Origin of the sequence: Sphingobium sp. WTD-1 (assembly GCF_030128825.1) — a bacterium.
In the GTDB taxonomy this organism is placed as follows: domain Bacteria; phylum Pseudomonadota; class Alphaproteobacteria; order Sphingomonadales; family Sphingomonadaceae; genus Sphingobium.
In genome coordinates, this window is sequence record NZ_CP119127.1 from 168,122 (window position 1) to 224,415 (window position 56,294).

General features: G+C 65.2%; 52 protein-coding genes, 2 tRNA genes and 2 rRNA genes (2 of these 56 running past the window's edge). 31 read left to right on the forward strand and 25 right to left on the reverse strand.

All coding sequences use genetic code 11. The features are described from left to right. The 4 genes in view from N6H05_RS00840 to N6H05_RS00855 are tightly spaced (at most 50 nt apart) and all read left to right on the forward strand, a layout consistent with a single transcriptional unit that may run on beyond the window. Positions 1-325 carry the final stretch of a LysM peptidoglycan-binding domain-containing protein gene (locus N6H05_RS00840; protein ID WP_284112328.1) on the forward strand. The gene continues 758 nt to the left of window position 1, outside the view, so the window shows 325 of its 1,083 coding nt (coding positions 759-1,083); its start codon lies off the left edge, out of view; it ends in the stop codon at positions 323-325. Beyond that, the gene (locus N6H05_RS00845; RefSeq protein ID WP_284112329.1) at positions 315-740 is read left to right on the forward strand and encodes a hypothetical protein; all 426 of its coding nucleotides are present in this window, start codon (positions 315-317) and stop codon (positions 738-740) included. The genes N6H05_RS00840 and N6H05_RS00845 overlap by 11 nt, the downstream gene beginning before the upstream one ends. A 50-nt stretch (positions 741-790) precedes the next feature. Further along, entirely contained in the window at positions 791-2,974 is a 2,184-nt protein-coding gene (uvrB, locus tag N6H05_RS00850; RefSeq protein WP_284112330.1) for an excinuclease ABC subunit UvrB, read from the forward strand. After that, entirely contained in the window at positions 2,971-3,405 is a 435-nt protein-coding gene (locus N6H05_RS00855) for a hypothetical protein (protein ID WP_284112331.1), read from the forward strand. The genes uvrB and N6H05_RS00855 overlap by 4 nt, the downstream gene beginning before the upstream one ends. Before the next feature lie 110 nt (positions 3,406-3,515). Here the strand turns inward: N6H05_RS00855 and N6H05_RS00860 are convergent, their stop codons facing one another. Then, a complete protein-coding gene (locus tag N6H05_RS00860) occupies positions 3,516-3,830 on the reverse strand; it encodes a hypothetical protein (protein WP_284114319.1) in 315 nt (104 codons plus the stop codon). A gap of 23 nt (positions 3,831-3,853) precedes the next feature. Beyond that, on the reverse strand, positions 3,854-4,795 hold the full coding sequence (gene pip / locus N6H05_RS00865; protein ID WP_284112332.1) for a prolyl aminopeptidase: 942 nt from the start codon (positions 4,793-4,795) through the stop codon (positions 3,854-3,856). A gap of 50 nt (positions 4,796-4,845) precedes the next feature. Between pip and N6H05_RS00870 the strand changes: the two genes are divergently transcribed. Continuing rightward, the gene (locus N6H05_RS00870; RefSeq protein ID WP_284112333.1) at positions 4,846-5,982 is read left to right on the forward strand and encodes a nucleoside hydrolase; all 1,137 of its coding nucleotides are present in this window, start codon (positions 4,846-4,848) and stop codon (positions 5,980-5,982) included. Positions 5,983-5,985: 3 nt separating this feature from the next. Here the strand turns inward: N6H05_RS00870 and N6H05_RS00875 are convergent, their stop codons facing one another. The 3 genes from N6H05_RS00875 to N6H05_RS00885 all read right to left on the reverse strand — a co-directional run bounded on the left by N6H05_RS00875 (position 5,986) and on the right by N6H05_RS00885 (position 7,503). Further along, positions 5,986-6,396, reverse strand: a complete 411-nt coding sequence (locus tag N6H05_RS00875) for a Rap1a/Tai family immunity protein (protein WP_284112334.1) — start codon at positions 6,394-6,396, stop codon at positions 5,986-5,988. Between the two features lie 16 nt (positions 6,397-6,412). Beyond that, a complete protein-coding gene (locus N6H05_RS00880) occupies positions 6,413-7,087 on the reverse strand; it encodes a hypothetical protein (protein ID WP_284112335.1) in 675 nt (224 codons plus the stop codon). 116 nt (positions 7,088-7,203) lie between these two features. Further along, positions 7,204-7,503: a hypothetical protein gene (locus N6H05_RS00885; protein WP_004209889.1), complete on the reverse strand. Its 300-nt coding sequence runs from the start codon at positions 7,501-7,503 to the stop codon at positions 7,204-7,206. A gap of 221 nt (positions 7,504-7,724) precedes the next feature. Between N6H05_RS00885 and N6H05_RS00890 the strand changes: the two genes are divergently transcribed. After that, on the forward strand, positions 7,725-8,480 hold the full coding sequence (locus N6H05_RS00890; RefSeq protein WP_284112336.1) for a class I SAM-dependent methyltransferase: 756 nt from the start codon (positions 7,725-7,727) through the stop codon (positions 8,478-8,480). 28 nt (positions 8,481-8,508) lie between these two features. Continuing rightward, on the forward strand, positions 8,509-9,216 hold the full coding sequence (locus N6H05_RS00895; RefSeq protein ID WP_284114320.1) for a 2OG-Fe(II) oxygenase: 708 nt from the start codon (positions 8,509-8,511) through the stop codon (positions 9,214-9,216). Between the two features lie 35 nt (positions 9,217-9,251). Here the strand turns inward: N6H05_RS00895 and N6H05_RS00900 are convergent, their stop codons facing one another. After that, on the reverse strand, positions 9,252-10,856 hold the full coding sequence (locus N6H05_RS00900) for a M20/M25/M40 family metallo-hydrolase (protein ID WP_284112337.1): 1,605 nt from the start codon (positions 10,854-10,856) through the stop codon (positions 9,252-9,254). Positions 10,857-11,080: 224 nt separating this feature from the next. Here N6H05_RS00900 and N6H05_RS00905 point away from each other — a divergent pair, with 224 nt between their 5' ends. Next, positions 11,081-13,957 carry a TonB-dependent receptor gene (locus N6H05_RS00905; protein ID WP_284112338.1) on the forward strand — a complete coding sequence of 959 codons (2,877 nt, stop codon included), beginning with the start codon at positions 11,081-11,083 and terminating at the stop codon, positions 13,955-13,957. 43 nt (positions 13,958-14,000) lie between these two features. Here N6H05_RS00905 and N6H05_RS00910 read toward each other — a convergent pair whose 3' ends face one another. Further along, positions 14,001-16,598: an EAL domain-containing protein gene (locus N6H05_RS00910; protein WP_284112339.1), complete on the reverse strand. Its 2,598-nt coding sequence runs from the start codon at positions 16,596-16,598 to the stop codon at positions 14,001-14,003. A gap of 90 nt (positions 16,599-16,688) precedes the next feature. Beyond that, positions 16,689-17,801: a DNA polymerase III subunit beta gene (gene dnaN, locus N6H05_RS00915; protein ID WP_004209883.1), complete on the reverse strand. Its 1,113-nt coding sequence runs from the start codon at positions 17,799-17,801 to the stop codon at positions 16,689-16,691. 171 nt (positions 17,802-17,972) lie between these two features. Here dnaN and N6H05_RS00920 point away from each other — a divergent pair, with 171 nt between their 5' ends. The 3 genes from N6H05_RS00920 to N6H05_RS00930 all read left to right on the forward strand — a co-directional run bounded on the left by N6H05_RS00920 (position 17,973) and on the right by N6H05_RS00930 (position 20,290). After that, positions 17,973-18,476, forward strand: coding sequence for a hypothetical protein (locus N6H05_RS00920; RefSeq protein ID WP_284114321.1), 504 nt, complete (start codon positions 17,973-17,975; stop codon positions 18,474-18,476). Between the two features lie 48 nt (positions 18,477-18,524). Then, positions 18,525-19,784, forward strand: coding sequence for a dual-specificity RNA methyltransferase RlmN (rlmN, locus tag N6H05_RS00925; protein WP_004209881.1), 1,260 nt, complete (start codon positions 18,525-18,527; stop codon positions 19,782-19,784). Between the two features lie 83 nt (positions 19,785-19,867). Beyond that, positions 19,868-20,290: a hypothetical protein gene (locus N6H05_RS00930; RefSeq protein WP_284112340.1), complete on the forward strand. Its 423-nt coding sequence runs from the start codon at positions 19,868-19,870 to the stop codon at positions 20,288-20,290. A gap of 52 nt (positions 20,291-20,342) precedes the next feature. Here the strand turns inward: N6H05_RS00930 and N6H05_RS00935 are convergent, their stop codons facing one another. The 3 genes from N6H05_RS00935 to N6H05_RS00945 form a co-directional block, all read right to left on the reverse strand. Continuing rightward, entirely contained in the window at positions 20,343-20,867 is a 525-nt protein-coding gene (locus N6H05_RS00935; protein ID WP_284112341.1) for an outer membrane protein, read from the reverse strand. 301 nt (positions 20,868-21,168) lie between these two features. Continuing rightward, positions 21,169-21,678 carry an outer membrane protein gene (locus N6H05_RS00940; protein WP_004209879.1) on the reverse strand — a complete coding sequence of 170 codons (510 nt, stop codon included), beginning with the start codon at positions 21,676-21,678 and terminating at the stop codon, positions 21,169-21,171. A gap of 326 nt (positions 21,679-22,004) precedes the next feature. Beyond that, positions 22,005-22,565, reverse strand: coding sequence for an outer membrane protein (locus N6H05_RS00945; RefSeq protein ID WP_284112342.1), 561 nt, complete (start codon positions 22,563-22,565; stop codon positions 22,005-22,007). Positions 22,566-22,828: 263 nt separating this feature from the next. On the opposite strand from N6H05_RS00945, the gene N6H05_RS00950 reads away from it, so the two are divergent. The 7 genes from N6H05_RS00950 (at position 22,829) to N6H05_RS00980 (ending at position 27,700) form a co-directional block, all read left to right on the forward strand. After that, on the forward strand, positions 22,829-23,545 hold the full coding sequence (locus tag N6H05_RS00950) for a cytochrome b/b6 domain-containing protein (RefSeq protein WP_284112343.1): 717 nt from the start codon (positions 22,829-22,831) through the stop codon (positions 23,543-23,545). Next, complete coding sequence (locus N6H05_RS00955; RefSeq protein ID WP_284112344.1) at positions 23,542-24,288, forward strand: molybdopterin-binding protein; 747 nt, start codon at positions 23,542-23,544, stop codon at positions 24,286-24,288. Before N6H05_RS00950 ends, N6H05_RS00955 begins: the two co-directional genes overlap by 4 nt. 32 nt (positions 24,289-24,320) lie before the next feature. Continuing rightward, positions 24,321-25,562, forward strand: a complete 1,242-nt coding sequence (locus tag N6H05_RS00960) for an SAM-dependent methyltransferase (protein WP_004209872.1) — start codon at positions 24,321-24,323, stop codon at positions 25,560-25,562. Positions 25,563-25,725: 163 nt separating this feature from the next. Further along, the gene (locus N6H05_RS00965; protein WP_284112345.1) at positions 25,726-26,034 is read left to right on the forward strand and encodes a hypothetical protein; all 309 of its coding nucleotides are present in this window, start codon (positions 25,726-25,728) and stop codon (positions 26,032-26,034) included. Between the two features lie 73 nt (positions 26,035-26,107). Then, positions 26,108-26,530: a DUF350 domain-containing protein gene (locus tag N6H05_RS00970; protein ID WP_004209870.1), complete on the forward strand. Its 423-nt coding sequence runs from the start codon at positions 26,108-26,110 to the stop codon at positions 26,528-26,530. A 4-nt stretch (positions 26,531-26,534) separates the two neighbouring features. Further along, on the forward strand, positions 26,535-27,365 hold the full coding sequence (locus N6H05_RS00975; RefSeq protein ID WP_004209868.1) for a S1 family peptidase: 831 nt from the start codon (positions 26,535-26,537) through the stop codon (positions 27,363-27,365). Between the two features lie 56 nt (positions 27,366-27,421). Then, positions 27,422-27,700 (forward strand): DUF3297 family protein, encoded by a 279-nt coding sequence (locus N6H05_RS00980; RefSeq protein ID WP_284112346.1) that lies wholly within the window; start codon positions 27,422-27,424, stop codon positions 27,698-27,700. Positions 27,701-27,738: 38 nt separating this feature from the next. Here the strand turns inward: N6H05_RS00980 and N6H05_RS00985 are convergent, their stop codons facing one another. The 4 genes from N6H05_RS00985 to N6H05_RS01000 form a co-directional block, all read right to left on the reverse strand. Then, the gene (locus tag N6H05_RS00985; protein ID WP_284112347.1) at positions 27,739-28,506 is read right to left on the reverse strand and encodes a CHAP domain-containing protein; all 768 of its coding nucleotides are present in this window, start codon (positions 28,504-28,506) and stop codon (positions 27,739-27,741) included. A gap of 80 nt (positions 28,507-28,586) precedes the next feature. Continuing rightward, on the reverse strand, positions 28,587-29,120 hold the full coding sequence (locus N6H05_RS00990; protein WP_284112348.1) for a CHAP domain-containing protein: 534 nt from the start codon (positions 29,118-29,120) through the stop codon (positions 28,587-28,589). Between the two features lie 107 nt (positions 29,121-29,227). Next, positions 29,228-30,301 (reverse strand): DNA replication/repair protein RecF, encoded by a 1,074-nt coding sequence (recF, locus tag N6H05_RS00995; protein ID WP_284112349.1) that lies wholly within the window; start codon positions 30,299-30,301, stop codon positions 29,228-29,230. A 40-nt stretch (positions 30,302-30,341) separates the two neighbouring features. Beyond that, positions 30,342-30,848: a hypothetical protein gene (locus N6H05_RS01000; RefSeq protein ID WP_284112350.1), complete on the reverse strand. Its 507-nt coding sequence runs from the start codon at positions 30,846-30,848 to the stop codon at positions 30,342-30,344. Between the two features lie 101 nt (positions 30,849-30,949). On the opposite strand from N6H05_RS01000, the gene N6H05_RS01005 reads away from it, so the two are divergent. Together N6H05_RS01005 and N6H05_RS01010 are read left to right on the forward strand one after the other, a co-directional pair. Further along, positions 30,950-31,342, forward strand: a complete 393-nt coding sequence (locus N6H05_RS01005; RefSeq protein ID WP_284112351.1) for a VOC family protein — start codon at positions 30,950-30,952, stop codon at positions 31,340-31,342. 21 nt (positions 31,343-31,363) lie between these two features. Continuing rightward, on the forward strand, positions 31,364-31,897 hold the full coding sequence (locus N6H05_RS01010) for a peroxiredoxin (RefSeq protein WP_004209859.1): 534 nt from the start codon (positions 31,364-31,366) through the stop codon (positions 31,895-31,897). Positions 31,898-31,921: 24 nt separating this feature from the next. Here N6H05_RS01010 and N6H05_RS01015 read toward each other — a convergent pair whose 3' ends face one another. After that, positions 31,922-32,833: a dienelactone hydrolase family protein gene (locus tag N6H05_RS01015; RefSeq protein ID WP_284112352.1), complete on the reverse strand. Its 912-nt coding sequence runs from the start codon at positions 32,831-32,833 to the stop codon at positions 31,922-31,924. 183 nt (positions 32,834-33,016) lie between these two features. On the opposite strand from N6H05_RS01015, the gene N6H05_RS01020 reads away from it, so the two are divergent. Continuing rightward, positions 33,017-33,307 carry a hypothetical protein gene (locus tag N6H05_RS01020; protein WP_284112353.1) on the forward strand — a complete coding sequence of 97 codons (291 nt, stop codon included), beginning with the start codon at positions 33,017-33,019 and terminating at the stop codon, positions 33,305-33,307. An 8-nt stretch (positions 33,308-33,315) separates the two neighbouring features. Here N6H05_RS01020 and N6H05_RS01025 read toward each other — a convergent pair whose 3' ends face one another. Beyond that, positions 33,316-33,717, reverse strand: a complete 402-nt coding sequence (locus N6H05_RS01025) for a gamma-glutamylcyclotransferase family protein (RefSeq protein ID WP_284114322.1) — start codon at positions 33,715-33,717, stop codon at positions 33,316-33,318. Between the two features lie 345 nt (positions 33,718-34,062). Here N6H05_RS01025 and N6H05_RS01030 point away from each other — a divergent pair, with 345 nt between their 5' ends. Continuing rightward, a complete protein-coding gene (locus N6H05_RS01030; protein ID WP_004208760.1) occupies positions 34,063-34,248 on the forward strand; it encodes a PspC domain-containing protein in 186 nt (61 codons plus the stop codon). Positions 34,249-34,565: 317 nt separating this feature from the next. On the opposite strand, the gene N6H05_RS01035 is transcribed toward N6H05_RS01030, so the two are convergent. After that, positions 34,566-35,315 (reverse strand): DUF72 domain-containing protein, encoded by a 750-nt coding sequence (locus tag N6H05_RS01035; protein ID WP_284112354.1) that lies wholly within the window; start codon positions 35,313-35,315, stop codon positions 34,566-34,568. Between the two features lie 120 nt (positions 35,316-35,435). Here N6H05_RS01035 and N6H05_RS01040 point away from each other — a divergent pair, with 120 nt between their 5' ends. Next, complete coding sequence (locus tag N6H05_RS01040) at positions 35,436-35,672, forward strand: DUF2061 domain-containing protein (RefSeq protein WP_284112356.1); 237 nt, start codon at positions 35,436-35,438, stop codon at positions 35,670-35,672. A gap of 4 nt (positions 35,673-35,676) precedes the next feature. On the opposite strand, the gene N6H05_RS01045 is transcribed toward N6H05_RS01040, so the two are convergent. The 3 genes from N6H05_RS01045 to recJ form a co-directional block, all read right to left on the reverse strand. After that, a complete protein-coding gene (locus N6H05_RS01045) occupies positions 35,677-36,351 on the reverse strand; it encodes a peptidylprolyl isomerase (protein ID WP_284112357.1) in 675 nt (224 codons plus the stop codon). Between the two features lie 136 nt (positions 36,352-36,487). After that, a tRNA-Glu gene (locus N6H05_RS01050) sits at positions 36,488-36,562 on the reverse strand. 101 nt (positions 36,563-36,663) lie between these two features. Then, positions 36,664-38,430: a single-stranded-DNA-specific exonuclease RecJ gene (recJ, locus tag N6H05_RS01055; protein WP_037518280.1), complete on the reverse strand. Its 1,767-nt coding sequence runs from the start codon at positions 38,428-38,430 to the stop codon at positions 36,664-36,666. 150 nt (positions 38,431-38,580) lie between these two features. Between recJ and N6H05_RS01060 the strand changes: the two genes are divergently transcribed. The 5 genes from N6H05_RS01060 to N6H05_RS01080 all read left to right on the forward strand — a co-directional run bounded on the left by N6H05_RS01060 (position 38,581) and on the right by N6H05_RS01080 (position 48,255). Continuing rightward, positions 38,581-40,737, forward strand: a complete 2,157-nt coding sequence (locus N6H05_RS01060; RefSeq protein WP_284112358.1) for a BamA/TamA family outer membrane protein — start codon at positions 38,581-38,583, stop codon at positions 40,735-40,737. Beyond that, entirely contained in the window at positions 40,737-44,957 is a 4,221-nt protein-coding gene (locus tag N6H05_RS01065) for a translocation/assembly module TamB domain-containing protein (RefSeq protein WP_284112359.1), read from the forward strand. The genes N6H05_RS01060 and N6H05_RS01065 overlap by 1 nt, the downstream gene beginning before the upstream one ends. 38 nt (positions 44,958-44,995) lie before the next feature. Then, positions 44,996-45,691 (forward strand): hypothetical protein, encoded by a 696-nt coding sequence (locus N6H05_RS01070; protein ID WP_284112360.1) that lies wholly within the window; start codon positions 44,996-44,998, stop codon positions 45,689-45,691. A gap of 63 nt (positions 45,692-45,754) precedes the next feature. Next, positions 45,755-46,561 (forward strand): transglutaminase-like domain-containing protein, encoded by an 807-nt coding sequence (locus N6H05_RS01075; protein ID WP_284112361.1) that lies wholly within the window; start codon positions 45,755-45,757, stop codon positions 46,559-46,561. 56 nt (positions 46,562-46,617) lie between these two features. Next, a complete protein-coding gene (locus N6H05_RS01080) occupies positions 46,618-48,255 on the forward strand; it encodes an alpha-N-arabinofuranosidase (RefSeq protein ID WP_284112362.1) in 1,638 nt (545 codons plus the stop codon). A 90-nt stretch (positions 48,256-48,345) separates the two neighbouring features. Here the strand turns inward: N6H05_RS01080 and N6H05_RS01085 are convergent, their stop codons facing one another. Further along, a complete protein-coding gene (locus N6H05_RS01085) occupies positions 48,346-49,098 on the reverse strand; it encodes an isocitrate lyase/PEP mutase family protein (protein WP_284112363.1) in 753 nt (250 codons plus the stop codon). Between the two features lie 90 nt (positions 49,099-49,188). Between N6H05_RS01085 and N6H05_RS01090 the strand changes: the two genes are divergently transcribed. From N6H05_RS01090 to N6H05_RS01100, 3 genes are read left to right on the forward strand one after another with little or no spacing between them, the layout of a single operon-like run. Beyond that, positions 49,189-50,007: an ImuA family protein gene (locus N6H05_RS01090; RefSeq protein ID WP_284112364.1), complete on the forward strand. Its 819-nt coding sequence runs from the start codon at positions 49,189-49,191 to the stop codon at positions 50,005-50,007. Next, positions 49,901-51,496 (forward strand): Y-family DNA polymerase, encoded by a 1,596-nt coding sequence (locus N6H05_RS01095; RefSeq protein WP_284112365.1) that lies wholly within the window; start codon positions 49,901-49,903, stop codon positions 51,494-51,496. The genes N6H05_RS01090 and N6H05_RS01095 overlap by 107 nt, the downstream gene beginning before the upstream one ends. After that, a complete protein-coding gene (locus tag N6H05_RS01100; RefSeq protein ID WP_284112366.1) occupies positions 51,493-55,065 on the forward strand; it encodes an error-prone DNA polymerase in 3,573 nt (1,190 codons plus the stop codon). The genes N6H05_RS01095 and N6H05_RS01100 overlap by 4 nt, the downstream gene beginning before the upstream one ends. Before the next feature lie 84 nt (positions 55,066-55,149). Here N6H05_RS01100 and N6H05_RS01105 read toward each other — a convergent pair. The 3 genes from N6H05_RS01105 to N6H05_RS01115 form a co-directional block, all read right to left on the reverse strand. Beyond that, positions 55,150-55,226 (reverse strand) — tRNA-Met (locus tag N6H05_RS01105). A gap of 107 nt (positions 55,227-55,333) precedes the next feature. Beyond that, a 5S ribosomal RNA gene (gene rrf, locus N6H05_RS01110) occupies positions 55,334-55,448 on the reverse strand. A gap of 143 nt (positions 55,449-55,591) precedes the next feature. Continuing rightward, positions 55,592-56,294: ribosomal RNA gene (locus N6H05_RS01115) — 23S ribosomal RNA — on the reverse strand; it runs 2,089 nt beyond the window's last position.

The window sequence follows — 56,294 nt, forward strand, 5'->3', positions numbered from 1 at the left end:
GCAGGAACAGGCTCAAGCAGGTCAGCCGGATCGTCGCCCCGGTGACGATGGCGGTCATTTCATTGCTGCCCGTTTCAACGGTCCCGGCGACAGCTTCAACCATTTCGCCCAGGATCGGAATTTCAATCGAGGCGCCTACCGCGCTATGGAAGACGGGTGGACGCGGGCACTACGCAACGGAAAGAAGGTCTTTGTCCATATCGTTCCCTTCTATGAGGGATCGTCCAAACGGCCCTATCGAATCCATGTTACTTGGCGCATCAACGGCGTCGAAGAATCCAAGGATTTTTCGAACGAAAGAAAAGGCCGGCCTCATGAGCGATAAACTCGATACCCTGGGACCGCTCATGAACGAGATCGGTCAAGAATTGGCCAGCTTGGTCGGAGGCGATCCAGATGGCGTGTTTCTGTATGTGGAAATCGGAGACGGGTGGGTAAGCCCCAGCGTTTTCAAGGATGAAGGCGACGTCGTTCGTTATTATAATCCGCGCGACACAAATCTCAGCGATATGCTTTGGGAAGCCTGGTATCTGGAACCCGACGGCCCCAACATGCGCTGGTCGGTGTTGGAATATATGATCACTGGGAAGAAATTTCATGTCAGCCTGAAATATCCTGAAGAGGTGGATGTCGAAGTTATCGATAGCGAGCGCCGCGAAGCCGCGTTGCGCGCGCGGTTCGGTGACAAGCCGGTGATCTATCCGCCGCCGCCCAAGAGCGCGTTCGAATTGCAGCCCTGACTTGCCAGGCCGCGGATTGCGCCCTTGCCCAAAGGCCCCATATTACGTCCATGTCGATTCTGATCCGCACCAGCCTTGAAGAACCCGAAACCGGCCAGGACTTCGTGCCGCACCGGCCCGCGCGTCCGGAGAAGAGCGAGGGTGGACGGCCCTTCACCCTGGTCAGCGACTATGAACCGTCGGGCGACCAGCCGACCGCGATCGCCGAACTGGTGGCGGCGGCCAAGCAGGGCGAGAAGGACCAGGTGCTGCTGGGCGTCACCGGATCGGGCAAGACCTTCACCATGGCCAAGACGATCGAGGCGTTGCAGCGTCCGGCGCTGATCCTGGCGCCGAACAAGATTCTCGCGGCGCAGCTCTATGGCGAGTTCAAGAGCTTCTTCCCCGACAATGCGGTCGAATATTTCGTCAGCTATTACGACTATTATCAGCCCGAAGCCTATGTCGTGCGGTCGGACACCTATATCGAGAAGGAAAGCTCGGTAAACGAGAGCATCGACCGGATGCGCCATTCGGCCACCCGCGCGCTGCTGGAGCGGGACGATGTGATCATCGTCGCGTCCGTCTCGTGCCTCTATGGCATCGGGTCGGTCGAAACCTATTCGGCGATGACCTTCTCCATGAAGAAGGGCGGAATCGAGGACCAGCGCGAAATCATCCGCAAACTGGTGGCGCTGCAGTATAAGCGCAACGATGCCGGCTTCGCGCGCGGCAATTTTCGCGTGAAGGGCGATAATCTGGAAATCTTCCCGTCCCACTATGAGGATACGGCCTGGCGCATCAGCTTCTTCGGCGACGAGATCGAGGAGATTGTCGAGTTCGATCCGCTGTCCGGCAGGAAGGTCGCCAGCCTCGATTATGTGAAGGTCTTTCCCAATAGCCACCATGTGACCCCCGGCCCGACCTTGAAGCAAGCAATGGAGGCGATCCGCTTCGAGCTGACCGAGCGGCTGAAGGAACTGGAGGCCGAGGGCAAGCTGCTGGAGGCGCAGCGGCTGGAACAGCGCACCAATTTCGACCTGGAGATGATCGCGGCGACCGGCAGCTGTGCGGGGATCGAGAATTACAGCCGCTTCCTGACCGGCCGCCTGCCCGGCGAACCGCCGCCGACGCTGTTTGAGTATCTGCCCGAAAATGCCGTGCTGTTCGTGGATGAAAGCCACCAGACCGTGCCGCAGATCGGCGCGATGGCGCGCGGCGACCATCGGCGCAAGATCACGCTCGCCGAATATGGCTTCCGTTTGCCCAGCTGCATCGACAACCGGCCGCTGCGCTTCAATGAATGGGATGCGATGCGGCCGCAGACGGTCAGCGTCTCGGCGACGCCCGGCCCGTGGGAGATGGAGCAGACCGGCGGCGTGTTCAGCGAACAGGTGATCCGCCCCACCGGCCTCATCGACCCGCCGGTCGAGATCAAGCCGGTCGAGGACCAGGTCGACGACCTGATCAACGAATGCCGCAAGGTCGCGGCCCAGGGATACCGCACGCTTGTCACCACGCTGACCAAGCGAATGGCGGAGGATCTGACCGAGTTCATGCATGAGGCCGGGATCAAGGTCCGCTACATGCATAGCGATGTCGAAACGCTGGAGCGTATCGAGTTGATCCGCGATCTTCGCCTGGGCGTCTATGACGTGCTGATCGGCATCAACCTGCTGCGCGAAGGGCTCGACATTCCCGAGTGCGGGCTGGTGGCGATCCTCGACGCGGACAAGGAAGGCTTTTTGCGCAGCGAGACATCGCTGATCCAGACGATCGGCCGCGCCGCCCGCAATGTCGATGGCCGCGTCATCCTCTATGCCGACCGGGTGACGGGCAGCATGGAGCGCGCGCTCAACGAAACGTCCCGCCGCCGCGAAAAGCAGCAGGCCTATAATGACGCGCATGGCATCACGCCCTTCACGGTGAAGAAGAATATCGGCGACATCATCGCCCATGTCGCGAGCAAGGATCAGGTCACGGTCGAGACGGGGCTGGAGGACAGGCCCCACCTCGTCGGCCATAATCTGCGCGCCTATATCGAGGATCTGGAGAAGAAGATGCGCGCGGCGGCGGCGGACCTGGAGTTCGAGGAAGCCGGCCGCATCCGCGACGAGATCCGCAAGCTGGAGGCGGAGGAACTGGGCCTGCCGGCGGACCAGCAGGTGGCCGCCCCGCGCGGCCGCGCGACCGAGGGGAAGCCGGGGACGCGCAAGGGACGGTTCGGGAAGACGACACGGAAGTTCGGGCGGTGATACGCCGCCGCCTGCTCCTGATCGGTGCAGCGCTGGGCATCGGCCTCGTCATTATGCTCGCCGAAAATGTGGCGGCCGATATCGTCGTCGTCGGACGGACGCCCTTCACGAACGGACGCCTGGGCTTCATCGATGCGCCCGATGGCGTCCTATTTCATTTCGCCATCGCGGCGCTGCCCATGCTGGCACTCGCGCTGATCGGCAGTTCCCGGCGATGGCTCTGGGCGGTGGCGATCGGCATGACGGCGCTGTTCGCGACCTTTGCCGTCTGGCAATTGCGGCAGGATTATCTTGCCGACTTTGCCGGCGGCGCGAATATCGGCCTCGGCATCATCATGATGGCATCGCCCTGGATCACGCTGATCATGATGGGCGTCATGGCATTGCTGGCGCGGATCATCGGCGCCCGATCAGGACCGGGCGCCGCCTAGAGCGTTTTCCAATCAGGTGGAATCACCTGATGACTCGGGAAACGCGTCAAAACAGGAGGATAGAGCAGTCGAGCCGACGCAGTCGGATCGGAATCTGCTCTAGACAGGGATCAATGCGTCCGGCTGGTCACCTTGGCGGTGCCGTCGGGCAGGATTTCGATCAGGTGCGCGGTCTCGTTGTCGCACTGGGCCTTCCAGCCCTTGACGCCCGGCCGGATTTCGGCGCGTTCCGAGCCAGTGACCGAGGGGCAGGCGACGCCCGATGCCTTGATCGCCTTTTCCAGCACGCCGTTGCGCAAGTCGGGATTGAGCTTGGCGACTTCAGCCGCTGCACCGGTTTCGGGCATGTTCCGGTTCTCGACCGCCGTCACCTCATCGCCGCCGCCACAGGAGGCGAGAAACAGCGCCGTCGCCAGCAACATCATAGTCCGCACGTCTTTTCCTTCCATCATGCCGCAAATCCGTCGGTCGCGCGGATCAGCGCGTCCAATATGCCCGGTTCGTTGAACGCATGACCGGCGCCTTCGATCATTTCAAAGCGCGCCTGCGGCCAGGCGCGGTGCAGCGCCCAGGCGGTTTCGGCCGGGCAGGCCATGTCGTAGCGGCCCTGGACGATGACGCCGGGAATGTCGGCCAGCTTGCCGGCCTCGCGGATCAGCTGGCCATCCTCCAGCCAGCCTCGATGGACGAAATAATGATTTTCAATCCGGGCGAAGGCGAGCGCGAAATCATCGCCCTCATGGGTGGCTGACAGCGCCTCATCCGGCAGCAGGCGGATCGTCTCGCCCTCCCAGACACTCCAGGCCTTGGCGGCAGCGACCTGCGCGGCGCGATCGTCGCCGGTCAGGATGCGGCGATAGGCGCCGACCATGTCGTCGCGCTCGCCCTCCGGAATTGGGGCCACGAAGCGTTCCCACTTGTCGGGATAGATGCGGCTGGCGCCCTGTTGATAATACCAGTCGATCTCTGACTGGCGGATGGTGAAGATGCCGCGCAGCACCAGTTCGGTGACGCGAGACACATGCGCCTGCGCATAGGCCAGTGCCAGGGTCGAACCCCAGCTGCCGCCGAAGACCAGCCACTGGTCGACGCCCATCATCTCGCGCAAGCGCTCGATATCGGCGACCAGATGCCAGGTCGTGTTGGCATCGAGATTGGCGTGCGGGGTCGATCGGCCGCAGCCGCGCTGGTCGAACAGCAGCACGTCATAGCGGGCGGGATCGAACAGGCGGCGATGATCAGGCGAGATGCCGCCGCCCGGCCCGCCATGCAGGAAGACCGCGGGCTTGGCGCCGGGCGTGCCGGACCGTTCCCAATAGAGGCTGTGGCCATCGCCTACGTCAAGATGACCAGTGGCGTAGGGTTCGATCGGCGGATAGAGGCTGCGCATGACACCGTCCTAACAGGCGGCGGGACGAAGCGAAATGGGGGTTTGACGCAATGCGGACGATGAAGATCATGCTGGGCGCGCTGGCGCTGATGCTGGGCGTGCAGGGGGGCAATGCCAAGCCCGCCGCGCCGGCAAGCGCCAAGCGACTGGTGATCGTCGACGACGACATGATCGGCCTCAATGGCGTGCCGCTGCTGTTGCTGCAAAGCCCGGATGTCGAGGTGCTGGGCATCACCACCACCAGCGGATCGGTGTGGCGCGATACGGCCACCGCCTATGCCCTGCGCACGCTGGAGATATTGGGCCGGACCGACGTGCCGGTGGTGCCGGGCGCGACCTTCCCGCTGCTCAACAGCGCCGAGGCGACCAAGCGCTGGGAAGGCCAATATGGCCGGCTGGTGTTCAAGGGGCCATGGACCGATTACTGGCCGGGCGACACGATCCAGGAGCATCCCGGATCGACCGATCCGACCAAGGTGCCCGACCTGCCGATCGGCAACCCCAGGACGAAGCCCAGCGCAGAGATTGCCGCCGCCTTTCTGGTGCGGATGGTGAAGGCGCATCCGGGTGAGATCACCCTGTTCGCGACCGGGCCGATGACCAATATCGCCATCGCCCAGAGCCTGGACCCCAGCTTTGCCGCCAATGTGAAGGAAATTCTCTATATGGGCGGCAGCCTGGCCCCGCATCAGGTGCTGGAAGGGCCGTCGGCCGAGCAGTTTGCCCGCGAATTCGTCAATTCGCCGCGCCGCGAGTTCAACATCCGCTGGGACCCCGAGGCGGCGAAGATTTTTGCCCATGCGCCGTGGAAGAAGATCACGATGATCCCGGTCGATCCGTCCACCGGCACGCAATGGACCCGCGCCTTCCTCGACGGACTGAAGCCCGCCCATACCCCGCTGACCGATCTGTTCCAGACCGGGCTGGAGCCGGGCTATCCGATGTGGGACGAGATCGTCGCCATGGCCTGGCTCAATCCGGAGATCGTGACGAAGGACGAGACTTTGTGGGTCGATTTCGAGACCAGCCAGACGGCGGCCTATGGCGACACCCTGTCCTGGACGGAATCCTATCGCCCGCATCTGGGCGAGCAGGCGCAACGCGTGATCCTGTCGGTCGACCGGGCGAAGATGGAGGCGGCGATGGCACGCCTCTATATGCGGCCCGTCGGCAAGTCCGCGAAATAAGCGCTATTCCCGCTTCTTCTTCGCGCCGGGCCTGATGCCGGGCTTGGCCTTTGCCTTGGGACAGGGCCAGGCCTGGCGCGTGGCGGTGAAGACCAGGGCGGAGGCGGACTGGGCGCGCTTGTCCGGATTGGCGCGCAGATAGTCGACGGTGGCGCCCTTCAACTGATTGAGCGTCACATCGGCAGGGATGCAGCTTCTGAGGCCATTCACCTCGCGCGTGGTGTTGAACGCATCGACTGCGCCAGCGACATAGCCGACGCATTCATAGCTCTTCTCGAAAAAAGCCTTGTCGGTGCGGTTGGCGGTGCAGCTTTCCAGCAGCGCCTCGCCCGAATAAAAGCCGGCCTGTGCGCTGCCCGGCGACAGCCCCGCCGCCGCAACCAGTATCAGGCCGCTTGCCCTCCGGATCGTCATGCGCGTGCCTCCCGCCTTATGAGGATGCGTCCGCCTTCGGATAAGACTGGACATGCAGGGGAGGGAAAACCGCTTCGAGCGACTTTGTGTCCGGCAGCACATAGACATAGCCGCCCTTTTTCAGAAATTGCGGGCGCAGGCCGCGATTATAGAAGGCGATCGGCACGTTGATGCAGCCAAAGGTGATGCGATTATCGTCGATCGTCGGCGACAGCATGCGCTCGCGCCGCTTTTCCTTGGGATTGCCCTTGGGGATAGTGTGCATCGCGACCGAGGTCGCATAATCGACCCACAGCACGCGTTGCTTGCCCGCCGCCAAGCCGAACTTGGCAAGGAAGCGGCCGGCCGGCGTGGTCTTTTCCGCCGGGCCGATCTCCGCCAGGCTCTTCTTGCCGACACCCGGCGTGGCATCGTCTCCGGGCGCGATGCCGATCAGCACCGGCGCATCGGCCAGCGCCTTGCCCCTGGCATCGAACAGGAAGACATGGGCCGCCTGCTTATCGACGATGGCATAGGGCAGGCCATGATTGTCGCCGGTCGCGGCGATCCAGTCGATCACCCGGCGCGCGTCGGGCGATCGCGGGGTTTCAGGTGCTGGCTTCTCGGACGCGGCCGCTTCCGGCGCGGCCGCCAGCGCGGGGGAGGCACCGAACAGCGCCAGCATCGCCAGCGCCCATGGGAATATGTGCATGGAGGAGCCTATCCGGGAATGGGGCCGGCGCCCCCATGACGCGGGGGCGCCGGCGCGGGATCGGGGCCAGCCCGACCGGATCAGTTATGTGATCAGTTGCGTGATCAATTACGTAATCAGTTTCTGGCGCGCTTGGTCTTGGCTTCGCGCATCTGCTGCTCGACACCATCGACGCGGGCGTTCAGCTGATCGAGGCGCTGGCCGTTATTCTGGGCCTGACCGGCGGCCGACTGGGCCTGGGCCAGGGCCTGCTGCGCCGTGCCGTCGGTGGTCTGCAGCTTGGCGTCGAGCGCATCGACGCGCTGGTTCACGGTCGCCACCTGTTCGCGCACGAAGGATTTCGTGGCACAGCCACCCAGCCCCAGCGAGCCCACCAACACCATGGCAATGGGGGCTAATTTCATCGGGTGCGACATCATTTTCTCCTTATCATCTGCCCCCGCGCCGTCCCAAGCCGAGCCCGTTAACCATGACAATATGATTGGGCCTGAACGTGCATGTGGAGAGCCGAGTGGACGCGGCGGACCTGCCCTGCCCTTCGACCAACGACCGGAATCGATCGACCGGCATCGACGCGGATCGTTGAACGGATGCGCGATCGGGCGCATGCTGGCGCGCCTTCCATGAGGGGAAAACCATGCGCCTGATGCTTGCCCTGGCCCTGAGCGGCCTTGCCCTGTCCATGCCGATCATCGCCACCGCCAAGACCGATTTTGCCGCGGCCGTGGCTGACCCCAAGCGGCCCGCCGACGCACAGGCGCTGGACGAAAGCCGCAAGCCGGCCGAGACGCTGGCGTTCCTGGGCCTCAAGCCCGGCATGAAGGCGGCCGACATCATGACCGGATCAGGCTATTGGGCGGAGATCATGGCCGATGCGGTCGGCCCCAAGGGCAAGGTGACCGGGTTCGAGCCCAGCCAATTCTATGCCAGCGAGGAAGAGAAACCCAAATGGGCGGCACTGGTCGCGCGCCGGCCGGAAGTGGACTGGGTGCGCTATCCGTTCGAGGCCTTCGCCGCGGCGCCCGACAGTTTCGACTTCAGCATCATCAATCTGAGCTACCATGATCTCTACTGGCAGTCGGACAAGTTCGGCATTCCGCGCACCGACCCCGATGCCTTTGTGAAGACGCTCTATGCCGCGACCAGGCCGGGCGGGATCGTCGGCATCATCGACCATGTCGGCCCGGCCGGCGACACCCGCGCCGTCGTGGACAGACTGCACCGGATCGATCCGGCGGTGGTGAAGGCCGACTTCCTGCGTGCCGGCTTCGTGCTGGAGGCGCAAAGCCCGCTGCTCGCCAATCCGGCCGACGATCATAGCAAGCTGGTGTTCGATCCCGCCATTCGCGGCAAGACCGATCGCTTTCTCTACCGGTTCCGCAAGCCGAAATGAGGCAGCGGATTTGAGCGCAACGCGCGGGATGACGTCGCGCCGCGCGCCGCCCATGCTGCGCGCCATGGACCTCACCGACCTTGACCGGCATGGCGCCGCGCGCCTGCCTGCCCTGCTTTCCCCGGACCAGTGCGACGCGATCGTCGCGCTATGGGACCAGCCCCATGCCTTCCGCAAGGAGGTGGTTATGGCGCGCCATGGCTATGGCCGCGGGCGCTATCGCTATTTCAGCTATCCGCTGCCCGAGCCGGTCGCGGCGCTCCGCGAGGCACTCTATCCGCCGTTGGCGCAGGTCGCCAATCGCTGGGCGGCGATGATGGGGAGCGATGCGCTCTACCCCACCCGTCACGCCGATTTCCTCAACCAGTGCGCGCTTGGTGGCCAGGACAAGGCGACACCCTTGCTGCTGCGCTATGAGGCGGGCGACTGGAATGCGCTGCATCAGGATGTTTATGGCGCGACCATCTTCCCGTTGCAGGCCACGATATTGCTGTCGGAGCCGGAGGCGGACTTCACCGGCGGTGCCTTCATCCTGACCGAGCAGCGCCCGCGCATGCAGTCGCGGCCTGAAATGGTGCCGCTGCGCAAGGGCGATGCCGTGGTCTTCCCGGTGCGCGAACGGCCGGTGATGGGCACGCGCGGCGTCCATCGGGTGCAGATGCGCCATGGCGTCAGCCGGCTCTTGTCCGGCATGCGCCACACGCTGGGCATCATCTTCCACGACGCCCAGAGCTAGGTGGGGCGGCGACGCCGCCGCCCCGCCCGTTACGCTCAATCCAGCGCCGGATCCTCATATTTGAACGGATCGCTGACCGCCGGCTGGGTCGGCAGCGGCATGCTCGGCAGGGTCTTGTCGCTGTTCGCCGCCTGTAGCAGCATGCCGGCGAGGACGACCGCGCCCTGGCGCATATCCTCCGCCTTCAGATGATCGAAGGTATCGATGCCGCTGTGATGGACGCGGCTTTCATAGTCGAGCGGATCCTGGATGAACTGATAGCCGGGCACGCCGATCGCCTGCATATATTCATGGTCGGTGCCGCCGGTCGGCTGCGACACGACATTGCCGGCGCCCATGCTGGCAAAGGGGCTGAGCCATTCGCGCAGCAGCGAGACGGCGGCGACGTTGCGTTCGGCATAGAGGCCGCGCAGCTTGCCCGAGCCATTGTCGATGTTGAAATAGGCCTTGAGGTCCGCATAGCCGGGCTTGGGCGTGATCGGGAAACGGGTCTTGTAGCGGAAATACATTTCCTCCCGTCCCTCTTCCTCCTTCGGCCCCGGCGCGCGGGTGGCGAGATATTCGTCGACATAGGCCATCGAGCCGAACAACCCCTGCTCCTCGCCCGACCAGAGCGCGAAGCGGATCGTGCGCTTGGGCTTGATACCCAGCGACTTGAGGATGCGCGCAGCCTCCATGATCATGGCGCTGCCCGCGCCATTGTCCGCCGCGCCATCGCCCGCGACCCAGCTGTCGAGATGCGCGCCGGCCATGACGTAACCCGCCTTGGGATCGCTGCCGGGGATATCGGCCAGAATATTATAGGCGTTGACGTCGCTATCGTCGAAACGGACGTCGCTGTTGATTTCCAGCACCGGCGCCGGGCCGGTCTTGGCGAGGCGGGCGAGACGGCGATAATCCTCCGCCGCGATCTCGACGCCGGGCAGCGCGGGCGTATCGTTGACGCCGAAATCATAGCCCTCGCCATGCAGCAGCTTGCCGTCGCGATAGGATTGGCGCGCCCATCCGACCGCCCCCTCGGCCTTCAGGAAAGCCTCCAGCTTGCGGGTGAAGCTGAGGCGCTTCATCAGCCGCTCCAGCGACGCGGGATCATTTTTCGGCTGCTCGAACTTGTCGAGCTTCTCGATATCCTCGCCCTTGAGCCGTTGGAAGGCAGCCTCGTTCGGCTCGTCGCCGGTGCCGGGCAGCGACACCAGCACGATCTTTCCGGCGAGCTTGCCGCGCCAGGCATCGAAATCCCGCTCCTTTTTCATCGGGGCAACGATGATCGGCGCGCTCAGCACGCCATTGGTCGGCGGCGTCCAGGCGATGGGGATGGCGGTGAGCTGGATCGGGCGCGGGCTGACCATCCTGACCGACGAACCGGCGATCCACCAGCCGCGACCGAAACGGAAGCCTTGCTTGCGGACATTGGAAAGGCCCCATTGGCGAAACTGGTCGGCGGTCCAGGCCTCGGCCTGCCGCATCTGCGGCGAATTGGTCATGCGCCCGCCAATATCGTCGGTCAGATGCTGGGCGATCTGCATCACCTGGCTGTGGTTCAGCCCTTCGTCGATGACGCGGTTGAGATCGCCGGGCTGCTGCGCGGCGACCGGCGCGGCCAGGCACAGCAAGGGCAGCAGGATGATGGAATGGCGCATATAATCCCCCTTCGTCCGGCCGTCAGGCGCGGCCGCGAAAGCCCGTCTATGCCCGACTGACGCGGGATCGCAAGTGAGGCCGGTCACGCCCCGAACACGCATTTGTTGCACCATGTGACGCGCCGTTACACTTTGCGACAAAACTGTCTTTGCCTTGCCAGATTTTTGCGACAAGTGCCGCCTAAACGAGATCCTGCCAGGGTCCAGATTAGGGGTAAATTTCCGTGCGCCAGACGACGTCGCTGCTGCTGTTTTCATTGATGCTGGGCGCGGCGCCCGGCGCGCTGATGGCGCAGGAAGCCGAGCAGAAGGGGCCGCCGGCCCAGATGGACGAGGGCGACGAGATCGTCGTCACCGGCGCGGTCCAGCGCGGCGCGGTGCCCGGCGACATCAAGCCCGAACAGCAATTGTCGCCCGCCGATGTCCGGGCGCTGGGCGTCACGTCAATTTCCGAAATCATCACCGAATTGTCGCCGCAGACCAACGGCACGCCGGTCATCCTGCTGAACGGCAAGCGCATTTCCAGCTTCTCGGAAATTTCCGACCTGCCATCCGAAGCGGTGTCGCGGGTCGATATCCTGCCGGAGGAAGTCGCCCTGTCCTATGGCTATGCGCCGACGCAGAAGGTGGTGAACATCGTCCTGCGCCAGCGTTTCCGCGCGACCACGGTCGACCTGCGCGGCGGCACGACCACCGATGGCGGACGCGAAAATGGCCAGGGCGAAGTGGGCGTGCTGCGCATCCGGGGCGACAATCGGCTGACGCTGAACGTCAAATATAGCCGGGCCGACAATCTGCTGGAGAGCGAGCGTGGCATCAATGCCGCGGCGCCCAGCATGCCCTATTCGCTGGCCGGCAATATCACCGCGATCGAGCGGGGAGCGGAGATCGACCCGGCATTGTCGGCTGCCGCCGGCCAGAGTGTGACGGTCGCCAGCGTGCCCGGCAGCGCCGCCAATGGCGCCCCCGGCCTCAATGATTTCGTCGCCGGCGCGAACCAGACCAGCGTCAGCAATCTCAGCAAATATCGCACGCTCAGCCCCGCGACCGAGAATTTCTCCGCCAACGCGACGCTGGCGCGGGCGCTGGGCGGCGTATCGGCGACGATCAACGGCCGGCTGGAACTGTCCGACAATGATTCGCTGCAGGGTCTGTCGGCCGCCGCCCTCACCCTGCCCGGCGGCAATCCCTTCTCCGCCTTTGGCGACGATGTCCGCCTCTATCGCTATCTGGAGCAGGCCGGCGCGCTGGGGCAGAAGATCCGCGGCACCACCGGCCATGTCGGCGTCACGCTGAACGGTCGGCTGGGCGGCACCTGGCAATGGTCCTTCACCGGCAATGGCGACATTTCCGACACCCGCACCCGCACTGATCGCGGCGTCGACACGAGCGGCATCCAGGCCGCGCTGGATGCCGGATCGGCCAGCGTCAATCCCTATGGCGCCTTCACCGCCGACCTGTTGCAATCGCGCCTGACCGACCGCGCCCGGTCGCAATCGCGCGCGATCGGCGGCGACCTGCTGGTCAGCGGATCGCTGCTGACCCTGCCGGCCGGCAATGTCATGACGTCGGTGCGGGTCGGGGGATCGGCCAATGGCTTTGAAAGCCATTCGGTGCGGTCGGGCGTGGAACGCGGCTTGGACTATAATCGCGAGATTGCGAGCGGACAGGTCAGTTTCGACATACCGCTGACCAGCCGGTCGAAGGGGTTCCTGGGCGCGATCGGCGATGTCGGCGTCAACATGAACGCCGGGGCGCAGCATCTGTCGGATTTCGGCACGTTGTCGACGCTGGGCTATGGCCTGCGCTGGCGGCCGGTCCCGGCGGTGCAGTTGCTGGTGTCGGCCAATCAGGACAAGTCCGCGCCGACCGGCACGCAGATCAACGATCCGGTGATTTCGACGCCCAACGTGTCGGTGTTCGACTATGCCACCGGCCAGACCGTATTCGTCACGCAATTTTCCGGCGGCAACCCGGACCTGCGATCCAGCACGCGCGACCAGTTCCGCATCAACGCCCGGATCAAGCCGTTCGAGAAACCGAACCTGACGCTGACGGCGACCTATCTCAACAGCCGGACCAGTAACCCGATTTCGGCCTTCCCGACGCCGACGCCGGCGATCGAAAATGCCTTCCCGCAGCGCTTCATGCGCGACGAGGATGGCCAGTTGCTGAGCATCGACGCGCGGCCGATCAACTATCTGCGCTCGCAAAGCGAGCAGCTGCGCTGGGGCTTCGACCTGTCCATCTCGCTGAAGTCGCACATCCAGAAGGTGATCGAGGCGTGGCGCGCGGCCGGCGCCAAGCCCGAGGATCGGCCCAAGGAATTGCAGGACATGCGCGCAGCCTTCGGCAATCGCGGCCCGCGCGACGGCGCGGAGGGCAATCGCGAGGGCGGTCCGCCACGCGGCGAGGGCAATGACGGCGCGCCCCGCGGCGACGGCGACAACAATCAGCGCGGCAATGATGGCCCCGGTGGCCAGAATGGCAGCCAGGGTGGCGGCGACAATGCACAGGCCGGTGGCGATGGTCCGCGCGGACCGGGTGGCCCCGGCGGTCCGGGCGGCGGCTTTGGTGGGCCGGGCGGTTTCCGTGGCCCCGGCGGCGGCCAGGGCGGCGGAAGGCTGACCTTCAGCCTCTATCATACCTGGCACCTGACGGAGAGCATCCTGATCGCGCCGGGCGTGCCCGAACTCAACCTGCTCGACGGTGATGCGGTCGGCTCCTCGGGCGGGCAGCCGCGCCACGAGCTGAAGGCGCGGGTCGGCTATGTGAACAATGGCATTGGCGGCCGTCTGGGCGTAGACTGGGAAAGCGGCACCCATGTCGATGGCGCATTGGGCGGCAGTTCGCGGCTGGACTTTGCCAGCCTGGCGACCGCCAATCTGCGGCTGTTCGCCAATTTCGGCCAGATGCCCAGCCTGGTGAAGGCCCATCCCTTCCTGCGCGGCGCGCGCGTGTCGATCGGTATCGACAATATCTTCAACACCCGCCGTGACGTGACCGATGCGACCGGGGCGACGCCCGTCCGCTATCAGCCGGGCTATCTCGACCCGCTCGGCCGGACCGTGTCGGTCAGCTTCCGCAAGCTGTTCTTCTGAACGGGCGACCGGCCGGGCTATGTCCGGCCGGTCGTCTGTGTCGCTATCCGGCCAGTGCGCGCGCCTGCGGGCGAAGCAGGGCCAGATCGATCGGGGCGGCAAATTCCACCCCCATGCGGTCCTCGCGCGACCAGCGGGTGGTCGCGTCGATACTCTGCCCCTCCGACAGGTCGATCGCGAACTGCGTGCCTTCCGGCACATTCCACAGCCCCTCGATCATCGCGCCGGTGGCGGAGATGTTGCGGATGCGGCCATTATAGACATGGCCGTCATGATGGACGGCGACCGTGCGCAGCATCGCCTTGCGCTCGGGCCGGCTCGACTGGAAGCCTTCCGACCGGGCGGAGACGCCATTTGTGCGCTGCCCTTCCAGCACCTGGGCGGCGGGCATCGGCCGGCCATAGATATAGCCCTGGATATGGCTGCATCCCAGTTGCCGGATCAGGTCCAGCTCGTCGCGGGTCTCAGCGCCTTCGGCCGTGGTATCCATGCCCAGCGCTTCGGCCAGGCTGACGATCGCCTTGATGATCGCGCTGTTGCGGCTGCCCCGGATCGCAGCGCCGCGCACGAAGCTCTGGTCGATCTTGATCTTGTCGAACGGCGCCTTCTTCAGATAGCCGAGCGACGAATAGCCGGTGCCGAAATCGTCGAGCGCCAACCGCACCCCCAGCCCCTTGAGCCGGGTGAACATGGCGTCGGTGCCGTCATTGTCGTTCAGGAACACGCTTTCGGTGATTTCCAGCTCCAGCCGTTCGGGCGCCAGTTGCGCGCTCGCCAGGGCCTGCATGACGGTGGTCGGGAAACCGGGATTGGCGAACTGCATCGCCGAGACATTGACCGCAACGCGGATCCCCGCGTCCCACTGGGCGGCGTCGCGGCAGGCGGTGCGCATCACCCATTCGCCGATCGGCGCGATCAGGCCGCTATCCTCCGCAATGGGGACGAACAAGGCGGGCGAGATGGCGCCGCGCACCGGATGATCCCAGCGCAGCAGCGCCTCATAGCCGGTGATACGCTCGGTCGTCGAACTGACGATCGGCTGGTAGACGAGGTGCAGCCCGTCCGCCGTCAGCGCGTGGCGCAGATCCTGTTCGAGCTGGCGGCGATCCTCCGCATCGGCGTGCATGTCGGCCGAATAGAAGCGATAGACACCGCGTCCGTCGCCCTTCGCCTTGTAGAGCGCCAGGTCGGCATTGCGGATCAGGGCATCGGCAGTGACTCCGTCTTCCGGGCAGAAGGAAATGCCGATCGACACGCCGATCACCACGCCTGTACCCTCGATCGAATAGGGTTGTGACACGGCGCTGATGATCGCCTGCGCCAACAGACCAAGACGGTTGCGGTCATGAAGGCCGTGGACCAGCACCTTGAACTCGTCGCCGCCCTGGCGCCCGACCAGCCCCTGATTGCCGACCACGCGCTGCAACCGCTGGCTGACCTGACGCAGCAGCGCGTCGCCGGCCGGATGGCCGAGCGTGTCGTTGACGCTCTTGAACCGGTCAAGATCCAGCATCATCAGCGCGCATTCGCCCTGCTTGCCGCGCGAGCCGAGCACCGCCTGCTCCAGCGCCTGCAGCATCTGCACCCGGTTGGCGAGGCCGGTCAGCGAATCATATTGGGCGAGGCGCGTCACTTCCGCCTGGCTGCGCCGCATTTCGGTCAAGTCGGTGCCCGATCCGCGAAAGCCGTGGAACTGGCCATATTCGTTGAACACCGGTTCGCCCGAGATCGACCACCAGCGTTCGTCACGCGCGATCGCGGCACGCACGGCGATGTCGGCAAAGCCGGTCCGGGCCGAGAGGTGGAAGCCAAGCGTCCGTTCGCCATCGCCCTGCTGCCGATCGCCCTGCTGAATGATGTCGGTCAGCAGCCGCCCGATCAGGCTGCCCGCTTCCACCCCCAGCGGTTCGGCCAGAGTCGCGGAAATATAGGTGATGCGGCTCTGGCGATCGGTTTCCCAGAACCAGCCCCGGCCGGACAGTTCATATTCTTCCAGCAGCCGGTCGGAGCGCTGCGCCTTGAGATCCTGCCGATGCTGTTCGATCGCCCGTTCACGATCCGCCGCCGCCTGCCGCAAGGTCGCGATCGCCATCACCGCCAGGCAGCTGGCCAGCAGCCCCAGATGCACCATACCCGCATGGGCGATGCCGGCCACCAGCAGCGCCCCCATGAAATAGCTGAGCCCCAGCAGGCGCCGATCGCCGACGATACAGACCGCCAGCAGCGCGATCGCCATTTCCGGCACGGCGGACGGCATCGCCACACCATTGCCCTGCGCCAGCCACAGGCTGAAACTTAAGCCCGAGCAGAAAAGCGCGGGCAGCATCAGCCAGTTCTGGACATGGGGGCGCAGATTGCGGAACAGCGCCCAGCGCGGCACCAGCATCAGCAAGCCGTCGATCAGCACCACGCCGCACAGCAGGGCGCCATGTTCCGGCCGGGTGAAGGAGAGCATGCCGAGCAGCGCTGCAACGCACAGCTTGGCCAGCAGCATCAGCGGCCAGAGGGCGGCGACATGGGTGAAGCTGCGCGACAGCCAGTTGGCGGCGACTTCCGTGCCGCTTTCGGCCAGACCCAGCGAAACCAGCAGGCTCGCGGTCCTGGCCGGCGCATCAGTATCTGTTTTGCGGACAATAGCCATGCCGATCGTCTAACCGACAAAGCTTGAGAAGCGATTACCTGCCGGGTCCGGGAGATTCCCTGATATTCAGCGATCTCCCGGCACGGCCGGTCAGACGCGCATCGGCATCAGCACATAGAGCGCCGGGCTGCGATCATTTTCGCGGATCAGCGTCGGTGCAGCCGCGTCGGCTAGGTGCAGTTCGACGATGTCGGTGTCGATCTGGCCAAGGATGTCGAGCAGATAACGCGCGTTGAAACCGATATCGAAGCCTTCGCCCTGGAACGCGCCGGGCACTTCTTCGGCCGCCGTGCCATTTTCCGGGCTGGTGACCGACAGGGTGATCTTGTCCTTGTCGAGGCTCATCTTGACCGCGCGGGTCTTTTCGGTGGCGATGGTCGCAACGCGGTCCACGCCTTCCTCGAAGCTGCGCGGATCGATCTTGAGCAGCTTGTCGTTCGCGGTCGGAATGACGCGGCTATAATCGGGGAAGGTGCCGTCGATCAGCTTGCTGGTCAGGATCGCGCTGCCCAGGCCAAAGCGGATCTTGCTGGCCGACAGGCTGACCTGCACCGAACCCTCGACTTCGTCGAGCAGCTTGCGCAGTTCGGCGATGCACTTGCGGGGGATGATGATGCCCGGCATGCCATCGGCGCCGTCGGGACGCGGCACGGTGACGCGGGCCAGACGGTGACCGTCGGTCGCGGCGGCCTTGAGCACCGGCGAACCTTCGTCCGAGACGTGGAAATAGATGCCGTTCAGATAATAGCGCGTCTCTTCGGTCGAGATGGCGAAGCGCGTCTTGTCGATGATCTGCTTGAGCGTTTCGGCCGGCAGTTCGAAGCTGGTCGGCAGGTCGCCCTCGGCAATCACCGGGAAATCGTCACGCGGCAGGGTCGACAGGTTGAAGCGGGCGCGGCCGGCCTGGATCAGCATCTTGCCGTCGGCCGCCTGCAGCGACACCTGGCTGCCTTCGGGCAGCTTGCGGGCGATGTCGAACAGCGTGTGGGCGGAAATGGTGGTGGCGCCGGCCTGTTCGACCTGGGCCGACACGCTTTCCACGACCTGCAGGTCGAGATCGGTCGCCATCAGCTTGATCGCGCCATCCGCCGATGCCTCGATCAGCACGTTGGACAGGATCGGAATCGTGTTGCGCCGCTCGACCACCGACTGGACGTGGCTGAGGCTCTTGAGGAGCGTTGCGCGTTCGATGGTGGCCTTCATGTCCCTGTTCTGTCCGTTCTTTTTGCGTCGATGGCGAGGATTCGGTCGAATCCCGGCGGCAATGATGGATGGTCCTTCATAACCGCTATGTCAGCGGCGGCAAGCACCTCGACGCGCTTTCGAAACGAAGCCGGGCTTGCAAATGACGATGGCTTGCGCTTTGCCCGGACCATGCGCCGCCTGCCCGCCCTGCTGATCCCGCTCGTCATCCTCGCCAGTCCGGCCATGGCGCGCGATTCGCTCGGCATTTTCGAAAGCTGGGGGGCGTTTCGCGATCCCGGCGCCGGCCAGAACGGCCCGCGCTGCTACGCCATCGCCATGCCGGTGCCGCGCCGCGCAAGCGATGCGCCCAAGGGTTTTGCCGCCGTCGGCACCTGGCCGCGCCAGCATGTCCGCGGCCAGGTCCATTTCCGCCTCAGCCGGCCGCGCGCCACCAATGCGCGGGTTTCTCTCAGCGTCGGCGACCGCCGTTTCGCCCTGGTTGCGGGCCAGGCCGATGCCTGGGCCGCCAATCCGCAGGACGATGCCGCGATCATCGCCGCGATGCGCTCCGCCAGCAGCATGAGCGTCCAATCGACATCGGCCAAGGGCGGCGCCTTTGCCGACAGCTATGCGCTGCGCGGCGCGGCCACGGCGATCGACGCGGCAGCGCTGGGGTGCGCCCGTTTACGCTGATTGCAACGCCACTTTAAAAATCCGGCAAAATCGACTATGTGCGCGGCCATGCATTCCGCCGCCAATCCCATCATGCCGATTCCCGGCCTTATCGACCCTGTGCCCGTGCCCCGCGCGGTGACGCCCCGTGAGGACGGGCGCGTCGACATGCTGGGCCTGACCCGCGCCCAGATGAAGGGCGTGCTGGAAGAAGCCGGACTCGACCAGAAGGCCGCCAAGCTGCGGTCCAAGCAGCTGTTTCATTGGCTCTATCATCGCGGCGAGACCGATTTCGAGAAGATGACCGACCTGGCCAAGCCGATGCGGCTGTGGATGGCGGAACGCTTCATCGTCGGCCGGCCGCAGGTGGTGGAAGCGCAGGTGTCGAACGACGGCACCCGCAAATGGCTGCTCCGTTCGGACGATGGCCAGGATTATGAAATGGTCTTCATCCCCGATGCGGATCGCGGCACCTTGTGCGTGTCGAGCCAGGTCGGCTGCACGCTCAATTGCAGCTTCTGCCACACCGGCACGATGCGACTGGTGCGCAACCTGACGCCGGGCGAGATCGTGGGCCAGGTCATGCTGGCGCGCGACGCGTTGGGCGAATGGCCCAAGGGCAGCATGGCCAGCGCCAATGACGACGAAACGGACGAGGATTCGCAATATACCGCGGACGGCCGCATGCTCACCAACATCGTGATGATGGGCATGGGCGAGCCGCTCTATAATTTCGACCATGTCCGCGACGCGCTCAAGCTGGTGATGGACGGCGATGGCCTGGCCCTGTCGAAGCGGCGCATCACCCTGTCGACCAGCGGCGTCGTGCCGATGATGGCGCGCGCGGCCGAGGAAATCGGCGTGAACCTGGCGGTCTCGCTCCATGCCGTGACCAAGGAAGTGCGCGACGAGCTGGTGCCGCTCAACCGCAAATATGGCATCGAGGAACTGCTTCAGGCCTGTGCCGATTATCCCAAGGCGAACAATGCCCGGCGCATCACGTTCGAATATGTGATGATCAAGGACAAGAATGACAGCGATGCCGACGCGCATGAGCTGGTCCGCCTGATCCGCAAGTACAAGCTGCCGGCCAAGGTCAACCTGATCCCGTTCAACCCCTGGCCGGGCACCGACTATGAATGTTCGAGCCCGGAACGGATCCGCGCGTTCAGCACGATCGTGTTCGAGGGCGGCATTTCCGCGCCGGTGCGCACGCCGCGCGGCCGCGACATCATGGCGGCCTGTGGCCAGCTCAAGTCGGCGAGCGAGAAGAAGAGCAAGGCGGAACTGAAGCGCCTGGCAGAAGAGAAGCAAGCCGCGCTCGGATAATCCGGGGACGACTGGCTGCGCGCATGCCGCGCGACGACAAGCCCCGCCCGAACCGGCGGGGCTTTTCTTTTGGGGGAATGAGGATGACCGATGACGAGATCGATATGCTGGGACGCGGCTTTTGCACCTGCACTTTGCCCAAGGCGCACTGGACCCACGGCGCCCATTTCGCGACCGCGCTGTGGCTGATCCTGCGCCGGCCCGATGTTGACGCCGAAATTGACATGCCCGGCATGATCCGCCGCTACAATGAAAGCGTCGGCGGGGTGAACAGCGACACGAGCGGCTATCATGAGACCATCACCCAGGCATCGCTGCACATGGCGCGACAGTTGCTGGCCGGCCTGCCCGCCGATGTGACGCCGGCCGCAGCCTATGCCGCGCTGATGGCGTCGCCGCTGGGCGACAAGGACTGGCCCTTCACCTACTGGACGCGCGAGACGCTGATGAGCCCGGCCGCGCGCCGGACATGGGTCGCGCCGGATCGGACGCCGCTGCCGGCATAAAGAAAGGGCGGCCCAAGCGGACCGCCCCTCCCATCTCTTCGATCCGACAGGATCAGAAGCGGATGCCGACGCCGGCCACGATCTGGTGACGCTCGAAATCGCGCTCATAGTTGGAATAGCGATATTCGCCCTTGGCGAAGAGCTGACCGCCCAGCTTATATTCCACGCCGGCACCGACGCGCACACCGTCGCCGACTTCGCTGCCGAAGCCGTCCACGCCCAGACGCGCATTGGTGTAGCCAGCCTTGACATAGGCCAGTGCCTTGCCGCCGATCACGGTACCTACGCGCATGCCCAGATACAGGTCGCGCTCGGCATCTACGCCATGCGCGCTGGCGGTCGAGTCGCTCGCTTCGCCTTCGAAGCCCAGTACGATATTGCCGTTCTGGATATCATAGCCCAGGCCGACGCCGTACATCACGCCATCCATGGTGCCCAGACCGTTGCTGTTGCTGTCCAGCTTGTCATAGCCGACCAGCACTTCAGCGCGGGGACCGGCGAAAGCGGTATCGTCCTGCGCGAAGGCGGGCGTGGCAACAGCGGCGGCAGCAATCGCTGCGAAAATCACAGTCTTCATTGTTTTCCTTGTCGAAAATGCGGAGGTACCGATCAGATCCGGCGCACTCCGTGATACCAAGGGGCGAGTGGCGACTTTGCTCTAGATTTTACACCCCATGATCGGCCTGCACGCAGGCCATCCCCTTTTGCCGCCCCTTCCGGGCGAGCGGGCCGCAGATGCTATCGTAAGGAAAACATTGCAAGATTGGTCCGTCGATTAACGTCAGAACTGTGACAATTACGTGACAGCCACCTGCCGGATCCCATAAAAAAGGGCGGCCCAAGCGGACCGCCCTTCCCCATATTCCGATCTGAAGGGATCAGAAACGGAAGCCGATGCCGACGACGCCAGCGTCACGGCCACCGAAATTATCTTCATACTCGGTGCGCTGATATTCGGCCGAGATGTAGGTGTTCGGGGTCACCGAATATTCCAGGCCACCGCCGTAACGCACGCCTTCCAGCGAGGTGTGGGCGCCAGCGGCTTCGATGCGGCTCGAAGCGTAGCCGACCTTGCCGAACGCCAGGATCTGCGGGGTCACGACATAGCCGAGACGGACCGAAGCGGCGAGGTCGCGGCTGGCGTCGAAGCCCTGGCCGTCGACGGTCGAGTCACCGAACGACACTTCCGGACCGAAGGTCACGCGGTTGGCAACGGCGAGGTCGTAGCCGGCGGTCACGCCGTAGCTGAAACCGTCTTCGCCCTGCGCCTTGTCAAAGCCCATGGTGACGCCAGCGCGCGGACCGGTGAACGGCGCAGCATCCTGAGCGAAAGCGGGGGCCGAAACAGCGGCAGCAGCAGCAATCGCTGCGAAAATCACAGTCTTCATAAAGTCCTCGATATTTATTATGACGCTATGACTTAATTGTTCATCTAGCGTTCAGGTTTGATGCTAGGAAAATATGAAATAGAGTCACACTTCCTCCTGCTTATTCTTCTCCGACACTTCGGAGAGGAACTGCCCCCTCTGCATCATGAGAGCGCAGTGGCCATCTAGGATCGCCAAACTCACTTGCAAAGGGGCAAGGCCTTTATTTCAATCAATTTCAGGGCTTGTGTTGCAAAAGTGTGACAACGCGCCTGCAGCACGACCGGCCGCAAAAAGGGGACGGCCCGACAGTCGCCCCCTTCGCGAAAGCCCCGGTTTTCGGGCGATCAGAAGCGCAGGCCGATGCCCGTCACCAACTGGTGGCGCGACACGCCTGCCTCATAATCGGAATAGCGATATTCGCCCTTGAGAAAGAGCTTTTCGGCGATCCGATATTCCAGACCCGCGCCCAGCCGCAGCCCGTCGCCATTGTCGCCGCCACGGATCAGGCCGCCTTCGCCGTCACTGGCTTCATATTCCATCCGGGCATTGCTGTAGCCTGCCTTCACATAGGCAAGCGCCTTGCTGCCGAGCGGCACACCGATCCGCCCGCCGACATACAGGTCGCGATCGGTTTCGCTCTTGCCGCCGGCGACATGCAGGCGGGTGGTGGAATCGGAAATTTCGCCCTCGATGCCCAGGATCAGGCCGCCCAGGGCAAAGTCATAACCGGCATTGAGGCCATAGAGCAGGCCGTCGGCCGATTTGACGCCCTTGGCATCGACCACATCATAGCCGGTGATGATTTCGGCATGAGCACCCGTGAAAGGGGCATAATCCTGCGCAAAGACAGGTGCCGAAACGAAACATAGAACAGCCGAAGCGATGAAAAACGTGATACTCTTCATACTACCTATCCAATATCTGCGTCGAAGCGCCGAAAATCGTGACAGGCGACCTTATTTATACTCCCATTTCGTGGAGGAATTTTATCAATTCAAATTTCTGTACGAAAATTCTTTGAAGTCGACTTCATCAATCCCTTGCAGGGCCAGCCGTTGATCGCAATCGCACGGCGCACACCATGGCCATTCGACCAACGACAGGCCTGGACATGCGAACGACCGCGATGCAGCTGGATATTTCGACGAAAGACAATAGGGTCATGGCCATGGAGCCGCCTTACGCCCCAGAGGACATGGTCCGCCGCCACCGCCTGACCACCCGGCTGTGGCACTGGCTGAATGCGCTGCTGCTCTATATCCTCTTCACCTCCGGCCTTGGCATCTTCAACGCCCACCCCCGCCTTTATTGGGGGCAATATGGCGCCAATTTCGACCATGCCTGGCTGGAGCTGGACCGGTTCCCCGGCTGGATAACCCTGCCCGCCCTCTATAATCTGGCGCTGTCGCGCCACTGGCACCTGACCGCCGCGCCGATCTTCGCCTTCGCGCTGCTTTTCTACATGCTCTGGAGCCTGGCCGGCGGCCATGTCGCCCGTGACCTGGCCTTTCGCCGGGGCGAGCTGGCGCCGCGCCATGTCTGGCAGGACATTTGTGACCATGCCCGGCTGCGTTTCCCGACCGGCGCAGCGGCGCTGCGCTATAATGTGCTGCAGAAGGCGAGCTATATCGCCGTCCTCTTCATCGCCCTGCCGCTGCTGATCCTGACCGGCCTTACCATGTCGCCCGGCATGAACGCCGCCTGGCCCTGGCTGGTCGACCTGTTCGGCGGGCGCCAATCGGCCCGGTCGATCCATTTCCTGACCGCCTTCGCGCTGGCCGCCTTCTTCCTGCTTCATATGCTGATGGTGCTGCTGGCCGGCCCGGTGAACGAGATAGGATCGATGATCACCGGCCGCTATCGCCTACCCAGGGACCGGCCATGATCCTCACCCGCCGCACCCTGCTACTGGGCGCGACCGCGACGCTGGCGGGATGCGACCGGATCGCGCGCCAGCCGCTGGCTCGCGACATCCTCTTTTCCGCCGACAATTTCCATGCATGGGCGCAGCGCACAATCATGGCGCGCGACGCACTGGCGCAGGAATTCCGGCCCGAGCAGATTTCGCCCTTCTTCCGCGCGAACGGCACCGCCAATCCCAACACCCCGGCCTACAAGGCGCTTTGGCGCAGCGGCTTTGCCGACTGGCGGCTGCGGATAGACGGACTGGTCGCCCGCCCCTTGTCGCTTTCGCTGTCGCAATTGCACGCCCTGCCCCATCGCGAGCAGATCACCCGCCATGACTGCGTCGAGGGGTGGAGCGCGATCGGCAAATGGCGCGGCGTGCCGTTGAAGCTGCTGCTCGACGGCGCGGGCCTGCGCGACCGCGCCCGCTATATCGTCTTCCACTGCGCCGACGACATGGGCGGCGGCACCGCTTATTATGAGAGCATCGACCTGATCGATGCCTTCCATCCCCAGACCATCCTGGCCTTTGCCCTCAACGACCGGCCGCTCAGCGTCGCCAATGGCGCGCCGCTGCGGCTGCGGGTGGAGCGGCAACTGGGTTATAAACAGGCTAAATATCTGATGCGGATCGAGGCGGTCGAGAGCCTATTGTCCATCGGTCGGGGCAAGGGCGGTTTTTGGGAAGACCGCGCCAATTATGATTGGTATGCAGGTATTTGACGGCCGCGTAACGAGAAGGACCAGCCTGCTCCATGAAGATTTTCGACCGCGTTCTGAGACGTCTTGTCACCAAGGGTCAGTTGACCGTTTTCTATGCCGACGGCCGTAGCGTTACCGTCGGTTCGCCCGATCCCGACCTGCCCCCGCTGGCGCTGCGCTTCCTCGACAAGCGCGTGCCCCTCGACATCGTCAAGGATCCGCGCCTGGGCATGGCCGAGGCCTATATCGATGGCCGGGTGGCGATCGAAGGCGGCGGCATCATGGAGTTCGTGTCCATGATCCGCCAGAACAACGCCTGGGAAAATGGCAAGTCGATCGACGCCAAGGGGCCGGTGCAGCGCGCGCTGAAGACGGTGCGCCGCAAGCTGTGGAAGGCCAATCATCGCAGCCGGTCCAAGGCCAATGTCGCCCATCATTATGACCTGTCGGGCGCGCTCTACGCCCTCTTCCTCGACCGTGACCGCCAATATAGCTGCGCCTATTTCCCCGATGCGGAGAATGAGGCGGGGATCAGCCTGGAGCAGGCGCAGGAAGACAAGAAGGCGCATATCGCCGCCAAGCTCTACCTGAAGCCGGGCATGAAGGTGCTGGATATCGGCTGCGGCTGGGGTGGCATGGCGCTCTACCTGCACAAGCATTTCGGTGTCGATGTCACCGGCATCACACTGTCGGAAGAGCAGTTGAAGGTTGCGCGCCAGCGGGCGATCGATGCGGGCGTGGCCGACCATGTCCGGTTCGAACTGATCGACTATCGCGACATCGAAGGGCCGTTCGACCGGATCGTGTCGGTCGGCATGTTCGAACATGTCGGCACCGCCGACTATCGCGTCTTCTACAACAAGTGCCGCGACCTGCTGACGCCGGACGGCGTGATGCTGATCCACACCATCGGCCGGGTCGATGGCCCCGGCATCACCGATACCTTCACCACCAAATATATCTTCCCCGGCGGCTATATCCCCGCTTTGTCGGAAATGGTGGCGGGCAGCGAAGGCACGCGGCTGATGATCACCGACGTGGAGGTGCTGCGCATCCATTACGGCCTCACCATCCGCGACTGGTACAAGCGGACCATGGCGCACAAGGCGGATATCGTCGCCCTCTATGATGAGCGCTTCTTCCGCCTGTGGACCTTCTATCTGGCGGGCGCGGCGACCGTGTTCGAACATGGGTCGATGGTCAATTTCCAGGTCCAATATGTGCGCGACCGCCGCGCGCTGCCGATCACCCGCGATTATATGATCGAGGCAGAGACGGCGCTGCGCGGGCGCTGAAACACCGCCGCGCACCGATGATGCGAGGCAGAAATGCGACCGTCCGGGTGGGCTGAACAAAGCCTGTCAGCCCCGTTCCCGGACGGTTCAGTGACCGCCCCCCATTCTCCTCCCCACGTCCCCGCGCTGCTCCGGCAGCCGGGCCGGACAGAGGAGAAGCAAGATGAAATTCCTGTGGAAAAGCGCCGCGATGCTGGGCCTGGCCATGGCCGGCATCGCCGCCACCAGCGCGCCTGCCCAGGCGCAACATTATCGCGGCGATGGCTGGCGTGGCGACCGCGATGGCCGCTGGGACGGCCGACGCCATTGGGACAATCGCCGCTGGGACGACCGGCGTCATTGGCGTGGTGACCGCCGCTATCATGATGGCCGACGTGGCTATTATCGTTCCAGCTATCGCCAGCGCTGCTGGAACGAATGGCGCTATGACCATTATCGCGACCGCCGGGTCCGGGTCCGCATCTGTCGCTGATCCCGCCTAAGCGAATCCATATCGCGGCCCGCCCCGATTGAACCCGAGGGCGGGTTGCGGCATTTCTGTGCCCATGAGCGATCCTACACCCGTCATCCAGAGCCTGTTGTCGGGCCTGCCGATCCTGCTTCTCCACCTCGCCTGCGCCACCCTGGTCTGGGCGGCCGCCATGGCGGTCTATATGTGGATAACCCCGCACGACGAGTTCAAGCTGATCCGCGCCGGCAATGAGGCGGCCGCCATTTCGCTGGGCGGCGCATCCGTCGGTCTCGCCGTGCCGCTGGCCTTCTGCCTCGCCGGATCGGTCAATGTCTGGGATGTCGTCATCTGGGGCAGCGTCACGCTGGTGCTGCAACTGATCGCCTTTCGCCTGGTCGACCTGTTGCTGGGATCGCTGTCGGGCCGGATCGAGGCGAATGAGCGTTCCGCCGCGATCTTCCTGGCGATGATGAAGGCCGCGGTCGCCTGCCTGACGGCTGCGGCCGTGGCGGGTTGACGCGATGGGGCGTGGGGGCTGTGGTTGCCTGCCCTGGCTGCTGGGCCTGATCCTACTGCTCGCCTGGCTGGGCGAGATGCAGGCACCGTCCTTGCAGGTCGAACAATATGATCCCCGCTCGCCCCGCCGCCCGCTGCCGCGCGGGGGCGAGGAACAATATATTATCGAGGATCGGCCCGGCGGCCCGGCCGACGCCATGGGCACGGCCTTTGCCGTCGATCGCAGCGGCGTGTGGATGACCGCCGAACATGTCACCCATGGCTGTTCACGCGTCGGGCTGGAACAGCGCGGCCGCGCGCTGGAGGTGCCGCGTGTGATCGAAAGCCGGGAATCGGATGCCGCGATCATCCCGCGCGGCCCCCGCAGCCCCGCCGCCCTGCCGCTGCGCAGCGGCGCACCCTCGCCCGGCTCCACCGGCTATCATATGGGCTTTCCCGCCGGTGAACCGACATTGGTCCTGTCCGAACTGATCGGCCGGGCCGAAGCCCGGCGCGGCAGCAGCGGCATCGACCAGCCGGTGCTGGTCTGGGCGGAGCGTGGCCGCCTACCCGAAGGGGACGGCACCCTGTCGGGGATCAGCGGCGGCCCGGTCTTCTCCACCGATGGCCGGGTGGTCGGCATTAACAGCGCATCGACCGACCGGCGCGGCCGCATCCTGACCGTCGCGCCCGACGCGATGATGCGCCTGACCGCCGCCAGCCGCGCCGTTGGCGACCAGCCGGTCGCCTACCCCTTTGCCGGACTGACCGACGCGCAGGAGCGTTTCGCCAACTGGCTGGACGATGGCGTCATCCGCCGCATCTTCTGCGATGTCGACGACGGGCGCGGTGGTTGACGCCTGCGGGCAGTAGAGAGTAGGCGCTGCGCAGCATTTTCAGGGAAATTGAGATCATGAGCGACACGCCCCCCGACCATCTGTCCACCAATCCGCGCAGCCCCCATTTCGACATGGAGGTGCTGCAGCGCGGCATCGGCATCCGTTTCAAGGGCCGCGAGCGCAAGGATGTGGAAGAATATTCGATTTCCGAGGGCTGGATTCGCGTTGCCGCCGGCAAGACCCGCGATCGTCACGGCAACCCGCTGACCATCAAGCTGTCGGGTGAAGTCGAGGCCTGGTTCGAAAATCCGGCCGATGGCGCCGAAGGCGACAAGGCCGCCGACGCCGAATAAGCAGATAAGGCCGGTCCCCGCTCAATCGCGGGGGCCGGTCAGTTCATCAGGGATTCGCGCTTCACGTCGGCAATGACGTCGCCCAGCGAGCGATCCGACGGGCTGTTGTCCGCATATTCGATGACGAACGGGTCCGCCTCGATACGCGGCGCCGCCTTGCGCCGGGGCGCAGCAGGCTTGGGCGAAACCGCCGCTACCATCGCGTGCGTCTGGACCGACGTCATCCGGGTTGCCGGCCTGGAGACGGGCGGCGACACGGGCGCTATGTCTTCCGCCCCTTCATCATCCCATTTTGCGCTGCTCATGCTGGCATAGCGAAGGCTGCTGCCCAGCGCCGGATCGGGCGTGAAGGGATGCAGTTTCGCCTTGGCCGGATAGATGAAGCCGAAGGTCGGATTGGTGCGGGCGCCCATCTGCCCGGTCGGGCTGTGCCAGACGCGGACCTGACTCCAGTCGCCCGCGTCCGACACGTCGATCGCCAGCACATCCTCCTCGATCGCGCCGGGCGACGACCAGTTAGCGTGGCGGATCAGCACGCGGCGATCATCCAATATCCGGCTGACCACGGCGACATGGCCGAGCGTCATCGGCCCGACGGGCCGGAAGGCGAGCACCGCCCCCTTTTTGGGGATGCTACCGCGCTTGTAATGATCCTGTGCCTGGTCCCACCAGGTCAGCGCATCACCATAGATTTCCACGCCCGACACGATGCGCGCATAAGGAACGCACTGCAGCGCCGTGGCGCCCAGCACGGGCGCCGCCGTCAGGCCGGACAGCAAAGCCATCCAGCGGACATATCGAAACATTTAATGCGACCTCTAAGCGTCGAGTATCGCCCCACCGCGATCGACCCTAGAGCCCCATCCGTAAGGATTGGGTTAACGGCTCAGAAAGCACCCTTGGCGCTGTCGGTGCCGGCGGTGGCGCGATCGGCCAGGGCGATCTGGACCGGCTGATCGATTTCCGGCTTGTCGGCATAGATGAAGCCGTTGGTCGGGTTCGAACGCAGGCCAACATCGCCGATCGGGCCATACCATACGCGCACGTCGGTCCAGTCATTGTTGGGCGACACGTCGATGGCGCGGACATTGCGCTCGACACCGCCACGATAGGACCAGTTGGCGTGGGTCAGCAGCACTTCGCGGTCATTGACGACCTTGCTGACCATGGCGACATGGCCGACCGGCATCGAACGGCTGGACGCGAAGGAGAGGACGGCGCCGACGCGGGGCTCATGGCCACGGCCGTAGCGACCGGCGGCCTGGTTCCACCAGGTGTTGGCATTGCCGAAAATCTCGATGCCCGAAACTTCGCGGGCGAAGGGGGCGCATTGCAGGACACCGGCGGTGGCGGGAACGGCAGAGAAGGCACCGAGCGCAAGCATGGCGGCTGCTAACAGCGCGCGAAAACCACCGATCATTCCTTGCGACCCCCGACTTGTAGGTAGGTATAATCCCCGATGACCTCCTTAGGGCAGACGCCGTTCGTCTTGAAAACCGCCGAGCGATGAGTCGTTGCTGCGATGCGTCATGCTGCGGAACGAAAAACATGCCCGGCCGTTACATGGAGCCGGGTTGCACCGTTCAACTCGTTGAAAAGACTATCTTCCGTGCCAGTCATCCAGACCTGGCCGCCGGTTTCACGCAATCGGTCGAACAGCGCAGCTCGTCGCGACGGGTCGAGATGCGCCGCCACTTCGTCGAGCAGAAGCACCGGCGGTTGGCCGCGATCGGCCGACACTAAGGTCGCGTGCGCCAGCAGGATCGAAAGCAGCAGCGCCTTCTGCTCGCCGGTCGAACAGAGCGCCGCCGCCTGATTCTTGGCGATGTGGATGACATCCAGATCATGACGATGCGGCCCCGACAGGGTGCGGCCGGCCGCGGCATCCCGTCGCCGCTCGCGGGCAAGCCGCTGGCCGAGCGGTTCGTCGCTGGCGCCGTCCTCCTGCGCGATTCGGATGAGCGGCCGGGCGAAGGGCTCGTCGGGCTGATCGACCAATTGCCGGTTGAGGCGCGCAACCAGATCGGCGCGGGCGGCGGCGAGCGCCGTGCCATGCTCGTCCATCTGCGCCTCCAGCGCGCCGATCCATGCCGGGTCCGCCCGGCGCAGATCGGTCAGCAGCCGGTTGCGCGCCCGCATCGCCGCTTCATAGCGGGCGCTGTGCGCTGCATGACCGGAATGAAGCGCCAGGGTGAGGCGATCGAGGAAGCGACGACGACCGCCAGGGCTGTCGAGGAACAGCCGGTCCATCGCCGGCGTCAGCCAGACGATCGAGAGATGGTCGGCCAGCGCATTGGCGGACGAGGCGACACCGCCGATCCGCACCTGCCGCCGGTCGGGCCCATCCGCGCTGACGCCGGTGCCCAGCACCACGCCATCCACCTCCGCCGCGATGCCGAAGCTGCCGCCACCATCCTGCCGCGCCATCGCCCGCAGCGCCGCGCCGCGCAGCCCCCGGCCGGGCGCCAGCATCGATACCGCTTCCAATATGTTCGTCTTGCCCGCGCCATTATCGCCGGTCAGCAGGACGAACGGCTGGTCGGGCACGATCAGCGCGTCCGCATGGTTGCGGAAATCACTCAGGGTGAGGCGGCCGATCATCGCGCCGCTGTAGCGAGGACTGCGCGCCGGGGGAAGCGGTTCAGGCCGCCGGGGTGCAGCGCTTGCGCACGATCGCCGTGCCGTCATTGGTGATGGTAAGCTGCTGCCCATCGGTCGAGGGACGCAGCATCAGGGTCCGGGTCCAGCTTTCGCCCTCGCCCGTGAAATTGGCGACCACCGCCAGCCGCCCGTCCCCCTCGCGCGTGACGCGCTGCACCGTGCCGACGCTTTCGTGGAAGATCAGGCTGGCCGCCGTCAGTTCCAGCGCCTGAGCCGCCGCCCGGTCGCCGCAGCGCTCCTTGGTGCCGGTCCAGCGCCCCTGCAGCGCGATCGGGATCGCATTGGCGTGGAGCGCATCGCCCCTGGCCACCGGCAGGTCGGGCGCAGGCTCGACCGGGGTGATGGCATTGGCGCCGGGCGGGACATCGCGCGTGCTGGGCAACGCCTGGTCCAGGATGTTGGTGACCATGCCGGACTGATTCTGTTCCTTGCTGCCGCAACCGGCGAGCAGCAGCAGCGGAAGGGCGAGGAGGAAATGGTTACGCATGCGATGCAAACCCGGCAGGGCGGCATCGGGTTCCCCCAACCCCTACGTGACCGGCCATCGCGGCCATGCTATCACCGCCGCGACAATCGAGGAGGCATGCCATGCCGGTCCTGGGAATGGGCGGACTTTTCTTTCGCGCGCGTGATCCGGCTGCGCTGTCCGCCTGGTATCGCACCCATCTGGGCGTCGGCGGCGGATGCAGCGCCGATCCCGACATGCCGGCGGTCAACGAATATGTCTGGCAGACGCTGGGCGGGCCGATGGTCTTTTCGCCGTTCAAGCAGGACAGCGACTATTTCGCCGCCGACAAGAGCTTCATGATCAATCTGCGCGTGTCCGATCTCGACGGGCTACTGGCGGACTTGCGCGCGGCGGACGTTGAGGCCATCACCGAGCCCGAATGGGATCATCCCGATGTCGGGCGCTTTGCCCGCATTCATGATCCCGAGGGCAATGCCATCGAATTGTGGGAACCGCCCACCCCCGCCGCCTGACCGACCCATGGGAGCTAGATTATGAAGAGCGCGAAGATCATCCTGGCCCTGGCGGCCGCAGCCCTGGGCACGCAGGGCAGCATGGCGGCACTGGCGGTCGGCGCCAAGGCGCCGGAATTCACCACCCGCGGCGCGCTGGCCGGCAAGACCTTCACCGTCACCCTGTCGCACCAGTTGAAGCGCGGGCCGGTGGTCCTCTATTTCTTCCCCAAGGCCTTCACGCCGGGCTGTTCGGCCGAGGCGCGCGAGTTCGCGGAGAATATCGACAAGTTCAAGGCGGCCGGCGCCACCGTGATCGGCATGTCGGCCGACCCGGTCGATGATCTGGTCGCCTTTTCCACCAAGGAATGCGCCGGCAAGTTCGCGGTCGCCTCGGCCGGGCCGAACATCGTGTCGGGCTATGATGTCGCGCTCAAGATGCGGCCGGGCATGACCGACCGCACCTCCTATGTCATCGCGCCGAGCGGCCGCATCGCGTTCGTCCATAGCGAGATGAGCTATGCCGGCCATGTGAAGAGCACGCTGGCTGCGGTCGAGGCGATGAAGCAGAAATAAGGCGCAACGGCGAAGGGGTGCCGGTCACCCCTTCACATATTTGCCGAACCAGCCGATCGTTTCGGTCCACGCGGCCTTCGCCGCCGCCGCATTATAGCTGGGCCGATAATCGGCCATGAAACCATGGTCGGCGCCGACATGGACGGTGATCGCATCGGGTGGCGACTTGCCCGCCGCCTTGAGCGCGGCGCGCATCGCCTCGACATCGGCCTGGGGTATGCCCTTGTCGAGTTCGCCATATTGGCCGAGCACCGGCGCCTTGAGCTGCCCCACCTCCTCGATCGCCGACAGGGTCTGGAGGTCGTTCTTCTGGGTCACGAGCCGGCCGTAGAAGGCAACGCCGGCGTCGAGCGCGGCGCTGTGCGCGGCATAGAGCCAGACCACCCGGCCGCCCCAGCAGAAGCCGGTAATGCCGCGCCGTGACGCATCGCCGCCATGGGCGCCGGCAAAGGCATAGGTGGCATCGATGTCGGACAGCACCTGCGCGTCCGGTGCCTTGCTGACGATTTCGGCGACAAGCTGCTTGAAGTCGCTGACCTTGGTCGCATCGCCATGGCGGGCGAACAGATCCGGCGCGACGGCATGATAGCCGGCTTTGGCGAAACGCCGGCACATGTCCCGCACCCATTCATGGACGCCGAAAATCTCATGCACGACGACGATCACCGGCGCCTTCTTCTTGCCCGCCGGCCGGGCGACGAAGCCAGGCATGGCGAAACCGTCACTGGTCGGGATCGAGACGGCCTCCTCCACCAGCCCGTCGGCCGGGGTCTGGATGGTGCTGGCCGCGACCGGCTGGCAGGCGGCGGCAAAACCGGCGGCAAAGGCGCCGCCGGCCAGGATGTGACGCCGGCTGAGCCCGGTCGAGGCGATCCAGTTACGATCCTCCGCCAGCCGCTCGACGGGATCTTCGCCACCATGCTTCTCGATGGTCATCGACATTCTCCTGTGCCCGGCGGATCTGCCATGGGATGATGGCAGACTAGCCGCAGGGCCGCGCCGCGCAACCGGCGGCTGACAAGACAAGAGAATCTACCTGCCTCATCCGCTGTCTTGCCGCTGCACCAGCCCCTTTGCTCGGCCGGTAATCTGTGTATCAATCACCCGCAGGAGATTGAGATGCAGAAGCAGCTTACGGAGGTCATCGCGCAGCTGGCCGAACAAATGACCAGCATGGCCGCGTCTCTTGCCCGGGCGGATGGTGCGCGGATGGCACACCGGCATCTGATTGCGCGCATGTTGACTGATCTGCCGGCATCTTATGTGCAGCGAACCATACAGGACCTGCGGCAGGTAGTGGAAGACAGTGAAGGCGCGCTGGGCAGCTATCGCACCTCCAGCTATCTGCAGGAATTGGATACGATCGAAACCCAGTCAGTCCGGACGCGCAGCAATCAGGGACTGAACTGATCGCGCCATCATGGCGCTTTTGCGGCCGCCAGATAATCGCCGCCAGCGATCACCCTATGTCCGGTAACGGACAGAGCGTACAGATAGACCCAGGCCTCGACCGGGCCGTCCGGCGTTTCCACCATATATAGTTCGCGGCGATATTCATGCGGGGACGGATGATCGGGCGTGCATTCCTCATAAGCGTCGAGCCGAGCGAGCAGCGCGTCCGCATCGGGTAGCGCGAACAGGTCGCCGCGCACCTGCCCCGTCTCCCCCGGCACGAAACCGGGATAATCCGCCACCTGATAAAGCTTCCCGCCGATCCAGCCGGCCCCGATCCACTCGGCGCGATCGGCAAGCCAATGCGCCATCGGTCCGTCAAAACCCGGCCGCAGCGTGCCGTAGACGAAAAGCAACGGCCTATTCATTGCCCACCTGCAACTTTCACCGATTGACGGCAAATTTTCCCAATCATCAGATTTTTTCGCATGATGAAAAAATCGACGACTGAGGAAAATCCACGGATTTCCGCCAAAAATCGAAACTGGCACGCCGCCTGCAATATCGTCTGGCATCAAGGCCGGACGGTCCGGCCAGGAAATATCTAGGGAGTGAGTATCATGTCCATCGCCAAGTTCCAGAGCGTCGCCCTTGCCTTTGTCGGCGCCGTCATCTTCGCCAGCCTGTTCGTCGGCGCGGCGGTTCCGGTTGCCCCGATCGCCTGATCGGCAACCGCCCCTTTCCCATCACAGATATTATTGAAGGCCAGATCCATGAACAACAGCTTCACCCTCGACCGCCGCAACGCGAAGATCATGGGCGTGTGCGCCGGCATCGCCAACCGCACCGGGCTGGATGTCACGCTGATCCGCGTCGCCCTGGTGCTGCTGACCCTGTGCGCCCTTGGCCCGATCGGCGTCGTGGCTTATCTGCTCGCCGGCTGGCTGGCCGAGGGTTGACCCCTCGCCGCCGCCGGAAGGCAGGGTTTCCGGATACAAAAGCGCCGCCCCGGCATATGCCCTGGGCGGCCTTTTTATGCCCCGCATTGGCGGGACAAGGATGAGCGCGATCTGCGCTTAAGCGTACAGCACCGAGTAGAAGGTCAGCATCTGGACGCTGACCGCAACCACCAGCGCAGTCGCCTGAAAGGCCTGACGCATATTGGACTCCATCATTGGAACGACATCCCGGATCGGGATGCAACGCCATATGATGATTTCACATCATTGTAACAATCGCAAAGCCTGACATGCCAATTGCATCAAACGCAATTATGTCACAGCTGTTGCTCCAGAGCCATGATGGTCGCGCGCGCTGCCGCCGGGTTCCGGACCTTGGCGCCGCCGATGTAGAAGAGATAGGCGTCGCCCTGCGCCGCCTGCGCCTTTGCGCGATCAGCCCAGCCGGCGATGTCCGTCGCGGTATAGCCGGTCTCCTCGCCCTCTCGGCTGCGCATCAGCCGGCTGTAGGAAAAACCGACATCATGGCCGGTGATTGCCGGATAGTCGTCATGGTCGGCCAGCACCACCGCCGCCCCCGCGTCCCGTGCCAGCGCCAGGAAGGCTGGATCGTCGAAGCTTTCGTGCCGCACCTCCAGCGCATGACGCAGCGCCACGCCATCGACACTGGCCGGCAACAATTGCAGGAAGGCGCCGAAATCATCGGGATCGAACTTCTTGGTCGGCATGAACTGCCACAGGATCGGCCCCAGCCGGTCGCCCAGTTCGACGATCCCCTGATGGACGAATTTCTGGATCGACTCGCCCGCCTCCGCCAGCACGCGCCGGTTGGTGCAGAATCGCGACGCCTTGACCGCGAACTGGAAGCCGTCGGGCACGGCCTGCGCCCAGCCGGCAAAGGTCGCCGGCTTCTGGCTGCTATAATAGGTGGCGTTGATCTCCGTCGCGGTCAGTTGCACGCCGACATAGGCCAATTCATCCTTCTGGCGCATGCCGACGGGATAAAAGCTGCCGCGCCAGGGCTCATAGACCCATCCGCCGATCCCGACCCTGATCCGTCCCGTCATGAAGATCCTCCCTGCGCCATATTGATCGCCCGGAACGATCAGAGCCAGCGGGAAAAGCCATTGGCGATTATTGCGAACAATTCTTAATTATCGAGCAGCAGATTTCAAAGGGGTTCCGCCATGTCGCTCGATCTCATCAAGACCGCCACCTATTTGTCGATCCACCTGACCGTGGGTTTCACCGTCGCCTATCTGATGACCGGATCGGTTGCACTGGCCGGCGGCATCGCGCTCGTCGAACCGATGGTCAATGCGGTCGCCTTCTTCTTCCACGAACAGGCATGGAAGCACTTCACCGCCCGGCCGCCCCGCGATGCCGGACGCGACTGGATGCGCGGTCAGGCGGCGATCGCCTGATCCCTCACTGCTTCGGGCGCGGCTTGGCGCGCGGGATCAACCAGGGCTTTACCTTGCCGGTCGGCCGCGCCTTGCCGTCCAGCCGTCGCACATGCCGGATGGTGACCGGCTTGACGATCATCTGCCCGCGCATCGGCCCCGTGCCGCAACAGGTCGGCACCGCCAGGATGCGACGCACCACATCCATGCCGGCCACCACATGGCCAAAGGCGGCATAGCCGATCGAACTGCCCTGCGCGTCCATCGTCGGCGTCGGGCCTACCGTGATGAAGAAATTGCCCGAGGCCGAATTGGGTCGGTCAGGCCGCGCCATCGACAATGTCGCGTCGAGATGCCGGATCCCGGTCTGGCTGGTCGACTCATGTCGGACCGGCGGCAATGCCCGGCGCAGATCGGTATCGATCCCGCCCTGGATTAGCCCATATCTGGGATCGCTCTTGCGCCGCGCTGCGCGGTAGAAGACCGTGCCGTCGAGCCGCTGGTCATCGGCATAAGCCAGGAAATTGGCGCTGGTCAGCGGCGCCCGGCGCTGGTCAAGGGCCACGATGATCGTGCCGACCGACGTCTCGATCGCCACCCGCGTGTAACCGGAGGTCGGCCGATTGACGGGTTGGGCCTTGGCCAGACCGGGAAACAGGACAAGCAGGACTATCGCCAGACGGCAGGCAACAAAACGCATCGACACAAGGGCACTCGTCAGGGAAGGAAGCCCCGAGGCTATCGCTCACGCAGGAGCGACGCAACCAGCGAAGAAGCGCTTGTTCAGCGATGAGTGGGAAGCTTCGACAGGCAATTTTGCCACCACCTGCAAAAGGTGGTGACCCCTACGGGAATCGAACCCGTGTTTCAGCCGTGAAAGGGCCGCGTCCTAACCGCTAGACGAAGGGGCCGTTCGTTGTCGCCGCCGTGGCAGCGCTGCGAAGCGAGGGCGCAATTAGGCGGGACCGGCGAAAGGGTCAACCCCCTTTGCGCAAGAAAATTGCAATCTTTCTCAATCTGCCCAGGCGGCGTCCTCCAGATGCAGCTCTGCGGCGGGTCGGCTGCCCCAATCATCGATCTTCGCACGGCCCGCCACCCAGAGGCGACGGTCACGCGGCGCACCCAGAATCGCCTGACCCAGTTCCGATTCGGCCTGACGGAACGCGATCGTCTTGATCGACCGGCCATCATCGCCCGCCATGATCGCCCGCAAATGGCCATTGCCGACCACATCGGCGCGAATCACCCGCATCGGCCCGGCGGCGATCAACGGCGCGGGCCAGCCTGCGCCATAGGGGCCGCCCGCCTCGATCGCGGCGACGAAGTCGGGATTGACCCCGGCCGGCGCCAGCACCGCGTCGATCAGCAGCGCACGCTCGTCCCGCGCACGCGCGACGGCGGCCGACAGGCGATCGTCCAGGAACTCGGCCAGCGCATCGACCTTGTCGGCCATCACGGTCAGGCCCGCCGCCATCGCATGGCCGCCGCCCGCGACCAGCAGGCCGCTATCCTTGGCCGCCAGCACCGCCGCGCCCAGATCGACGCCGGAAATGGAGCGGCCCGATCCCTTGCCCACGCCATCCTCGTCCAGCGCGACGACGATGGCGGGACGGCCGGCCCGTTCCTTGAGCCGTCCGGCAACGATGCCGATGACGCCCGGATGCCAGCCCGGCCCGGCGACCAGCGCCACCGCGCGATTGTCCTGCGCCGCCAGCAAGGCCTCCGCCTGTTCCTGCACGATCGATTCGATCGCACGCCGTTCCTCGTTCAATCGATCCAGTTCGGCGGCGATTCGGGCGGCCTCGGCCGGATCTTCGGTGGTGAGCAGGCGCACCCCCAGATCCGCCTTGCCGACACGTCCACCAGCATTGATTCGCGGACCGAGCGCGAAGCCGAGGTCATGGCAGAGCGGCGCACGATTGAGGCGACTGGCATCCATCAGCGCGGCGAGGCCGATATTGCGCCGCTTGGCCATGACCTTGAGCCCCTGCGCCACGAAGGCGCGGTTGAGCCCCTTGAGCTGCGCGACGTCGGCGACGGTGCCCAGCGCAACGATGTCGAGCAATTCCATGATCGCCGGTTCCGGCCGGGTCGCGAACCAGCCGCGCGCGCGCAGCGTCCGCAGCAAGGCCGCACCGAGCAGGAAAGCCATGCCGACGGCGGCGAGATGGCCATGAACGGCCGCGCCCGCATTCTCGTCCAGCCGGTTGGGATTGACCAGGGCCAGCGCCACCGGCAGCGCCGCCGCGCATTTATGATGGTCGACGACGACGACATCGACCCCGGCGGCCTTTGCCATGTCGAGCGCCTCGAACGCCTGCGCGCCGCAATCGACGGTGACGATCAGTTGCGCGCCATCCCCCGCAAGCCGCACCAGCGCCTCGCCCGAGGGGCCATAGCCCTCCATCAGCCGGTCGGGGATATAGGGCCGGGCATCAAGGCCAATGTCGCGCAGCAACCGGATCAGCAGCGCCGCGCTGGTCGCGCCATCGACGTCATAATCGCCGAAGATGCGCACATCCTCGCCGCGCTGGACTGCATCCGCCAGCCGCTCGGCCGCCGCGTCCATGTCGCGGAACAGGCTGGGATCGGGCATGAAATGGCGGATGGTGGGATTGCGATGCGCCTCCACCCCGTCGGGCGGGCAGCCGCGCGCCAGCAGCAGCTGCGCCACCAGATCGTCAGGCTGATAGCCGGGCGAACGCGCGTCCGCCCCCAGGCCGCGCCAGCGCCAGGGCTGGCCAGTGATCGAACGGGTGATGTTGAGCGCAAATGTCATGATGCGGCTCTAGACCGGCGGGGGCAGCGATGGAAGCGCCGCGCCGCCGGGCGAAATCGTCACGCAGGCGGAACCGTCGCAAGTCATTGGGCGTATTGCCTGTTTGCCGGACATATGGGATGCCCGGTGCGAAAGGGGCATCGCAGACAGATGAAGAAGCGGCAGGCGAGATATGTTCGGCATGCGCTGGGCATGATCATGGCAGCCGCCTCTCCCCTGCCCCTGATGGCGCAGACGGTTCCGGCCAGCCCCCCCGGCACCACAACTCCCGCCGACGAAGAACCGATCCTGCCCGACGACGAGTTCAACGCGCGCCTGCCCGGCGCCGGCAGCGTCGACGACAAGGCTGATAACAAGACCCCCTTGCCCTCGATCGACGACTGGCTGGACCAGCAGATGCCGGCCCAGGGCAATGCCCAGAACGGCGCGCCGGCCAGCGGCACGGCCCCCGCGACCGGCGCCGAACTGCCCCCCGCCACCGAGCCGCCGGTCGAAACCGAACTGGCCCAGCCGTTGCCCGCGCTCGACAGCGTGACCGTGCCGGAAAATGTCGCCGATGATGACAGCGATGAAAAGACGCCCGAGGTCCGCTACGCGACCCAGCTCGACGGGTTCGGCAAGACCGGTCTGGAGGATGAGTTCCGCGCCGCGTCCGCCTTGCTGGACGGCAAGGGCAAGGCCGAGACCGCATCGATGGTGCAGCAGCGCGCCCAGGCCGACGAGCAACTGGCGGTGCGGCTGTTCCATTCGGAGGGCTATTATGATGCGACCGCCCTCGCCTCGCTCGACCAGCAGCAGGATGGCACGCTGAAGGCGATCCTGTCGGTGACGCCGGGCAAGCGCTACAAGATTGGCGAGATCGTCATCCATGCGCCCGAGACGATCCCGCCCGGCCTGATCCGCGACAGCCTGACCTTGAAGACCGGCGACTATATCGTCGCCACTGCGGTCGAGGCGGCAGAGGCCAATGTCGCGCTCAAGCTGCCGGAACAGGGCTACGCCTTCGCCAGGATCGGCGACCGCGACATCCTGCTCGATCCCGCGACCGTGACCGGCGACTATACCCTTCCGGTCGAGCCGGGTCCGCGCGGCACATTCCGCACCATCACCACCAGCGGCGAGAAGCAGGCGTTCGGCGCCGACCATATGGCGGTGATCGCCCGCTTTGACAAAGGCGACCTCTATGACAGCCGCAAGGTCGACGATCTGCGCAAGGCGCTGGTCGCGACCGGCCTGTTCGCCAGCGTCGCGGTCGATCCGGTCCAGACCGGCGAGCCCGGCCCGGATGGCACCGAATATGTCGACCTGCATGTCGATCAGGAAGCCGGCCCGGCCCGGCGGCTGGCCGGCGAACTGGGCTATGGCACCGGACAGGGCTTCCGCGCCGAAGGCAGCTGGACCCATCGCAACCTGTTCCCGCCCGAAGGCGCCCTGATCGCCAGCGTCATCGCCGGCACCCAGGAACAGGGCGTATCGGGCACCTTCCGCCGGTCCAATGCGGGCAAGCGCGACAAGACCTTCCAGGCGGGCGCCGGCGTCAACCACCAGAAATATGACGCCTATGAAGCCTTCACCCTGGGCCTCAACGCCAGCTGGTCGCGCCAGTCGACACCGATCTTCCAGAAGCGCTGGACCTATAGCTATGGCGGCGAAATCCTGCTTTCGAACGAAAATACCACGATCGACGAAAGCGGCGAAAACAAGCGGCTGACCTATTTCATCGGCGCCCTGCCGGTGCAGGTCGGCTATGACCGCTCCAACGACCTGCTCAACCCCACCAGCGGCTTCCGCGCCAATCTGCGCGTGTCGCCCGAAGCGTCGTTGCAGGGCAATGTCTCGCCCTATGTCCGCGCCAGTTTCGACCTGGCCGGCTATTATCCGATTTCCGACAGTTTCGTGCTGGCGGCGCGGACCAAGATCGGCACGATCAACGGCGTCGCCCGCGACGATGTCGCCCCTTCGCGGCGCATCTATGCCGGCGGTGGCGGGTCGGTGCGCGGCTATGGCTATCAGGAACTGGGGCCAAAGGACGCGAACAATGATCCGATCGGCGGCCGATCGGTCAATGAATTCGCGGTCGAGGGCCGCTATCGCTTCGGCAATTACGGCGTCGTCGCCTTCGTCGATGCGGGCCAGGTCTATGAAAGCCAGATCCCGCAATTTTCCGACATCCGCTATGGCGTGGGCCTGGGCGGACGTTTCTACACCAATTTCGGCCCCTTCCGCGCAGATATAGCCATGCCGATCAACCGCCAGCCCGGCGAATCCAAATTCGCCCTCTACATCGGTATCGGACAGGCCTTCTGATGGCGGAAAATACCCCTCCCCCCGCGCCCGAAGCGACCGAGACCGTGGTGATCCGCCAGGGCCGCCCGCTGTGGCAGAAGATCGCCATCGGCCTGGCCGGCCTGATCGTCGGGCTGGTGGCGCTGGTCGCGGGCCTGCTGCTGTTCCTAGACACCCAGCCGGGCAAGAGCTTCCTCATCAAGCAGATCGTCGCGCTCAAGATGGAATCGGGCATGGGGATCGAAGTCGGCCGGATCGAGGGATCGATCTATAGCGACATGACCATCCACGACCTGATCCTGCGCGATCCCAAGGGCGTGTTCGCGGTCAGCCCCAGGGTCCATGTCGTCTGGCGCCCGTTCCGCTATCTGCAAAATCACATCTCGGTCCAGAATCTGGAAAGCCCGCTGGTGGTGCTGGCGCGCAGCCCGCAATTCAACCAGACCCCGACCGATCCCAATGCGCCGATCCTGCCCGACCTCGACATCGACGTCGACCGGATGCGCCTCGACCGTTTCCTGCTCGCCAAGCCGGTGATCGGCCAGAAGCGCGAGATCGCGATCGACAGCGTCGTTCATATCGCCGACGGCCGTGCCCAGCTGTCCGCCAATGCGGTGGTCGACAGCGGCGATCGGCTACAGGCGAAGCTGGACGCGGTGACGGCACAGAATCGCCTGGCGATGAGCGGGACGCTGACCGCGCCCAAGGGCGGCGTGATCGCGGCGATGAGCGGCCTGCCCGACGGCATGACCGCCTCGCTCGACGGCAAGGGCACCTGGCAGGCCTGGAACGGCAAGCTGATCGCCACCACGCCCAGGGGCGAACTGGCCAATATCGCGCTCGCCGCCCGCGACGGCAGCTTCACCGCCAAGGGGCCGCTGCGCCCCGGCCTCGTCTATGGCGACATTGCCGACCGGCTGACCCGGCCGCAGCTCGACGTCGACCTGTTCGCCGGCCTCAACGAACGGCGCGTGAACCTCAAGGGATCGCTGCGCTCACCCGCCATGTCGGCCGATGCGCAGGGTCTGGTGGACCTGGGCAAGAGCACATTCAGCGCGCTCAAGATCAACGCCGCGCTGCTGCAACCGGGCGCCTTCATGGACAAGGTGAAGGGCAAGGATGTCCGTGCCTCGATCATCCTCGACGGGCCGATGGCGACGCCCTTCATCGATTATGACATCAGCGCCACGTCCCTCGCCTTCGACGCCACCGGCATCGAGAATCTGAAGGCCAGCGGCCGCGCCGTGATCGACGCCGACCGCATCCGCATCCCGGTCAATGCGACGGCCAAGCGCGTCACCGGCCTCAATGCGGCGGCCGGCGGCCTGATGACCAATTTGCGGGTGAAGGGCGATTTTGCCTATGCCGGCGGCAAGCTGATCAGCGACAATCTCAAGCTAGACAGCGACAAGATCGACGCCACCGCCATCGTCCTCGCCGATCTCGACAACGCCATCTATCGCGGCGCGCTCAAGGGCCGGGTCAATGATTATCGGATCGACGGCGTCGGCATCGTCAACCTCAACACCGACGTCAAGCTGATCCCCGGTCCCAAGGGCGGCTTCGGCCTGTCGGGCATGTTCGGCGTGCGCACCGCGCGCTGGGAAAATGCCTCGGTCCGCGACTTCCTGGGCGGCAATGCGGTGATGTCCGGCCGGATCGGCATGACGCCGGAGGGCAGGTTCACGCTGGCGGGGCTCAAGGGCGCCGCACCCAATTTCCAGATCAAGTCCGGTTCGGGCAGCTATGACACCAACGGCCAGCTCGCCTTCGACACCGAAGCCTATTCGAAACAATATGGCCCGCTGTTCCTGACCGTGCGCGGCACGGCGGACCGGCCGCAGGCGGTGCTGCGCGCGCCGCGTCCCAATGTCGGCGTGCAGCTGACCGATGTCGTCGCCAAGCTGAATGGCGAACCGGCCGGCTATCGCCTCGATGCCACCGGCGGATCGCCCTATGGCCCCTTCTTCGCCAATGTGCTGATCCGCACCGCACAAGGCCCGCTGACGATCGACGTGACCAAGGCGCGCTTCGCCGGGGTCGACATGAATGGCCGCATCCAGCAGTCCAATGCTGGCCCCTTCACCGGCCAGCTGGCGATGAACGGGTCGGGCATCACCGGCGCGGTGAAGCTCAATGCCGTGGGCAAGCTGCAGGGTGTCGACGTCAACGCCACCGCCAGCAATGCCAAGCTGCCGGGCGAGGCCGACATCGTCATCGGCCGTGCCGTCGTCACCGCCTCCATGCTGCTGAGCGACCAGCCCAAGGTGATCGCCGACGTGCAGATTGCGAACGCCGCCTATGGCGACTATGTCGTGCGCAAGGCGCGGGCGAAGCTTGATTATCAGGGCGGGCGGGGCAAGGCCCAGCTGGTCGCCGACGGCTCCAGCGGCGTGCCCTTCTCGGTCGCGGTCAACGCCGCGCTGCGCCCCGACCTCTATGCCGTCGCGTTGCAGGGCAAGGCCAGCAATGTCGATTTCCGCCTGAACCAACCGGCGATCATCCGCGCAGAAAAAACCGGCTATCGGCTTGAACCGGTTAGTCTGGTGCTGCCGCAGGGCAAGGTCGATCTGGCCGGCCATTTCGGCACGGACACGACGCTGCAGGCCCGGTTCAAGGATTTCGACCTCGCCATCGCCAATGTCGCCAATCCGGGCCTGGGCATTGGCGGCAAGGCGACCGGCATGGTCGATTACAGCCAGAGCGGGACCGCCTTCCCGACCGCGACCACGCGCCTGGCGATCAGCGATTTCCGCCGGTCGAGTCTCGCCGCCGTGTCCGACGCGGTGTCGATGAATGTCGAGGGCAAGCTGTCCGCCGCCGGCGGCGACATGCGCGGCCTCATCCGCAAGGGCAACAGCACGATCGGCCGCTTCGTCGCCACCATGGCCCCGCCGGGACCGGGCGCCAACTGGTCGGAACAGCTGATGGCTGCGCCGCTGGGCGGCGGCATCCGTTATGCCGGCCCGGCCGACGTGCTCTTCTCCTTCGCCGGCCTTGCCGATCAGCGGCTGAGCGGCGGCATCGCGGTCGCCGCCGATTTCGGCGGCCGGCTGACCGCGCCGCAACTCAACGGCCTGGTCCGCGCCAATGCGCTGACCTATGACAATACGAGCTTCGGCACCCGCGTCACCCAGATGAAGCTCGACGGCCGCTTCACCAACGACCGACTCGACATTCGCGACTTTTCCGGCCGCGCCGGCAACGGCACCGTGCAGGCCAGCGGCACTGTCGGCCTGGCCGCCGACAGCGGCTTCCCGATGAACATCGCGGTCAAGATGGACCATGCCCGCCTCGCCCGCAGCGAAGCGATCACCAGCGTGGTCAGCGGCACCCTCGCTATCACCAACAGCGCGGAAAATGGCGGCCTGATCAAGGGCGACCTGTCGCTGCCCGAGACCCGCTATCGCGTCGCCTGGCAGGGCGGCACCGAGATTCGCGAATTGCAGGGCGTTCGCCGCAAGGGCGAGGGCCAGGATGTGCTGGCCCAGCGCATCGCCGACCGCAAGGCCGCCGCGGCATCGCCGACCAACTGGAAGCTCGACATCCGCCTGCGCGCCGACAACCAGATCTATGTCACCGGCATGGGCCTCGATTCCGAATGGAAGACCGACATGCGCGTCACCGGCACCGCGACCAAGCCGCGCGTGAGCGGCAAGATCGAGGTGATCCGCGGCCGCTACAGCTTCTCGGGCCATCAGTTCGACCTGGATCAGGGCGTCATCACCTTCAACGGCGACATGATGAACCCGACGCTGGCGATCAAGGCGCTGACCGAGATTGACGATGTCAGCGCCGGCATCGCCGTCGCCGGCACCGCGCAGCAGCCGGACATCACCTTCGTGTCGACGCCGACATTGCCGCAGGACGAGATTCTCTCGCGCATCCTGTTCGGTGACAATGTCGCCAATCTGTCCGCCACCCAGGCGATCCAGTTGGCGGCCGCGCTCAACGGCCTGCGCGGCGGCAGTGGCGGTCTCAACCCAATGGGCAAGCTGCAGGGCGCGTCCGGCCTCGACCGGATCGGCATTGTCGGCGGTGACGAGGATACCGGGCGCGGCACGTCGCTCGCCGTCGGCCAGCATATCTCCAACAATATCTATGTGGAGGTGGTGACGGACTCGAAGGGCTTTACCGCGACCCAACTGGAAGTCGCCCTGTCGAAGACGCTGAGCATCCTGTCGAAGACCGGCACCAATGCGGGATCTTCCGCCGCACTTCGTTATTCCAGGGACTATTGATCCGGCGCCAGGGTGGCGCCGCCATAACAGGAGAATATGTGCCCTTCGCCCCGTCGCTCTCCCGCCCGATCATCTGTGCCGTCGCCCTCTCCGCAGCGCCGGCCGCGCTGGCGGAAACCCCGCGTGAACTGCTGACCACGGCGGCTTTCCAGACCAGCGACAAGGCGCGGGCGCTGAGCCTCATCGGTCAGGCCATCAGCGCTGCCGACCGCATATTGATGACCGCCCCCAATGATCATGAGGCGGTGCTGCAACGCGCGGTCGCGATCGGCTATCGCGCCAAGCTGACCCGCAGCCGAGCCGATGCGCGCAGCTCGCTTTCCGCGTTCGAGGCGCTCGCCGCGCGCAACCCGCGCGATGCTGAGGCACAGATGGTGATCGCCGGCTGGCATCTCGACGCGATCGACCAGCTCGGCAGCTTCATCGCCCGCACCGTGCTGGGCGCGAAGGAACAGGTGGGCGAGGCCGCCCTGGGCAAGGCGGTGGCGCTGGGCGGCAACCGCGCCTTCTATCCGGGCCTGGCCGCATTGATGCGCATCCGCGCCGATCATAATGATGTCGCCGGCGCGCTGGCGCTGGCCGAACGGGCGGCCAATGCCCCCGCCCCCGCCCCGCTCGACCAGTTGATGAAGCGCAATGCCGCCGCCATCCTGCCCGCGCTGCGCGCCGGCAATGGCAAGGCGGCCGCCGCCCAGGCGCGCAAGCTGCTGCCGTTCGGGAAGCTGCCGGAATAGCGCGACAGCGGCCTGCAGCATCGGCAGGATGACATCTTGTCGAATCTCTCCTGAAGGATGGCCATGCGTCTCGCGATCGAAGCGACCCTCGACTATGAATTTTCCGGGCCGACCGACGTATTGATGGCCGTCGAGGCCGCCGCCATGGCCGACCAGCGCATCGTCGAACAATCGCACATCATCGACAATGCCGGGCCGCTGACCAATTTGATGGGCGGCAGCGCAATCGGCCGGCGCACCTGGACGCGCAGCGGCACCGGGCGAATGCTCAGCCGCTACAGGGCGCTGGTCGATGTCGATCGGCCCGCGCCCGATCTTTTCCAGCTACAACGCTCGCCGCTGCCCAGCCTGCCGCAGGATGTGCTGCCCTTCATCTGGCCCAGCCGCTATTGCGAGGCGGACCGTTTCGTCAGCTTCGTCTGCGGCCATTTCGAGGGGCTGGACGGCGGCCCGCTGGTGCAGGCGCTGGTCGGCTGGGTGCATGACAATCTGCAATATGTGCCCGGCAGTTCGGACATCACCACCACCGCCGCCGATACCTTCGTCGCCCAGCGTGGCGTGTGCCGCGACTTCGCGCACCTCACCGCCGCGCTGATCCGCGCGCGCGACATTCCCGCCCGGCTCGTATCGGTCTATGCCGCCGATCTCGACCCGCCCGATTTCCACGCGGTGGTGGAGGTGTGGCTCGACGGCGCCTGGCATATGGTCGACGCGACGGGGTTGGCCCCGATCGAGGGCATGGTGCGCATTGCCGTCGGCCGCGACGCCACCGACATCGCCTTCATGACTATCTTCGGCAGCGCCCAGATGAACGAACAAGCGATCCATGTGACGCGGGTGGAAGAACCCGGAGACGTTACGGCCCCTTGACCCCGGCCCTGCCGCCCGCCTAGCCTATACTCAGACAAATTGAGAAAGGGGATGGCATGGGTGTGCAGCTTTCGGGACGAGCCTGGATGCGGACGCGGCGGGCACTGCTGGCGGCGACGGCGGGCCTGCTCGCCGGCCTTGCCGGCGCATCGGCCCCGGCAGCTGCGCCCGGCGACAGTGCCGTCCTGACCGTCGACACCGGCAAGCCCGGCGCCACCATCGATCCCAATATCTATGGCCAGTTCGTCGAGCATCTGGGCCGCGGCGTCTATGAGGGCATATGGGTCGGGCCGGACAGTCCCATCCCCAATGTGCGCGGCATCCGCAGCGATGTGGTCGCCGCGCTGCGCCAGGTAAAGGTGCCGGTGATCCGCTGGCCGGGCGGCTGCTTTGCCGATGGCTATCATTGGCGCGACGGCATCGGCCCGGCCGCACAGCGCCCCGCCGGCATCAACGCCGCCTGGGACAAGTCGGCCGAAACCAATGCGTTCGGCACCCATGAATATATGGATTTCCTGGACCAGATCGGCGCCAAGGCCTTCGTGTCGGTCAATGTCGGATCGGGCAGCGTGCGCGAGGCGGACGACTGGATGCGCTATATGACCGCGCCGGCCGACAGCCAGCCGGGCAAGGAACGCGCCGCCAATGGTCATGCCGCGCCCTGGGCCGTGCCCTTCGTCGGCGTCGGCAACGAAAGCTGGGGCTGTGGCGGCAACATGACCGCCGACACCTATGCCACCGCCTTCCGCCATTATGCCGCCTTCCTGCGCGCCTATTCGGGCGAGCGGGCAAAGCTGATCGCGGTGGGCGCGGATACCGACGATTATGAATGGACCGAAAAGGTCATGGCGCAGGCGATGAAATGGCGCCCCAATCCCACGCCGCTCGCCTATAACACCGAACGCCCGCTGATGTGGGGCCTGTCGCTCCATTTCTACAGCTTCGCCGGCAATGACTGGCGCAACAAGGGGCGCAATATCGGGTTCGGCACCGACCAATGGGCCTCCGCGCTGGCCCGCGCCCATCTGACCGACGAACTGATCCGCCGCCATGCCGCGATCATGGACCGCTATGATCCGAAAAAGCAGGTGGCGATCGCGGTCGATGAATGGGGCGCCTGGTTCGACAGCGAGAAGGACGCACCCTCGCAACTCTATCTCGAAAGCACGCTGCGCGACGCGGTGATTGCGGGGATGAGCCTCAACATCTTCAACAATCATGCCGACCGGGTGCGCATGGCCAATGTCGCGCAGATGGTGAATGTCATCCAGTCGCTGGTGCTGACCCAGGGCGCGAAGATGGTGGTGACGCCGACCTGGCATGTGTTCGACCTCTACAAGGTCCACCAGAATTCGACGATGATCCCGGTCGATGTGCAGGCGCCCGACTACGTCGAGGGCGCGGTGCGGCTGCCGGGGCTCAGCGTGTCGGCGTCGAAGGATGCGGCGGGCGCGCTGCACCTCAGCATCGTCAATCTCGACCCCGCCGCCGCCCGGCCGGTGCGCATCGACCTGAAGGGCGGCGCCTGGCGCAAGGCGAGCGCCCGGACGCTGACCGCCGCGACCATCGACACCCGCATCCGCTTCGAGGGCGCCGATCCCTTCGTGCCCGGCCCGCTGCCGGCGCGGCTGGCGCAGGGTCAGGTGGCGCTGACCCTACCGTCCAAGTCGGTGACATTGGTGACGGTGGAGTAAGCCTCCACATCCGTTCGCTTCGAGCGTGTCGAGAAGCGGGAAGCACTACGGTTTCTCGACTTGGCTCGAAACGAACGGAGACGGGGAAGTTTATCCCTCGGCCGCCTTCAGCCGCCCGGCCGCATCGTCGAACGCCGCCCAGCTGATCTGGGCCAGGCTGGCGCCGATGCTGCAACGACGCACGCCCAGCGCCGCCAGCGCGGCGATGCCGGCCGCGTCATAGTCATGGATGACGACATTGACCGGCCTGGGCGCGACCGCCGCGACCAGTTCGGCGACGGCGCCATGGTCCAGCAGGAAAGGCACGAACAGGCAGTCGGCCCCCGCCTCCGCATAGGCGACGGCGCGGGCGATGCTCTCGCTCGGCGTCATGCCGGGCACGCGGAAATTCTCGCTGCGCCCGACCAGCATCAGCGCCGGATCGACCCGGTCGATCGCCTCGCGCGCGGCCGCGATCCGCTCCACCGCCAGCGGCAGGTCATATAGCGCGCTGCCCGACCAGTCCTCGATCGACAGGGCCGCAATGCCGGTCTGCGCCGCCAGCGTCACATTGGCGGCGACATCCTCGGGCGCGTCGGCAAAGCCATTCTCGAAATCGGCGTTGACCGGCAGGTCGGTCGCCGCGACCAGCATCTCCAGATGCGCCAGCACCGCGTCGCGGCCCAGTTCGCCATCATCCTTGCCCGCCGCCCAGGCCGCGCCGGCACTGGTCGACGCGATCGCGCGAAAGCCCTTCTTCGCCAGCCGCATCGCGCTGCCCGCGTCCCACGCATTGGGCAGCAGGAAAAAGCCATCCTGATGCAGGGCACGGAAATCGGCGCGTTTGCGGGCGGTGTCGGTCATCAGGAAATCCTTCTTTGTCCTCTGGATTGGCAAGCGGATTGACTCGGGCAGCCAATGGCGTGAAATAAGAACATATCAGGAACAAATGCAATGAGCGAGTCGATCAAAAGTCTCGCCGCGCTGAAGCGGCATATCGCGGCGCTGGACCGGACGCCAGCGCCGACGGTCGGCTGTGCCCGGCTTGCGACCGGTCATGCCGGGCTGGATGCGGCGCTCGACGGCGGCCTCCTGCGCGGGCGGGTGCATGAACTGTTCGGCGCGGCGGAGGAGGAAGGGGCGGCGGCCGGCCTGGCGCTGATCCTCGCCCGGCTGGCGGCGGATGACGCGCCGCTGCTCTGGCTGCGCACCACCGCATCGGCCAGGGCCGGCGGATCGCCCTATGGCCCCGGCCTCGCCGCGCTGGGGTTGAACCCGGCACGCTTGCTGATCGGGCTGATGGCCGATGACGCGATGCTGTTGCGCGCGGCGGTGGAGGGGCTGCGCTGCCCCGCGCTCGGCGCGCTGCTGATCGAATTGCGCGGGCGCGCCCCGCTGCTCGACCTCACCGCCAGCCGGCGGCTGGCGCTGGCAGCCGAACAATCGGGCGTCACCGCCTTCCTGCTGCGGGTCGGCGGCGATCCGGTGCCCAGCGCGGCCGAAACCCGCTGGCAGGTGGCGGCCGCCCCATCCGATCCGCTGCCCGGCAATGCGCCGGGGCACAGTGCCTTCGCCCTCAGCCTGCTGCGGCGACGGGCGGGGCCGGACGGGCTGGCCTGGCGGCTGATATGGGATGGCGAAAAGGGGGCTTTTGGAGACGGACGGCATGAACGCCATGAGCATGGACAGGACGGACAGCAGGGCGGCGCGCCGCTATCTGGCGCTCTGGTTCCCCTTCCTGCCGATCGATCGGCTGCGGATCGCGCGGCCTGACCTCTGGGCCGCGCAGGGCGATGCGCCCGCGGTGGTGGTGGAAAATGTCCGCGGCGCGATGCGGCTCGCGACGCTGGATGCCGATGCGCTGGCGGCGGGCCTCACCGCCGGCATGACGCTGGCCGATGCGCGCGCCCGCGAGCCGGAGCTGCGCGTGTTCGAGGCCGATCCCCATGGCGACCAGGACTGGCTGGAGCGCCTGTGCGACGGTTGCGCCCGTTACACCCCCAATGCCGCGCTCGATTCCGGCCATGGCCTGATGCTCGACATCAGCGGCTGCGGCCATCTGTGGGATGGCGAGGCGGAACTGGCGCAGGCCGCGACCGACCGGCTGGAACGGCATGGCATGCGTGTGCGCCACGCCATCGCCGCATCGCCCGAGGCCGCCCATGCGCTCGCCCGTTTCCCCGCCGCCCCCGCGCCGGACGAGGATGCGGCGGTGCGCCGCCTGCCGGTCGAGGCGCTGGAGCTGGAGGCGGAGAGCGCGGTGGCGCTGCGCCGGGCGGGACTGCGCACCGTCGGCGATCTCGCCGCGCGCCCGGCCGCCGCGCTCGCCGCCCGCTTCGGTGAGGAGGCTGTGGACGCGCTCCATGCGCTGCTGGGCCTGGGCCATCGCCCGCTTGCCCCGCGCCGTCCGCGCCCGGCGATCCGCGTCGAACGGCGCTTTGCCGAACCGATGGGCAGCAGCGCCCATGCGATCAAGGTCGTGGCGGAGATGGCAGCGGAAGCGGGCGAACAACTGGCCGAGCGCGGCCAGGGCGGCCGCCGGTTCGAGGCCGTCTTCTTCCGCAGCGACGGCCTTGCCTTCCCGATCCGGGTCGAAACCAGCCTGCCGATCCGTGATGCGCCCGCGATCATGCGCCTGTTCCAGGAACGGATCGACAGCCTGTCCGATCCGCTCGATCCCGGCTTCGGCTTCGACATGCTGCGCCTCACCGTGCCGCGCGCCGATCCGATGGCGCCGACCCAGCTCGCGCTCGAAGGGGGCGAGGCGCGCAAGAGCGAGGGCGTGGAGGCGCTGGTCGATCGCCTGTCGATCCGCGCCGGGCGCGCGCGCATCCAGCGGCTGGAACCACGCGACAGCCATATTCCCGAACAGGCGCAGCTGGCGCTGCCGGCGGTCGAGCATCGCGCGCCCGAAGGCTGGGCGCCGGTCGGCGATCCCGGCGACCCGCCGATGCGCCCGCTCCATCTGTTCGATCCGCCCCAGCCGATCGATGTCGTGGCGGAAGTGCCCGACGGCCCGCCCCACCGTTTCCGTTGGCGCCGCACCCTGCATGAAGTCACCCGGTTCGAAGGGCCGGAACGGATTGCGCCGCAATGGTGGCAGGCCCGGGACGGCGCGATCGAGGGCGAAAGCACCGGCCGCACCCGCGACTATTACCGAGTCGAGGATGCGCGCGGCCGCCGCTACTGGATTTTCCGCCACGGCCTTTATGGCGCGGAAACGGTCCATCCCGGCTGGTATATCCACGGCCTGTTCGCATGAGCGGCCGGCGCCCTCCGCCCGATCCCGCAAAACCCCGATCGATCGACCGGCGCGAATTGAACGCGATCGAAGCAGCCCGAGAAAAAACAAAACCCGCCCCGCCGCGCCCGGCATCGGCCGAGCCGCCCTTCGCCGAGCTGGTCTCGATCAGCAATTACAGCTTCCTTCATGGCGCATCCCATCCCGCCGATCTGGTGGGAGAAGCAATCGCCCTGGGCCTCAAGGCCATCGGCCTTGCCGATCGTAACAGCGTCGCCGGAGCGGTCCGCGCCTATGTCGCGCTGCGCGACGCGCCAGAAAAAGCACGAGCCGAGTTGCTGGAAGGGAAGAAAGCACGCGGCGAACCGGAACGGCTGACGCCCGAAGAGGAAGCCGGCTGCGAAACCGACCTGCGCTTGATCGTCGGCGCCCGGCTGGTCTTTGTCGACGGCACTCCCGACATCATCGTCTATCCCGCATCGCGGCAAGGCTGGGGGAAGCTGACCCGATTGCTGACCAAGGGCAATATCAAGGCGATCAAGGGCGACTGCATCCTGCATTTTGCCGACCTGCTCGATTATCTCGACGACTGGCGGATGATCATCCTGCCCTTGTCGACGGCGCAGGCGCAGCAGGAGCATGACGCCCCGCCCGATTACGCCTTCGAGGATGAGGCTATCCCCGTGCCATCTCGGCATTTGCGGCTGGTCCCGCCCGCCTCGCCACCCAGTTGGCAGGAGGCCGCGCGGCAATTGCAGGACAGGATCCCGGGTCGCGTCTGGCTGGGGCTGTCGATGCGCTATCAGGGGCGGGACGCCCGGCATGTGGCGATGATGCAGGCGGTATCACGCGACATCGGGATCCCACTGATCGCGACGAACGATATTCTCTATGCGACGTCCGGCACTCGTCCCCTCCAGGACGTGCTGACCTGTATCCGTGAAGGAGTAACGCTCAAGACGGCAGGCACCCGATTGCAGGCCAATGCCGAACGGCACATGAAATCACCGACGGAGATGGCCCGGCTGTTTGCCGTCTGCCCCGATGCCTTGGCCGAGACGATCCGCTTCATCGACGGGATCGACTTCACGCTGAAGAATCTCGCCTATGAATATCCGCATGAGCCGGTGCCGGCGGGCTGGTCGCCGGACGCCTGGCTGGAGGATATGGTGCGCCGGCGCGCCCGGCGGCGCTATGGCCGCCAGCTTCCGCCCAAGGTGCGCGCGCTCATAGGTCAGGAATTGCGCCTTATCCGGCGCCAGAACTACGCCTATTATTTCCTGACCGTGCATGATCTTGTGCGCTTCGCCCGCGCGCAGAAGCCGCCAATCCTGTGCCAGGGACGCGGATCGGCCGCCAATTCCATCGTCTGCTTCCTGCTCGGGGTCACGTCGATCGATCCGATGGAGCATGACCTGCTCTTTTCCCGCTTCGTGTCGGAGGAGCGCAACGAGCCGCCCGATATCGACGTCGATTTCGAACATGAGCGGCGCGAGGAGGTGATGCAATATATCTATCGCCGCTATGGCCGGGCCCGTGCCGGCATCGCGGCGACCGTCATCCATTATCGCTCGCGCAGCGCGCTGCGCGAAGTCGCCAAGGTGTTGGGCCTCAGCGAAGATGTGGTGATGCGCCTTTCGGCAACCGTGTGGGGCAGCTATTCGGGCGATCTGGGCGATGCCCGCTTCGTGGATGCCGGCTTTGCCCTCGACAATGGCGAGATCCAGCGGTTGCGCACCCTGGTCCAGCAATTGATCAAGGCGCCTTTCCCCCGTCATCTGTCCCAGCATGTCGGCGGCTTCGTCCTGACCCAGGATCGGCTGGACGAGACCGTGCCGATCCACAATGCGGCCATGGCCGACCGCAGTTTCATCGAATGGGACAAGGATGATATCGACGCGCTGAACCTGATGAAGGTTGATGTGCTAGCGCTGGGGATGCTCAGTTGCATTCGCCGGGCCTATGCGCTGATGAACCAGCACGGACTGGGTCGCCACGACCTGACCGTTGATCTGCAATCCAGGGATCCGGCCGTCTATGACATGCTCTGCAAGGGCGACAGTATCGGTGTCTTCCAGGTCGAGAGCCGGGCGCAGATCAACATGTTGCCGCGTCTCAAACCGCGCAGCCTTTATGACCTGACGGTGCAGGTGGCGATCGTGCGGCCGGGGCCGATCGAAGGGGATATGGTGCATCCCTATCTGCGACGGCGGTGCGGCGAGGAGAAGGTCGACTATCCCAGCCCCGGTACCGACTTCGGCCCGCCAGACGAGTTGGAGAAGTTGCTCAAGGACACTTATGGCGTCCCCCTGTTCCAGGAACAGGCGATGAAGCTGGCCATCGTCGCGGCCGGTTTTTCCTCATCCGAAGCCAACCAGCTCCGCCGCGCCATGGCGACCTTCCGCAATGTCGGCACCATCCATCATTTCCGCGAGAAGATGATCAACGGCATGACCGCGCGCGGTTATGAGGCGGAGTTTGCTGCGCGCTGCTTCAAGCAGATCGAAGGGTTCGGCAGCTATGGCTTTCCCGAAAGCCATGCGCTGTCCTTCGCCCGGCTGGTCTATGTCTCGGCCTGGATCAAATGCCACCAGCCCGCCATCTTCGCCTGCGCCCTGCTCAATTCCCAGCCGATGGGCTTCTATGCCCCGGCCCAGCTGGTCCGCGACGCGCGCGAGCATGGCGTCGCCATCCATGATGTCGACGTCAATATGAGCGGCTGGGACAATGGCCTGGAACCGCTGTTGCGCAGCCGCCACGCAGACAAGGGCGAAGGCACCGGCCGGGCGCTGGCGCTGCGGCTTGGCCTGCGCCAGGTCGATGGCTTCCGCGAACAATGGGCAGCACAGATGGCGGACGCACGGGCGCAGGGCGGCCTCTTCACCAGTATCGAGGATATGGCCCGGCGCGCCGGCCTGCCCGCGCGGGCGCTGCGGCTGCTGGCCGATGCCGATGCCTGCCGCTCGCTGGGGCAGGATCGGCGCACCGCTTTATGGGAGGCGCGGCGCACTCCGTCAGACGAACTGCCCCTGTTCGCCGCCGCCCGCCGGCACGATCGCGCCGCGCGCGAACTGGGGGAGGAGGCCGATGCGATGCTGCCCGCCATGCCGCTCGCCGAACAGGTGATGGACGATTATGCGGTGACGCGGCTGTCGCTCAAGGGCCATCCGATGCAGTTTCTGCGCCCGGTCTTCGCGGCCGAAGGTGTGCTGAGCTGCGCCCAGACCAGCGCGGCGAAGAATGGCGCGCGCGTCCGCACCGCCGGCCTGGTGCTGGTGCGCCAGCGGCCGGGCAAGGGCAATGCGGTTTTCCTCACCATTGAGGATGAGACCGGCATCGCCAATATTCTGCTTTGGGCGCGTCTGTTCGAGTTGCAGCGCCGCCCGGTCATGGCCAGCCGTCTGATGCTGGTCGAGGGCGAGGTGCAGCGCAGCAAGGAGGGCGTCGTCCATCTGATGGCGAGCCGCATCCATGACCGCACCGCCGACCTCAACCGATTGTCGCAATCCGGACCGCCGAAACAGGCCGCCCCCGCCGCCCGTCACCCCCGCGACGTGCGCATCCTGCCAAAATCGCGGGATTTTCACTGAGATTGAGGGCGTTGATGTTGTTTGGACGCAAAAGAGCCGCCTTGGGAATGATCCGAGGCGGCGTGTGTGCGGTGCTGGTGTGTATGGTTGCGGGAGTAGGATTTGAACCTACGACCTTCAGGTTATGAGCCTGACGAGCTACCGGGCTGCTCCATCCCGCGACACTGGGCTTTTGTGGCCCTGATAAGCAAAAAAGGGCGGCTTTTGGCCGCCCTGTTTTGTAACATTGTGATGGGTTTTTGATCCGTTGCTATGCGCGTGCTTCAATGCCTGGCGACGCCCTACTCTTCCAGTGCTTGAGCAATAGTACCATCGGCGCAGACTGGTTTCACGGCCGAGTTCGGGATGGGATCGGGTGGGTCACAGACGCTATGGTCACCAAGCAATGAAGCAGGCGCATAACTGCGGGTTTTTAATCGATACCGTGCACAATTTTGAGTGTTTGATGTTCGTATATCTGGGCTGGCTTAAAACCACGCCATCAGCGTCTTAGCTGTTTCCAGCATTGTCGTTGATGGTGGGACTCTTAAGCGCGAACAGAGCAATTAGGACTGGTTAGCTCCATGCGTTACCGCACTTCCACATCCAGCCTATCAACGTCGTGGTCTACGACGGCTCGATGAAATCTTATCTTGAGGGAGGCTTCCCGCTTAGATGCTTTCAGCGGTTATCCCGTCCATACATAGCTACCCTGCTGCGCCACTGGCGTGACGACAGGTACACCAGAGGTATGTTCAACCCGGTCCTCTCGTACTAGGGTCAACTCCTCTCAAATTTCGACGCCCACGGCAGATAGGGACCAAACTGTCTCGCGACGTTCTGAACCCAGCTCACGTACCACTTTAATTGGCGAACAGCCAAACCCTTGGGACCTGCTCCAGCCCCAGGATGTGATGAGCCGACATCGAGGTGCCAAACGATTCCGTCGATATGAGCTCTTGGGAATCATCAGCCTGTTATCCCCGGCGTACCTTTTATCCGTTGAGCGATGGCCCTTCCACGAGGGACCACCGGATCACTATGACCGACTTTCGTCTCTGCTCGACTTGTCAGTCTCGCAGTCAGGCGGGCTTATGCCATTGCACTCTAACAGACGGTTTCCAACCGTCCTGAGCCCACCATCGCGCGCCTCCGTTACTCTTTAGGAGGCGACCGCCCCAGTCAAACTACCCGCCACAGAGGGTCCCTGCACCGGATAACGGTGCGAGGTTAGACATCAGAAAACAACA

Coding starts and splice junctions, on each gene's coding strand:
- N6H05_RS00940 (WP_004209879.1), bottom strand. CDS start 21,678: ATGAAGACTGTGATTTTCGCAGCGATTGCTGCTGCTGCCGCTGTTTCG.
- N6H05_RS01030 (WP_004208760.1), top strand. CDS start 34,063: ATGAACAACAGCTTCACCCTCGACCGCCGCAACGCGAAGATCATGGGC.
- N6H05_RS00895 (WP_284114320.1), top strand. CDS start 8,509: ATGACGTCGCGCCGCGCGCCGCCCATGCTGCGCGCCATGGACCTCACC.
- N6H05_RS00875 (WP_284112334.1), bottom strand. CDS start 6,396: ATGACGATCCGGAGGGCAAGCGGCCTGATACTGGTTGCGGCGGCGGGG.
- rlmN (WP_004209881.1), top strand. CDS start 18,525: ATGCATTCCGCCGCCAATCCCATCATGCCGATTCCCGGCCTTATCGAC.
- N6H05_RS01020 (WP_284112353.1), top strand. CDS start 33,017: ATGCAGAAGCAGCTTACGGAGGTCATCGCGCAGCTGGCCGAACAAATG.
- recF (WP_284112349.1), bottom strand. CDS start 30,301: ATGATCGGCCGCCTCACCCTGAGTGATTTCCGCAACCATGCGGACGCG.
- N6H05_RS01065 (WP_284112359.1), top strand. CDS start 40,737: ATGGCGGAAAATACCCCTCCCCCCGCGCCCGAAGCGACCGAGACCGTG.
- N6H05_RS01075 (WP_284112361.1), top strand. CDS start 45,755: ATGCGTCTCGCGATCGAAGCGACCCTCGACTATGAATTTTCCGGGCCG.
- N6H05_RS00845 (WP_284112329.1), top strand. CDS start 315: ATGAGCGATAAACTCGATACCCTGGGACCGCTCATGAACGAGATCGGT.
- N6H05_RS00910 (WP_284112339.1), bottom strand. CDS start 16,598: ATGGCTATTGTCCGCAAAACAGATACTGATGCGCCGGCCAGGACCGCG.
- N6H05_RS00890 (WP_284112336.1), top strand. CDS start 7,725: ATGCGCCTGATGCTTGCCCTGGCCCTGAGCGGCCTTGCCCTGTCCATG.
- N6H05_RS01035 (WP_284112354.1), bottom strand. CDS start 35,315: ATGACGGGACGGATCAGGGTCGGGATCGGCGGATGGGTCTATGAGCCC.
- N6H05_RS00970 (WP_004209870.1), top strand. CDS start 26,108: ATGAGCGATCCTACACCCGTCATCCAGAGCCTGTTGTCGGGCCTGCCG.
- N6H05_RS00920 (WP_284114321.1), top strand. CDS start 17,973: ATGCGCCGCCTGCCCGCCCTGCTGATCCCGCTCGTCATCCTCGCCAGT.
- N6H05_RS00955 (WP_284112344.1), top strand. CDS start 23,542: ATGATCCTCACCCGCCGCACCCTGCTACTGGGCGCGACCGCGACGCTG.
- N6H05_RS01045 (WP_284112357.1), bottom strand. CDS start 36,351: ATGCGTTTTGTTGCCTGCCGTCTGGCGATAGTCCTGCTTGTCCTGTTT.
- N6H05_RS00965 (WP_284112345.1), top strand. CDS start 25,726: ATGAAATTCCTGTGGAAAAGCGCCGCGATGCTGGGCCTGGCCATGGCC.
- N6H05_RS01080 (WP_284112362.1), top strand. CDS start 46,618: ATGGGTGTGCAGCTTTCGGGACGAGCCTGGATGCGGACGCGGCGGGCA.
- N6H05_RS01040 (WP_284112356.1), top strand. CDS start 35,436: ATGTCGCTCGATCTCATCAAGACCGCCACCTATTTGTCGATCCACCTG.
- N6H05_RS00935 (WP_284112341.1), bottom strand. CDS start 20,867: ATGAAGACTGTGATTTTCGCAGCGATTGCTGCCGCCGCTGTTGCCACG.
- N6H05_RS00945 (WP_284112342.1), bottom strand. CDS start 22,565: ATGAAGAGTATCACGTTTTTCATCGCTTCGGCTGTTCTATGTTTCGTT.
- N6H05_RS01085 (WP_284112363.1), bottom strand. CDS start 49,098: ATGACCGACACCGCCCGCAAACGCGCCGATTTCCGTGCCCTGCATCAG.
- N6H05_RS01000 (WP_284112350.1), bottom strand. CDS start 30,848: ATGCGTAACCATTTCCTCCTCGCCCTTCCGCTGCTGCTGCTCGCCGGT.
- N6H05_RS00930 (WP_284112340.1), top strand. CDS start 19,868: ATGACCGATGACGAGATCGATATGCTGGGACGCGGCTTTTGCACCTGC.
- N6H05_RS00885 (WP_004209889.1), bottom strand. CDS start 7,503: ATGTCGCACCCGATGAAATTAGCCCCCATTGCCATGGTGTTGGTGGGC.
- N6H05_RS01025 (WP_284114322.1), bottom strand. CDS start 33,717: ATGAATAGGCCGTTGCTTTTCGTCTACGGCACGCTGCGGCCGGGTTTT.
- N6H05_RS00950 (WP_284112343.1), top strand. CDS start 22,829: ATGGAGCCGCCTTACGCCCCAGAGGACATGGTCCGCCGCCACCGCCTG.
- N6H05_RS00900 (WP_284112337.1), bottom strand. CDS start 10,856: ATGCGCCATTCCATCATCCTGCTGCCCTTGCTGTGCCTGGCCGCGCCG.
- pip (WP_284112332.1), bottom strand. CDS start 4,795: ATGCGCAGCCTCTATCCGCCGATCGAACCCTACGCCACTGGTCATCTT.
- N6H05_RS01060 (WP_284112358.1), top strand. CDS start 38,581: ATGAAGAAGCGGCAGGCGAGATATGTTCGGCATGCGCTGGGCATGATC.
- N6H05_RS00960 (WP_004209872.1), top strand. CDS start 24,321: ATGAAGATTTTCGACCGCGTTCTGAGACGTCTTGTCACCAAGGGTCAG.
- N6H05_RS00975 (WP_004209868.1), top strand. CDS start 26,535: ATGGGGCGTGGGGGCTGTGGTTGCCTGCCCTGGCTGCTGGGCCTGATC.
- dnaN (WP_004209883.1), bottom strand. CDS start 17,801: ATGAAGGCCACCATCGAACGCGCAACGCTCCTCAAGAGCCTCAGCCAC.
- N6H05_RS00880 (WP_284112335.1), bottom strand. CDS start 7,087: ATGCACATATTCCCATGGGCGCTGGCGATGCTGGCGCTGTTCGGTGCC.
- N6H05_RS01005 (WP_284112351.1), top strand. CDS start 30,950: ATGCCGGTCCTGGGAATGGGCGGACTTTTCTTTCGCGCGCGTGATCCG.
- N6H05_RS00990 (WP_284112348.1), bottom strand. CDS start 29,120: ATGATCGGTGGTTTTCGCGCGCTGTTAGCAGCCGCCATGCTTGCGCTC.
- N6H05_RS01015 (WP_284112352.1), bottom strand. CDS start 32,833: ATGACCATCGAGAAGCATGGTGGCGAAGATCCCGTCGAGCGGCTGGCG.
- N6H05_RS01095 (WP_284112365.1), top strand. CDS start 49,901: ATGAACGCCATGAGCATGGACAGGACGGACAGCAGGGCGGCGCGCCGC.
- N6H05_RS00860 (WP_284114319.1), bottom strand. CDS start 3,830: ATGATGTTGCTGGCGACGGCGCTGTTTCTCGCCTCCTGTGGCGGCGGC.
- N6H05_RS01090 (WP_284112364.1), top strand. CDS start 49,189: ATGAGCGAGTCGATCAAAAGTCTCGCCGCGCTGAAGCGGCATATCGCG.
- recJ (WP_037518280.1), bottom strand. CDS start 38,430: ATGACATTTGCGCTCAACATCACCCGTTCGATCACTGGCCAGCCCTGG.
- N6H05_RS00985 (WP_284112347.1), bottom strand. CDS start 28,506: ATGTTTCGATATGTCCGCTGGATGGCTTTGCTGTCCGGCCTGACGGCG.
- N6H05_RS01100 (WP_284112366.1), top strand. CDS start 51,493: ATGAGCGGCCGGCGCCCTCCGCCCGATCCCGCAAAACCCCGATCGATC.
- N6H05_RS01010 (WP_004209859.1), top strand. CDS start 31,364: ATGAAGAGCGCGAAGATCATCCTGGCCCTGGCGGCCGCAGCCCTGGGC.
- uvrB (WP_284112330.1), top strand. CDS start 791: ATGTCGATTCTGATCCGCACCAGCCTTGAAGAACCCGAAACCGGCCAG.
- N6H05_RS00980 (WP_284112346.1), top strand. CDS start 27,422: ATGAGCGACACGCCCCCCGACCATCTGTCCACCAATCCGCGCAGCCCC.
- N6H05_RS00870 (WP_284112333.1), top strand. CDS start 4,846: ATGCGGACGATGAAGATCATGCTGGGCGCGCTGGCGCTGATGCTGGGC.